Below are 57,671 nucleotides of genomic sequence, written 5' to 3'. Positions count from 1 at the left end.
CGCGTTTTCCACCTAGCAAAAGGCCGTATTTCATTGCTTGAATCAATGGCTGCTCTTGATATGGAAGCTGATCGAGCCACAAGTTCAATTGCTGATTGTTTCTTTGTTGAAAAGACGTCAATGTCTGTTGCATCACATTGCTCACTACTGATGGTTATTCTGAATCTGGTTTGAAGTCACTCAGTGGTGCTTCATCATCTTCGCTGAGAAGAATACTTACGCGCTGTTCGGCGTCGCTAAGTTTAGTTTGGCCAGCACGAGCTAAGGCAATGCCTCGTTCAAACTTACGTAGAGCATCATCTAGGGCAAGATCGCCATTTTCTAATTGATCAACCAAGCTATCAAGCTCTTCAATGGTTGCTTCGAAGGTCATGTTTTCTGGTTTCTTGACCGCCATCTTTTTTCTGCCTTTATCAAGCCTTGGAGAAGATGCACGAAAGTTACCTTAGCCTAGTAACTTGGTCAAATTTAACCTTATATAATTGTCACAAAATTAGCGTTAAACGAGCCTAAGCGCTGAAACCCCATATTTTGGTTAAGGTTGTTAAGTCTAATTTGTGATCCATTAGCTAAGATTTTTCTAAAAATTCTGCGCGAGTTGTCGATACAGGTAATAATCCGCCCAATGGCAGTATTTGAGTATAGCGTGAGGAGTGCTTTGTGGATTTAGCAACCCTATTAGGTTTGATTGGTGGTTTTGCATTCGTCATTATGGCGATGGTGCTTGGTGGCAGCATCGGCATGTTTGTCGATGTCACGTCGATCCTTATTGTCGTTGGTGGCTCAATATTTGTAGTACTGATGAAGTTCACAATGGGACAGTTCTTTGGTGCAACAAAGATCGCAGGCAAAGCCTTCATGTTTAAAGCGGATGAACCGGAAGACTTGATCGCAAAAATTGTGGAAATGGCCGATGCGGCACGTAAAGGTGGTTTTCTTGCTCTTGAAGAGATGGAAATTAATAACACTTTTATGCAAAAAGGCATTGATTTGCTTGTTGATGGCCATGATGCCGACGTGGTAAGAGCGGCCTTAAAAAAAGACATTGCGCTTACGGATGAACGACATACTCAAGGCACTGGCGTATTTCGCGCCTTTGGTGACGTTGCCCCTGCAATGGGGATGATTGGTACCTTGGTTGGCTTAGTCGCGATGCTTTCGAATATGGATGATCCAAAAGCGATTGGACCTGCAATGGCGGTTGCGCTCTTAACCACATTGTATGGCGCGATCCTGTCCAACATGGTGTTTTTCCCTATTGCGGATAAGCTTTCTCTGCGCCGTGATCAAGAAACGCTAAACCGCCGTTTGATCATGGATGGCGTATTAGCGATTCAAGATGGTCAAAACCCGCGAGTGATTGATAGCTACTTGAAGAACTACCTCAACGAAGGTAAACGTGCCCTTGAGATTGACGAGTAACTTGGAGAGTAGTGATGGATGATGAAGATAACAAATGCGATTGTCCGCCACCCGGTCTCCCGTTATGGATGGGGACATTCGCGGACTTAATGTCGCTACTGATGTGTTTCTTTGTTCTTCTGCTCTCGTTTTCTGAGATGGACGTGCTGAAGTTCAAACAGATTGCGGGCTCAATGAAATTTGCCTTCGGTGTACAAAATCAACTTGAAGTGAAAGACATTCCCAAAGGTACCAGCATCATTGCTCAAGAGTTTCGACCGGGCCGACCGGAACCAACGCCGATTGATGTCATCATGCAGCAAACCATGGACATCACTCAGCAGACGCTCGAATTTCATGAAGGGGAGTCTGACCGTGCTGGTGGCACAAAGCGTGATGAAGGCAAGTTAACGGGGGGCCAATCGCCAGAAACGTCAACGCAAAACAATCAATCTGCAGAAGCGGACATGCAACAGCAGCAATCTGAAGAGATGTCGCAAGAGATGGAAACCTTGATGGAAAGCATCAAGAAAGCCTTAGAGCGAGAGATTGAACAAGGTGCCATTGAAGTTGAAAATCTTGGCCAACAGATTGTCATACGCATGCGTGAAAAAGGTGCATTCCCTGAAGGTTCGGCCTTCTTGCAGCCTAAATTCCGCCCTTTAGTTCGACAAATTGCAGAGTTAGTAAAAGACGTGCCAGGCATTGTGCGAGTATCCGGTCATACGGACAACCGACCGTTGGACTCAGAGCTTTATCGTTCTAACTGGGATCTCTCTTCTCAGCGCGCCGTATCGGTCGCACAAGAGATGGAGAAGGTGAGAGGCTTCTCTCATCAACGTTTGAGAGTGCGAGGCATGGCAGATACTGAACCATTGTTGCCGAATGATTCTGATGAAAATCGCGCGCTTAACCGACGGGTTGAAATCAGCATCATGCAAGGCGAACCACTATACAGTGAAGAAGTGCCTGTAATTCAATAACTAGACTTTGGTTTTAAGTCAGTAGAGAGATAAGAAAGCGAGCAGATTGCTCGCTTTTTTTGTTTTTCCAATCCGCTTGGGTGTATAATCTTGCGCCTTAAAAGTGAGCTCAGACTACTTTTTGTGACTGAAACGCGGTTTTACTGCGTATGAAGCATTGAAGTTGAGTGTCACTCTTTGTTGATTGCGAAACTAACCTGCGAATTAGACTATGAAATTTATTGTAAAGCCCCATCCAGAAATTTTTGTAAAAAGTGAATCTGTGCGTAAGCGCTTCACAAAGATTTTAGAGTGCAACATTCGTAACATCATTAAGAGCCGCACGGAATCTGTCGCGGTATTCAACCGTCGTGATCACATTGAAGTGACCTCTGAGAGTAACGAATTCCACGCTGAAGTTCTTGAGGTTTTGACTCATACACCAGGCATTCACCACGTACTGGAAGTGAAGCAGACCGAATTTAAAGATTTGCACGATATCTTCGAACAAGTACTGGAGCTAAATCGCTCTGCACTCGAAAATAAAACCTTTGTTGTACGTGCGAAGCGTCGCGGTAAGCACGACTTTACCTCTATCGAACTAGAGCGTTATGTCGGCGGTGGTTTAAACCAAGCGATTGAGAGCGCAAGAGTTAAGCTGCAAAACCCAGACGTGACGATCAAGGTGGAAGTCTCGAACGATAAGCTAAACCAAGTGCTGGCTCGTCATAAAGGTCTAGGCGGCTTCCCACTGGGCACGCAAGAAGACGTGTTGAGCTTGATCTCTGGTGGTTTTGACTCTGGTGTTTCTAGCTATCTGCACATCAAACGTGGTTCAAAAGTACACTACTGTTTCTTTAACCTAGGTGGTCCAGCGCACGAAATCGGCGTTAAGCAGGTTTCTCACTACCTATGGAACAAATACGGCTCTTCAGCAAAAGTACGTTTCATCTCAGTTGATTTCGAACCTGTGGTTGCGGAAATCCTAGAGAAAGTCGATGACGGCCAAATGGGGGTTATCTTGAAGCGTATGTTCATGCGTGCAGCAGGCATGATCGCTCAGAAGATGAAGATCGAAGCATTGGTGACTGGCGAAGCGCTCGGTCAGGTATCGAGCCAAACGCTAACTAACCTCCGCCATATCGATAACGTAACGGACACGTTGATTCTGCGCCCACTTATCAACTGGGATAAAGAAGACATCATTAACCTAGCACGCGAAATCGGCACGGAAGACTTTGCGAAGACTATGCCAGAGTATTGTGGTGTTATTTCTAAGAAGCCGACAGTAAAAGCGATTAAAGCGAAGCTAGAAGCGGAAGAAGAGAAATTTGACTTTAGCATTCTTGAGCAAGTAGTTCGTGATGCACGCATGATGGACATTCGTGATATCGCTAAAGAATCTGAGCAAGCTGCACCAGAAGTCGAGCAGGTTGAAGCGGTAGAAGAGCACGCGGTTGTGCTAGATATTCGTAGTCCTGAAGAGGAAGACGATAACCCGCTCGAAATCGAAGGTGTGGATGTGAAACATATCCCATTCTACAAGTTGGGTACACAGTTTGGTGATTTAGACCAATCTAAGACATATCTATTGTACTGTGACCGTGGTGTGATGAGCCGTCTGCAAGCACTTTACTTGCAAGAGCAAGGCTTCAATAACGTAAAAGTTTACCGCCCATAGTTGACTGATAAAAAGACGTTAAAAGGCGCAAATTGAGACATCAATTTGCGCCTTTTTTGTTTTTGATCGCGTTACAGCTAATCATTACTTAGCATAATGTTGAGGCTTATCGCAAAGCCATACACTTTGTGTTGATATAACGATAATTAATCCGAAAGAAGAGTAATAAAGTGATGTTGCTGCCAGATATACGGATGAGATTTTCGATAGATAAAAAAACACCGCCTAATTTAGGCGGTGTAACAAATTTGACAGACAGGTCAAAAACAAATACAGGAAGTATATGTTTTGTCACAGGGAGTGTGGACAAAACATTATGGTAGAAATCTACCTAACTCGAAATACGAGTTTGCAAACACAACATCGCAACAACGAAGCCAATTGATTTCCAAAGAAATCAAGCCGTTCAGGCTCGTGTTGCGGGGTGAAATATAGAATTTATCTGGCTGTTCGACAACGGACATTTTATAATGTTTCAGATTAAAAAAACTAATCCTATTTGAGGTCCCATATGTCTCGCAGATTGCCTCCGTTAAATTCGCTTCGAGTCTTCGAAGCGGCTGCTCGTCATCTCAGTTTTACGCGAGCGGCAGAAGAGTTGTTTGTTACTCAAGCCGCGGTCAGTCACCAGATTAAAGCACTCGAAGAGTTCTTATCGTTGAAGCTCTTTCGTCGCCGTAATCGTTCGCTATTGTTGACAGAAGAAGGACAAAGTTACTTTCTCGACATCAAAGATATTTTCACCTCGATTGCCGAGGCGACAGATAAGGTATTGGAACGTAGTGAAAAAGGGGCATTGACGATCAGTCTACCGCCGAGTTTTGCTATCCAATGGTTGGTGCCTCGTTTGGCCGACTTTAATGCTCAAGAGCCAGATATCGATGTACGTATTAAAGCTGTGGATATGGATGAAGGTTCACTGACTGATGATGTAGATGTCGCTATCTACTATGGCCGTGGGAATTGGCCGGGTTTGCGAGCGGATAAATTGTACCAAGAGTTTCTGATCCCACTTTGTTCACCTTCGTTACTTTTAGGCAACAAACCATTAGAATCTCTAAGTGACCTCAAATTACACACTTTGTTACATGATACTTCGCGTAAAGACTGGAAGCAGTTTGCGCGTCATTACAACATCGAAGGTATCAATGTAAACCACGGTCCTATTTTCAGTCACTCGACGATGGTGCTACAGGCTGCTGCGCATGGTCAGGGGGTCGCGCTTGGTAACAACGTACTCGCCAAGCCAGAAATGGAAGCTGGACGACTCATCGCGCCATTCGACGAGGTGTTGATCTCTAAGAATGCATTCTACGTGGTGTGTCATGAACAGCAGGCAGATATGGGCCGAATCGCAACGTTTAGAGACTGGATGTTAGCGACCGCGAGAAAAGAGCAAGAGGAAGTACTAGATGAGCCAATGGATAGTTGAGGGACCTGAAAGCGGTCCTCTATTTATCTTTGCCCATGGCGCTGGAGCGGGGATGGAACATGATTTCATGACCGCCGTTGCCAAAGGATTAGTTGAGCAAGGAATTCGCGTGGTGCGATTTAACTTCCCGTATATGATTAAGCGAGCGGAAGATGGGAAAAAGCGCCCACCAGATCGTGCGCCAAAGCTGCTTGAAGCCTACGAAGAAGTGATTGCTCACTTTACCTCTCAACCTATTGTCATTGGTGGTAAGTCAATGGGTGGCCGCATGTCGAGTTTACTGGCTGAAAATGAGCTGGTGGCGGGCATTGCTTGTTTAGGGTTTCCATTTCACCCACCGGGAAAGCCAGAAAAGTTCAAAGGCGATCACTTAGCGAATATCGAGAAACCTACGCTGATTCTACAAGGGGAGCGAGACACCTTTGGTAAGCGTGAGGAGTTCGATGACTTTGTCCTTTCATCGCAAGTTAAGGTGAGTTTTTTACCCGATGGTGACCACAGCTTTAAACCGCGCAAGAGCTCAGGCCATACCGAGGCGGGTAACATCGATCTCGCGGTAGAGCAGTTAGCGGCGTTTATCAAAGAGGTGTACCGTGAAAAGTAAGTGGTTACTCTCATTTTCTGGTCTGTCTGGGCTGGTTTCTGTCGCTCTAGGTGCCTTTGCTGCACATGGGCTAAAAGCTCAGCTGGCTCGGTATTTACTTGGCGTATTTGAGACCGGAGTGTTGTACCAATTTATTCACACGCTGGCGATTGTGTTTTGTGCGGTTTTATTGCTATTGAATTTGGGACAAAAAGCACAAAAATATTTTTTCATTGCAGCGATTTGCTTTATCATCGGCATCTTTTGTTTTAGCGGCAGTCTTTACGCACTGGCGCTGACAGGCATTAAGTGGTTTGGCCCGATTACTCCAATGGGAGGATTGCTGTTCATGATTGGTTGGTGTCTGTTCTTTTTTGCTGCGTTCAATATCAAAGAGGTCTCCAAGTGAAACAACTAATGCTCTATTGCCGTTCTGGCTTTGAGAAAGAGTGTGCTGGTGAAATTCAGGACAAAGCGACACAGTTGGAAGTGTATGGCTTCCCTCGAGTGAAGAGAAACTCAGGTTATGTTGTCTTCGAGTGTTACCAAGATGGAGATGCGGACAAACTTGCGAGAGGTTTGGACTTTAAGTCGTTAATCTTCGCTCGCCAAATGTTTGCGGTAGCGGCTGAGTTTCAATCGCTGCCAAGTGATGACCGCATTAGCCCAATTTTGAATGAGCTAGCAGACATTGAAGCGTTTCCTCGCTGTGGGGATTTGAGAATTGAAACTCCGGATACGAATGAAGCGAAAGAGCTACTGAAGTTCTGCCGTAAATTTACTGTCCCAATGCGTCAAGCGTTGCGCGGTAAAGGTCTAATGTTGAACAAAGACAACGCAAAGAAGCCAGTACTGCACATTTGTTTTGTGGAGCCTGGCCACTGTTATGTCGGTTATTCTTACACAGACAATAACTCTCAGTTCTTCATGGGTATTCCTCGCCTTAAGTTCCCAGCAGACGCCCCAAGTCGTTCAACGCTTAAACTGGAAGAAGCATTTCACGTCTTTATTCCACGTGAAGAGTGGGATGAGCGTTTGGCTCCAGGAATGTGGGGGGTCGATTTAGGGGCATGTCCAGGCGGTTGGACGTACCAATTGGTGAAGCGCTCGATGTTCGTTCACTGTGTCGATAACGGCATGATGGCAGACAGCTTGATGGAAACCGGCCAGATCAAGCATCATATGGTGGATGGTTTTAAATTCGAACCAGACCGTAAGAACGTAACATGGATTGTTTGTGACATGGTAGAAAAGCCAGCTCGTGTTGCTCACCTTATGGGCCAGTGGCTGTTAAAAGGTTGGGCGAAAGAGGCAATCTTTAACCTTAAGCTGCCAATGAAAGGCCGCTATGACGAGGTGCTGCAAGACCTTGAAAACCTGAAGCAGTTCCTGATTGATAATAAGGTAAAGTTCAGACTACAAGCTAAGCATTTGTATCATGATCGTGAAGAGATCACGATTCATATCCAGTGTCTATCGAACATTTCGCCGTACTAATTCTATCTCCGAGTCATTTGGGGATAGTCCCGAGAATAGAAAAAAGCGCCTTCAAATGGCGCTTTTTTATTGTCTGATAGCTTTATGGTTTGAAACCATCATCAGACATTATTCCGCCTTATTTGGTCCTGTAAAGCGAATGTCCTGTAAGTTAAAGCCGAGTTCAATGTCGCACTTTAAAGCCGCGACGCGTTTACATAAGCGTGCAGACTCAATGTGCTCGTCTAATTTTTTACGGTATTTCGGTGCGAGGTCTTCACTGGCGTAGGCTGCTTCAATATTCTCAAACTGAGTAAGAATCTCTTTCGCCGCTTTCGGTCCAATGCCCGGAACCCCTGGCACTTGGCTAGAGCTGATCCCCGTTAACCCCCAATAATCGGCCAGTTGGCTCGGTTTTACGCCGAACTCTTTTTCGATAAACGGTTCATCTAACCAACGATGTTGGAAGTAATCACGGATCTGTAGGGTAGGAGAAAGCAGCTGACAGTAGCCTTTATCCGTAGAAACGATGGTGACTTTTTCACCATGACTGGCCACTTTCGTCGCGAGAGTAGCAACCAAGTCGTCCGCTTCATCGCCTTCAGAAAGCAATGAATCAATACCTTGTTCCCACCATGCTTGCTGAATCGCATCTAGACCTTGCATCAGTGGTTCCGGCATTGGTTTTCGATTTTGCTTATAGTCTGGGAGAATCTCAGCTCGCCATCCTCTGTCTTGTTCATGGTGATCGAAAACCGCGATGATGTGTGTCGGGTTGGCTTCTGACAGAATGCGAGTGAGGGTTCTTTGTGTCGTGGTGATGGTTCTTGCTATGTCGGTTGGATCCGGTTGTGCAGAGTGAACACGGCGGATCAGGTTTAGGGCATCAATAATAACAAGGTGAATAGACATAATGACTTAGCAATAAAAAAGGGGCGTAATGCCCCTAGTGTAACGAATGCTAGCCTGACTATCGACCACCAATTTCTGGGTGAGCGATGCGATAACACGGTTCATAGTCTGACCCGCCAGGCAGTTTCATTCGGTGTTGTTCGACAAAGTCTTGTAGTAACTTATCGAGCTTTTTCATTAGCACAGGATCACCGTGAATGGTGAAAGGGCCTCGACGTTCGATTTCTCGAATGCCTTCGGCTTTGACGTTACCAGCCACGATACCGGAGAAGGCTTGACGCAGGTTGGCCGCTAAGACTTGAGGTTCTTGATCTAAGCTTAAATCCAATTGCTCCATCGACTCATGAGTTGGATCGAATGGTAACTGGAAGTTAGGCTCGATTTTTAATGACCAGTTAAAGCTATAAGCATCGCCTTTTTCTTTTCGGTGAAGGCGTACAGAGTCCATGGAGCGCTTCATGATACGTGCCACTTCTGCCGGATCGTCAATGACGATCTCGTAATGCTTTTGACCTTCTTCGCCAAGTGTATCGCGAACAAACTCGTCGATAGAGCGGAAGTACTCTTCACTCTCTTTTGGTCCTGTTAACACGATAGGCATTGGCTGATCGGCGTTGTCTGGGTGCATCATAATGCCAAGAATATACAGCAACTCTTCTGCAGTACCCGGACCACCAGGGAAAATCACAATGCCATGCGCCATACGTACAAAGGCTTCCAAACGCTTTTCGATGTCTGGCATGATAACCAGCTCATTCACGATTGGGTTTGGTGGCTCGGCTGCAATAATCGAAGGTTCGGTTAAACCAAGATAACGTTGCTGAGTATAACGCTGCTTCGCATGTCCGATAGCGGCACCTTTCATTGGCCCTTCCATCGCACCAGGGCCACAACCCGTGCAGATATTAAGTTCACGCAAGCCAAGCTCGTTACCGACTTCACGTGTGTATTGATATTCCACGCCATTGATAGAGTGACCGCCCCAACACACGACTAGGTTTGGCTCGATACCTGGTGTGAGGGCTCTGGCATTACGCAGAATACCGAACACGAGGTTAGTGATGTGAATTGGGTTCGTCAGGTTGAGTCGTTGTGCGTCTGCTAAATGCATATTGACATAAACGATATCGCGTAACACGGAGAACAGATGCTCTTGGATACCTTTAATTATCTCACCATCGACAAAGGCGTGCTCAGGTGGGTTAGTCAGCTCAAGCTTAATACCACGCTCGCGGCGCACTACGTTGACATCAAACGACTGGTGTTTATCGAGTAGCTCTTTCGAGTTATCGGTATGACTGCCGGAGTTCAACACCGCTAACGTGCAGTTGCGGTACAGTTGATAAAGTTCACTCGAGGCCGTGTTCTTTAAGCGCTCTACTTCTAATTGAGATAGCAAGTCCATGCTACCAGCGGGGCTTATATGGGTAATCATAACGCCTCCTTGTGTTGCATTATTTTGAGGGAAAGTACCAACTCACCTTTTTGGGTTATACGTATGGTTTGATGAAAGGCAGTTGGCCGATTTGGTTTTATGGTTATTGACTCCCAAGCAACCTCAAGATGGTACATTCGCGTTCTGTAAATGCATCATCTTGAAGTGACTTGGGTTTTTACAGCTTAGCAGACTGAAAGGGAAGAAATGTGATAACTCGTTGAAAATGGGTGGTTATAAAGCGTAAATTGTGCCAATTCTGGTTTGTTTGTTCGCTTTTTGTACGAAATCTAGCTCCAGTTAAGCTGATTTGTTCCACGTTTTTTAGCGTCCGCAAGCATCTTGCCGAGTCGATCGAGTACATACTCTGGCGTATCGGACTCTTTAAAAGAGGTCGACACAGCCGCTAGAGTGATCATGATATTTTGCTCACGGAACTTAAATGGCAATTGGCTAATATCACGCTGGATATGTTTAATGAGATCCAGTGTGTATTCTTCAGATTGTTCTGGAACGAGTAAAATAAACTCTTCGCCACCAAAGCGAGCTACCGTTTCAGTTTCTGATACGCGTTTATTAATGGTGCGAGCGATGATCTTCAACGCTTTATCACCTGCCGTATAGCCATAGCTGTCATTCACCGCTTTGAAGTTATCAACGTCAAACAACACTACACGCAGGTTCTGTTGAGAGCGAATCCAACGGCGATACTCTAACTCTAGTCGATCATTAAATGCGGTGCGGTTATAGACTTTAGTCAGAGGGTCTAGCAACATGCGCTGAGCTTGGTCATCTAAGCGTCGACGATGATCTTGGGTGGTTTCAAACACGGCTTCGAGCTGGTTCTTACTGTAATTCAAACGCTCTTGCAGCGCTTGTTCTCGTTCTTCCGTCATTTTAAGTCGCTCTGTCAGCGACGCCATTTTCGCAAGTAACGGGGCGACTTCTTTTTTTACATCCGCTAGATCTTGAGCTTGGTCGAGGGATAGTTGACTCAATTCAACCAGACTGTTCATTTCTGTGTTGAGCTCTTGGCGGTGCTCAAAGTAGGTATGATGTTGGTCGACGTTCTGATGAATGGTTTTTAGGTTACTTGCGAGAGAAGTGTTCAGCTGATCAAGGAATTGGCTAGACGCTTCGCGCTCAAACTTGGTTGCTTCGACAACCAATTTCAGCGTTGAGAGCGTAAGCTCAATGAGAGACTCTGCACTCACGCCAAGAAGCAGCTTAGCCCGAATATCGAGCAATCGATCTCCCGTTTCTCCCTCAAAATCCAGCTCGGTGATGGTATGTTGTAGATCGCTGGCTAAGCACTCAAGTTGAGACTTATCAGGATTATTCTCAAACTCACTGAGATGCAAACGCGAGTTGGAAGTGATGATTTTCAGAGCGCGTTCGTAAATGCTCAGTAGCTTAGTGGCTTGATCGGCTTTATTACTGGCATGAGCTTCTGAGAAACTCATTAAGTTCCGTAGTTCACGTTTTAACTGCGCAGGTAAACCTGTGACACGTTGGAGTGTTTCACCACTGTGTTTGATTTGTTCGTCTAGGTAGCCGTTCTGTTTGTCCATCGTCTTCGACTGCTGTTTGAGCATTCTCTCTAATACCGCTAAACGTGGGATAAGAGTACTGATATCTTTTTGATGTTGCAGCTCTTGTTGGATTTCAAATAGGTAATTGGATACCTGGGTATTCGAACCCTGGCAAGCTGAAGACAATGATGCCACAACGCGTTTAAGAACTTGTTGTTCACGTTTGAATTTGAGTGAAGTATCACGATGTGTCAGTCTGAGTTGGTCAAGTTGACAACTCAGCTGATGAAGCTGCGACTGAATATCGGATTCCAAGATTCCCATGAAGTGACTACGGTTAAGTCCATGTACTACTGACAATTATCCGATAATAACAAAAAACGTTATAGCGTCATTAGTTATTATGTCTAACAGGCGTTTAATTATCCATTTTTTAATATTTTCTTGATGTCGTCCTCATTCTTGTAGGACGAATGGATCTTAATCAGGCCTTGGCTAATGGCATGCTGACAGGCGGTTCTTATGTTACCCGTTGCAAAGCTCGCGGCGGGTGCGTTATCGATGGCTTTCAAGAAAACCCAGTGGCTTTGCTTATCCTTCAAGCTGACTTCTCGCGCAATGTGAGTCGCAAGCAGCAACAGATCGAGTAATTCCTCATCGTTAATTGCAGTGTAGGCTCGTGGTAAGAACGGATAATCGCTGATACCCATGCGAATAATACGGTTGACGTTGTGCTGCTGAGCGAACTCATCCACCCAAGTCTGGAATTTCTCGAACATGACTTCGGCAGAAGCATCACGGTCAGCATTCGGTTCTATATAGAGTAGGTTTGCATCTGAGAAATGGTAAAGGCGCGACGGTTTTTCTATCTTTTCCGCTAGGAAGTCACCAAATGCGCGCTCCAGCTCCAAGCCCGCTTTATAACCGTTGTGGACGTACATGCTTCGTAGGAATGGCAAGTCGATCATGACAAAGCGCAGGCGATCGTTAAGTGGCTCGTGGATCAATTCGCCCATTTGCCATTGCTCGAAAGTTTCGCTCGACTTTTTCAATGAGCGAGACAGCTTAACGTTCAGCATACGCAAGTTACGCAAACGGGAACGAGAGTGAGTGAAGAGATCATTACGCAGTTTTTCGATTTCACTTGCTTGGCGCTGCATGATCACGCCGCGGCGCATAATGAACAAAAACATCACCAACACAGTAATAAACAATGCGAATGAGATTTTCTGGAATTTGCGGTGTTCCCTTTCCACTTGCTCAAGGCGTTCCGATTGACCAATATAGTGGATGGTTTGTTCAGCAAACTCTTTTTGTTGGCGGAATGCATCCTCACTGATTTGGTTGAGCTGTTTTTGCTCTAAACGCACAAGGTTGGTGTATTTCTTATAAGCCTGCAGAGAAAGTTGGTATTCGCCTGCCTGCTCGTAACCAAGCCCGAGTAAGCGGTAAGACTGCTGCTTAATGAAGTTGTTATTTTCAGGTGACTTTTCAGCAAGTGCTAACGCCAGCTTTGCATTGGTAATGACGTTTTTACTGTCGTTTTGATGATAAGCCAGGCCTGACTGAAGCAACGCTGCCTTTGCTTCAAGCTTAGGAATGTCAGTGTATTCTAAAAGCTCTTTAGAACGGTCTAGGTATTGTTCAGCTAGCGCGTAGTTATAGAGTTGTAGATAGGTAGCCGCCAAGCTTAAGCGAATCTTAATGATCCGATTAATGTTCTTACTGGTGCTTTCATGGTCCAGCACGTTGAAGTAGTGCACCAAGGCAAGGTTAAACTTGCCTTGGTAAAAATAAATGTCACCCATTTGCTCAAGGACATCCGCTAGGATGGGAGAGCTAGGGTATGAGTCATAGAAGTCTGCGGCTTGAGATAAGTATTCGATCGCTTTGTCGTAAACTCGGCGCTCTTGGAAGAGCCTCGCCAACAGGCGATTAACTTTTGCTAACCTTGCGCCACTGTCACTCTCAATAGATTGCCAATAACCGTAAAGCAGTTCCGACAAAGCCAAATTGTATTTCTTGCTATTCAGATAAAACTCGCCGACGGCTGTGTAATAGTCGATCAAGGCTAAGTCAGATCGGCTGTCTTCAAGCATAGTTTTGGCTTGAGAATACAAACTTTCCGCTTTAATCAGATCGCCACTATGTGAAGCGAGGAGCGCTCTTTGCATCACTAATCGATAGCGAACGCTGTCGGTACGTTGCAATACCGCATCAGCTTCATCGAGTTGCTGCTCAATTTGGTTAAGCGTGTCTTCCGCTTTTGAGTAGTTTTTGTCGTACATCCAAATCATTTGGTTGCGCATCAGCTGGAGATCTAAATCCATGTACGGCAATTGATATTCTTGCGCTAAGCGCTCGGCTTTGTTTAGGTGTTCGATAGCCGAACGAACGTTACCCATGGCGTAGTCTGCCTGAGCGATAATCTTGTGTGCTTCGATGGTGCTGCTCGGTGTGCGAACGCTACGATCGGTCTCGTCACGAGACATAGCAGAAGGGCTGTCACTCTCTTTGCGTTCCGTTAGCTCACGTTGTGACAAGTAGTTGGTTGCCGCTTGTTTTGCTTGTGATGGCTCTATTTCCGCCAATTGTTGTGCTTCGTTGAGTAACGCGGACGATAAAATGGTCGCATGAAGCGGCTGTACAAACAGCAAGCAAAGAAAGCCAATCAACTTGAATAGACGCGAACTGTCCCAAAACATCCTTTCGTTCCCTCGAACTGTTTTTAGATATGGCGGATAACGGTAAAAGACCTCAACAAGCCCCTTAAATGCAGGTTGAAGCCATTTGATATAGTAACATGCTTGGACAATAAAAACGTCCGGTAACCCTTTAGATTACCGAACTTATTTCTGTCACTAACGCGATTACTGACGAGCCATGCGGTGGTTGTGATCTGGCTTGTCTTGTTCCGTTGAGCGGTACGGGTTGATGTCCAAGCCACCACGGCGCGTGTAGCGGGCGAATACGGTCAGTTTGCTTGGTTGGCAGTATTTCATTAGATCAGTAAAAATACGCTCAACACACTGTTCGTGAAATTCGTTGTGCTCGCGGAAAGATACCAAGTAACGCAGTAATTTCTCGCGATCTATTTTTGCACCTTGGTAGCGAATTTCTACACTGCCCCAGTCAGGTTGGTTAGTGATCAAACAGTTTGATTTCAATAGGTGGCTATGTAGGATTTCTTCCACTTGCTCTTCACCTGCTGCGCCTTCAAGCAAATCGGCATCAAAATCGTAACTGGTGATGTCAATGTCTTGGTCATCAATGCATTCGCCTTCCATTGTCACAATAGGCTGATTGGTGTAGTGAGTAACCGGGTTCACCTCGACCAACACCTTTTCACCGGCACATTCAGATAGGTCTTGCGTTAAACGCTCTTCAACTTCTTCCCAGCTTGCAAAGCGGGTTTGGTTGTAGCTGTTTAAGTACAGTTTGAACGATTTCGACTCAATCAAGTTTGCACTGGTGGCTGGAATGTATACTTCGCCAACGGCCACTTGTGGTAAGCCTTTACTATTTAACCAAGAGAGCTCGTACAGCGTCCAAATGTCGTGGCCCATAAAAGGAAGGCTGTCGCCTAACTGAAGGTCATCTCGGTTTAGGCTACGAGGAACTGGTTGCAGCAAGCTTGGGTCGTATTGGTTCGCATACTCGGTCTTTTTACCTAGTGTTAGGCCAGCAAGCTCTTTAGCGTCAGAATATTTGCTCATACTTTGTGGTCGTTTTCGATTAGAATGGCGAGAATTTTACTGAATCCGCTGGTCAATTGCCATCCGGCAAACACGGCTATCTGATAAATAAGGAATGAGGAGACCTTCATGACCCAAAACGTTACTCAGGCGCTACAAGAGTTCAGCCTGCGCTACCAACAAGCTTGGCAAGCTAAATATAATGAGTTGCCAAGCAGTGAAGAGCTTGCAGATCTTGTTTCTCCTTGTGTCGAAGAGAAGCGTGATGGAAAGGTACTTTGGAAAGCGGTCGCACGTAATGAGATGGCCGATTTCACTAATGTGGAAAACGCCATTGAGTTGTCACTGCAAGATGATGTAAAAGCCTTTTATGGCTCTCAATACAGCGCCGATATGGAGGCAACTTGGCAAGGTAATTCGTTGACGCTGCTGCAAGTGTGGAGCGATGATGATTTTGTGCGCCTACAAGAAAATATTCTTGGTCATTTGGTGACGCAACGTCGCCTGAAACTTAAACCAACGGTATTTATCGCGGCGACAGATGAGGAAATGGATGTAATCTCTATTTGTAACCTCACTGGTAATGTGATTTTAGAGCGTTTAGGTACGTCTAAACGCGATGTGCTGGCGGATTCATTGGCTGAGTTCTTGAGCAAGTTAGAGGCCGCTGTCTAAATATGTACGTTGTTGAGTTGCAGTTTGAGTGTTTTGATAACACCACCGTCAGCGCGGTAGACAAAGCCATTAATGGCTTGATGGATGCGTTGCGTTACAACGGCCAAGTACTAGGCCGTGAATTCCCGATAGTGATGGGAGATGGCGAGTTTTATGTTCGTGTCGTTTGCCCAGAGCAAGACAGTTTGCATCCACGTTATCACTCAGATTTTGTCAAAGTGTGCATGAACCGTTTGTCAGACGCGTCTTTGCTTGCACCGAAAATGCGTATGCTTGGCCGTGATTTAAATTCAGAACAAGCGGCCGAAGAAGAGACACCTAGCTGGCAAGTGTTGTACACGACTTATGTTCATACGTGTTCGCCATTGCGCAGTGGGGAAACGTTGTTGCCGATTCCTTTGTACCGCAATGAGCCGACGCTAAATGGTGACCATAAAGCCGTCATCAAATGGCAGACAGAATGGCAAGCGTGCGATGAAATCCAAATGGCTGGCGGGTGCCGTGCAGAGTATGCGGCGCTGCACGAGATTTGCGATGTAGACAGCGTGTTGTTCCGCAGAGGTTGGGATTTGCGAGGTCGTATCGAATACATCACCAAGGTTCCAACATACTATTACCAGTATCGCGTGGGCGGTCAGTCGCTGGAGAGCGAGAAAGCGCGCAAGTGTCCAAAATGCGGTGGAGAGTGGCTACTCGATGAGCCACTACATGACATATTTCATTTTAAGTGTGATGACTGCCGAATCGTGTCGAATATCTCTTGGGACCACCTTAAGTAACTAAATGAGGTTACTTAAATGGTTAGATAGAGAAGTAAAAAGGGCTGATGTTTTCACATCAGCCCTTTTATGTTCAGACTATATTTTCAGTACGGTTTAGAAAAGTGGGATTACCAACCTTTCACTACGCCGCCTTTGAATAGCTCTTTTGCTGCTTCGTAAACTTCTTCCGTTTGATAAGCTTTTACGAAGTTTTGTACGTTTTGCGCATTAACATTTTCTTCGCGAGCAACAATTAGGTTTACGTATGGTGAGTCTTTATCTTCAACGAACACGCCGTCACGCTCTGGCGATAGGTCGATAGAGCTTGCGTAAGTGGTGTTGATGATAGATAGCGTTACGTCATCCAATGAACGTGGAAGTTGTGGCGCTTCTAACTCAATGATTTCGATATTTTTAGGGTTGCCTACGATGTCACGTACTGTAGCGAGTAGACCAACGCCATCACGTAACGTAATCAAACCTTGTTGCTCAAGAAGCAGTAGTGAGCGACCTAGGTTTGTTGGATCGTTTGGTACTGCGATGCGTGCGCCATCTTGGATTTCATCGATTGACTTCACTTGCTTAGAGTAACCAGCAATAGGGTAAACGAATGAGTTACCCGCGATAGCCAGTTTGTAGCCGCGGTCTTTCACTTGTTGGTCTAGGTATGGTTTATGTTGGAACGCATTCGCGTCTACTGAACCATCATCCAGAGCGGCATTTGGCGTTACGTAATCGGTAAATGTTACTAACTCAACGTCTAGGTTGTACTTTTCTTTTGCTACTTTAGCTGCCACTTCGGCAACTTGTGCTTCAGCACCAGCAATAACGCCAACTTTTACTTTATTTACGTCTACTTCTTTGTCGCCACAACCCGCTAGAACAAGAGCAGAAGCGGCTGTTGCTACAGTCAAAAGACCTTTAAGGCTAAATTTCATCTTTATCTCCTTATAATTTGTATTTTCAATGCTTATCTGTGGTCTACACGGCGCACCACTGCGTCACCGATAGACTGAATAATCTGTACTAGAACAATCAGCATCACGACAGTCACAGCCATGATAGTTACATCGTAGCGGTGGAAACCGTAACGGATGGCTACGTCGCCGAGGCCGCCGCCGCCTACCGTTCCCGCCATGGCCGAGTAGCTAACGAGAGTGACTAAGGTGATCGTTACTGAGTTAACAATAGTCGGCATTGCTTCAGGTAGTAGAACTTTTGTGATGATCTGTGTTGGTGTCGCCCCCATTGACTGCGCCGCTTCCACCAAGCCTGTTGGTACCTCTAACAAAGCACCTTCAATAAGACGGGCAACAAACGGAATGGCACCAATAGTCAGTGGGACGATTGCTGCGGTTGTACCGATAAAGGTTCCAACTAGCATTTTTGTCACTGGAATAATCGCAACCATCAGGACGAGGAATGGCACAGAACGACCAATGTTAACGACAGCGCCTAAGCTGCTATTTAGTTTGGTGTTTTCAAGTAGGCCGCCTTTCTTAGTAATATGGAGGATTACGCCTAATGGAATACCCACGGCAAAGCCGACTAATCCGGCAACCGCAACCATGTAAAGCGTTTCCCACGTTGCACCTAAAAGTAGCTTGCTGTTTAAACTCAGCCATTCAGAAATTGTATTAAAGGACATAACCAAGTACCTCTACTTTTACGTTGTGCTTACGCAGGTATTCCAGTGCTGCGTTGTCATCTTCTTCGTTACCAAATAGCTCTGCGACCATCATGCCGAATTTCACGCCGCCAGCGTAATCAAGATCGGAGCTCAAAATACTCACATCAATATTGTATTTACGAGAAATTTGCGACATTAGCGGTGCATCGACGGTTGCGCCGGTAAACTCTAAGCGAACTAATGGGTAGCTGCCTTCAACACGCTCTGCTTGCAGACGTGCTTGGTAATCTTCAGGAATGGATAGATCCAGCGTTGAGCGAATGAATTGGTGCGCCAGCTCCGTTTTAGGGTGCGCGAAAATATCGCCAACGGTGCCTTTCTCCACCAATTCACCACCACCGATGATCGCCACTTCGTGACAGATACTTTTTACCACTTCCATTTCGTGGGTGATCAGTAGAATCGTGATGTTGAGTTTGCGGTTGATCTCTTTCAATAGCTCAAGGATAGATTGAGTTGTTGCAGGATCCAGTGCGCTAGTGGCTTCGTCACACAGTAGTACGCTTGGATCGGATGCCAATGCGCGAGCAATAGCCACACGTTGTTTTTGACCGCCACTTAGGTTGGACGGATAGCTTTCGTGTTTGTCGGCTAAGCCAACAAGTTTTAATAACTCAGTGACTTTTGTTGTGATTTGCGATTTGTCTTTGCCTGCCAGTTCCAGTGGTAGCGCCACGTTATCAAACACAGTACGAGACGAGAGCAGATTAAAATGCTGGAAGATCATGCCGATGTTACGGCGCGTTTCGACCAACTGCTTTTTGCTGAGTTTTGTTAAATCAATGCCATCAACGATGATGGAGCCAGATGTTGGTGCTTCTAACATGTTTACGCAGCGGATCAGCGTACTTTTACCAGCACCAGATGAACCGATAACACCGAAGATGGTGCCCTTGGCGATGTGTAGGTTAATGTCTTTCAGGGCAAGGATTTCCTTACTGCCTTGGTAGAACACTTTATTAACGTTTTTTATTTCTATCATGTTTCAACCTGCCCAAAGATACGGGGAACTTCGCTGTCAAAAACGGCCTTTGACAGAACTTAATGTTGAGCTTTATCTCACTTCTCAGTTGATGCTATGGGTTAACCAGAATGAAGTCAATAGATATTTTTACGTCTAGACGTCTAAATGTATAGATGTTCTGTTTTGAAGAGAATGAGGAGTAAGTTACGAGGAGAAGATAAGTGGAGAGCCCACTCAGAATTACCGATTCTTGCCCAACAAATCAACTGTTTTGTCGAGGCCTAGAACGAATTAGATAGTGTTGAAGTTTATAAGGTATGTAATAATCTGATTAAACCGAGTTAATAGAGAAATATGTTTTGGCAAAACCTGCTGTTTTTATCGATCGTGATGGCGTGATAAACGTTGACCACGGCTACGTTCATGACGAACATGATTTTGAGTACATTGATGGTGTATTTGAAGCGACGAAAGCGCTGAAAGATCAAGGTTACCTCTTAGTGCTAGTGACGAATCAATCGGGCATCGCACGTGGTAAATTCAGTGAAGACCGTTTCTTGTCTCTGACTCAATGGATGGACTGGAACTTTGTTGATCATGGTGTTGAGTTTGATGGTATCTACTACTGTCCACATCACCCTGAACATGGCATTGGCGATTACAAGCAGGATTGTGATTGCCGCAAGCCTAAACCTGGTATGTTTATCTCTGCTCGCGACTTCTTGAAAATCGACATGGAAAAATCTGTGATGATTGGTGATAAAGCCGAAGACATGATGGCAGCAGAAGCCGCAGGCGTTGGCACCAAGATTTTGGTGCGCACAGGTAAGCCTGTTACTGAGCAAGGTGAAGCATTGGCAACGGTTGTGCTTGATAGTGTTGCTGACGTGCCTGCATATCTAAAGAAATAATCTGCACAATTCGCATATTTAAGGGAAGCGTTTGCTTCCCTTTTCTCTTATTACTGTTAAAGTTCAGTCACCTAAGCATTCATCCACTCTAGTTTGATCACTTATGAGCAAAAAACTCACTATTCTTGATATCGCGAAATTGGCAGGCGTTGGCAAATCAACAGTAAGCCGTGTGCTTACTAACGATCCAAAAGTGAAACCTCAAACGCGAGAGAAAGTAGAGCAAATCATTCGTGAATCTGGTTATGTACCGTCCAAATCTGCGCAATCAATGCGTGGCGGTAGCCAAAAAGTCATTGGTGTTATCATCTCCCGTCTGGACTCACCATCCGAAAATCGTGCTGTTGGTACAATGCTCAATGCATTGTATTCCGCTGGTTATGATGCGGTGATCATGGAGAGTCAGTTTGACCGAGACAAAACCAATGAGCACTTGAGTGTGCTTAAGCGTCGCAATGTGGATGGCGTGATTGTATTTGGGTTTACTGGATGCGATGAGCAAGCCTTAGCCGAGTGGGGCAATCGCATTGTGGTGATTGCGATGGATACCGATAACGTCTCTTCCATCAATTATGATAACCAAGGCGTGATAGACATGGCTTTGTCTCACCTTGAGCAGCAATCTTTATCTCGCATTGCTTATATTGGTGTTGATCCCGAAGATAAAACCACAGGCTTGGCTCGTTTAAATGCTTACAAAGCTTGGTGTCAGCGCAAGCAACTTACGCCTTGCTTCCAAACCGGTAAGCTTAGCCATGAAAGTGCTTATCAGCTGGTGGACCACGTTCTCAATGCAGACACGCAAGCCATTGTGTGTGCCAGCGATACCATTGCATTGGGCGTAATCAAGCGTCTTCAAGAGTTAGGTCGTGAAGACGTGGTCGTGACAGGCGTGGGTGGTAACGAGTTGCTTTCTTTCCTTTTCCCTAAAGTATTTAGTGTTGACCCGGGTTATACCCTTGCGGGTGAAAAGTCCGCTAAGATGCTGATTAATCAATTAAATGGCGATGAAGAAGTCGTTCATTTCACTCAACATCCTGTTTGCCGTTAACCCGTTCTAAAACGATCTGCTCTAAAATTATACTGTGATCATTCTCAATTAATGGGACTGTTCCCATTTTGTTTTTTGTCTTTGGGTGGCAATATTAAAATCAAGAAGTGGGAATGTTCCCATTTATAAAAATAAAATGATGAATCGAATGTATCCAATACAGGGTGGACAAAGTTATGAGTAAGATTGCGCGTAAAGACGTGGAGCGTCTTATTGAGCTGGTCGGGGGGCCGGACAATATTGCCAGTGTAAGCCACTGTTTAACTCGCTTGCGTTTTGTTCTAAATGATACCGACAAAGCGGACACGAAACAGTTAGAAGCCTTGCGTATGGTGAAAGGTTGTTTTACCAACGCAGGTCAATTCCAAGTCGTCATCGGCACTGAAGTTGATGAGGTTTACAAAGTACTGATCGAGCTAAGCGGTAAAAGTGAAGCGAGCAAAGACGAATCCAAGAACGCTGCTCGCCAAAACATGAATATCGTTGAGCGTGGTATTTCCCACCTTGCAGAAATCTTTGTACCACTGTTGCCTGCGATCATTACTGGTGGTTTGATTCTTGGTTTCCGTAATGTGATTGGCGACATCAAAATGTTTGATGGTCAAACCCTAACGGAAATCAGTCAGTTTTGGGCGACTGTTCACTCATTCCTATGGTTAATTGGTGAAGCGATTTTCTTCTTCCTACCCGTTGGTGTGTGTTGGTCGACCGTGAAAAAGCTCGGTGGTACACCGATTCTGGGTATCACGCTTGGTGTAACTTTGGTTTCGCCGCAGTTAATGAACGCCTACCTGATTGGTAAGCAAGTACCTGAAGTGTGGGACTTTGGGTTGTTTGCGATTGAGAAAGTCGGTTACCAAGCGCAGGTGATTCCCGCGATGTTAGCAGGTATCGCACTAGCGTTTATCGAAACACGCTTAAAACGCATCATTCCGTCTTACCTTTACCTAGTAGTAGTGCCGTTTGTTTCTATCATTGTGTCTGTGATTCTTGCGCACTCTATCATTGGCCCATTCGGTCGTATGTTGGGTGACGGCGTTGCTTTCGCAGCAAAAGCAGCTATGACGGGTGACTTCGCGATGATTGGTTCAACCATCTTCGGCTTCTTATACGCGCCACTTGTGATAACAGGTATCCACCACACAACCAACGCCGTTGACTTGCAGTTGATGCAAGAATTGGGTGGCACGCCGATTTGGCCTTTGATTGCACTATCGAACATTGCTCAAGCATCGGCAGTGGTTGGCATCATTATCATCAGTAAAAAGCAGGATGAGCGTGAAATCTCAGTGCCAGCAGCGATTTCTGCCTACCTTGGCGTAACAGAGCTGGCGATGTACGGCATCAACTTGAAATACAAGTTCCCAATGTTGAGTGCGATGATCGGTAGTGCATGTGCTGCTGCTATCTGTGGTAGTGCGGGCGTCATGGCGAACGGTATCGGTGTGGGCGGCTTGCCGGGCATCTTATCTATCCAGCCGCAGTTCTGGGGCATCTTTGCTCTGGCGATGTTGGTCGCGATGGTGGTACCCGCTGCATTAACGTTACTTCTTTATAAGCGTGCACAAGCGAAAGGTGAGCTTGAGGCGGCAAACGCGTAATTCAATTTGAGGCAGTGACTTGGCTGCCTCCTCCTATTTTTCTTTTCAAATTTTAAGTTTCCGATTACTGGTAAGTGAGTGTTAGAAATGGCTATGACCAAGCATGATGAGAGCTGGTGGAAAACCGCAACCATCTATCAAATTTACCCAAAAAGCTTTTGTGACAGCGGCAGTAAAGGCACGGGCGACATTAAAGGGATCATTTCTAAACTGGATTATCTAAAACATCTCGGTGTGGATGCGATTTGGCTGACGCCAGTGTATCAGTCTCCAATGGTTGATAACGGTTACGATATTTCCGATTACTACGCGATCAACCCCGAGTTCGGCACTATGGAAGATTTCGATACCCTGTTGGCAGAGGCTCATCAGTTGGGCATTCGAATCATCATGGACATCGTGGTCAACCATACTTCGACAGAACACAAGTGGTTCCAATCGGCGTTAGGTGATAAAAACAGCCCTTACCGTGATTACTACATCTGGAAAGATCCGGTTGATGGCGTAGAGCCCAACAACTGGCAATCGAAGTTTGGAGGCAATGCTTGGGAATTGGATGAAGCGACAGGGCAGTACTACTTGCACCTTTTTGCTAAAGAGCAGGCGGATTTGAACTGGGAAAACCCAGTGGTGCGCGAAGAAGTCAAAGAAGTCATCAGCTTCTGGGCAGACAAAGGCGTGGATGGTTTCCGTCTTGATGTCATCAACCTGATTTCTAAACAACAAGATTTCCCAAGCGATGATATTGGCGATGGCCGTCGTTTCTATACTGATGGTCCTCGCGTGCACGAATATCTGCAAGAAATCAGCGAAGCCGTGTTTCAAAAATACGGCAGCGTGACGGTGGGTGAAATGTCTTCCACCACGCTAGAGCACTGCCAGCAATACTCTTCGCTAGACGGCAAAGAGCTATCCATGGTGTTCAACTTCCACCACCTGAAAGTCGATTATCCGAATGGTGAAAAATGGACCAAAGCGCCATTTGATTTCATTCAGTTAAAGCAGATCTTCAACCATTGGCAAACGGGCTTAAATGGCAAAGGGTGGGGCGCGCTGTTCTGGTGTAACCACGATCAACCTCGTGTGGTAAGCCGCTTAGGCGATGATAAACAATACCGCGTTGAATCTGCCAAGATGCTTGCGGCGTCTGTACACATGATGCAAGGCACACCTTATGTTTACCAAGGGGAAGAGATTGGCATGACCAACCCTGGTTACACGGAGATCAGCCAGTACCGCGACGTAGAAAGCACAAACATGTACGACATCATGGTCAACCGTGATGGCGTATCACACAAGGAGATGATGGCGATTTTGGCGCAGAAGTCGCGTGATAACTCACGTACGCCAATGCAATGGAACAGCCAAAAGCACGCCGGTTTTACCGAAGGCACACCGTGGCTTGAAGTGGCGCAGAACTACTCTGAAATCAACGCAGAAGCTGCGGTTGCTGATTTAAACTCGGTGTTCTATTTCTACAAACGTTTGATTGAGCTACGTAAACAGGTTTCGGTGATCACTGATGGCTGTTATGAAGATTTATTGCCAGAGCATCAACGCATTTTTGCTTACGCTCGCCAGAACGACAAACAAACGCTGCTGTGTATCAATAACTACTACGCTGAAGAGGTGGAATGCGTTCTGCCAGAACGTTTTGATATGAGTAAAGCGAAAAACTTGCTATCTAACTATCAAAACTCAGCGAGTGCAGTCGCGTCAAACCATCAAGTATTACGACCTTACGAAACTCGTATTTTATTGATAGAAGAATAAACTCGGGTGTCACCCCCTAAGATTGATGTTCGAGATAAAGGCTTTGGTGTGCTCCCCAAAGCCTTTTTTATTGAGATGCGAGATACTTGTGGAGTACAGGCTTATTTTGCTTCAATTGCTGTTAGCAGCACTTTCTCTTCATTGATTTGTACTTGTTGTACTTTTAGCAGTTCGATTTGCTCAATCAGACCTAAGCTCGGATTAAACCAACGTTCTGCTGAAGTGGCGAACTCCATTGAGTCCATATCATCGCAGTTTAGGTTGTAAGTATTCTCTTCTGTCAGGTACGCCGCTTCAATTGTCTTGCCTGAAATTGAGAACGTTTTACGTACGCCAGTCTCTCGGATTTGCTGTTGCCAAACCACTTGGCAAGATGCTGTCATTGGCAGGTTTTGTACCCACTCATGTTCTTCAAAACTGTCTAACAGGTGGTGTACTGCGTTGCCTGTAAGAGTTGTTTGCAGAGACATGGTTTCTTCACCGATATCAATATTCGGGCTTTTCTCTTTTACGTCGTTACCGTTCAGGCGGAAAATCGGGCTACTGTGCATTAGCATGGCAATAAACTGATTGCCAATAGAATAAACGTCGGTGACTTCATGAAGTGCACCATCAGAGCCTGCAAAATAAAGTGTATTGCTCTCTTCTTCGTTATTGAACTGTTCGTCAGAGTAGTAGAACTGTTGAGCGCCGTAGTTCACCAAGTCATTAACCAGCTGGATGATTGCCTCGCTGTTTGGGATTTGTGCCAATGCTGCCAATATTTGCTCGCTATCCATCGCTTGAAAGCTCAGCTTCATGTCACCTTCAGATTGGCCATCCAAGCTAAACGAGTAGCTAAGTTGTGTGTTTGTCTCGGGAGCGAAAATGGAGTTTTGAATCGCGATGTCGAAACTTTCTTGAGGCACTTTGTTTGGATTAGCGCTGCCAGAAGACGAACCTCCGCCACAGCCGTAAAGAGCCAGAGTTGCGGCTGCGATAAGCGTCATTTTGTTTAGCATGGTTTACATTCCTGATTGATAAGGCCGCTTCATGTTGGGCCGTTGCTTGAATGCGAGCATGCTAAGTTCAGTGAGATAAAAAGGGCAAAAAACAAAAGCTAATAGCGCTTAACGAAAGCTTAATTTTATATTTAGGTCTTTGTTTTATTTGGGCTTATTTCGTTAGCTACGTTGGTGCAATACTCATTGATGAGCGCTTTCCATCGGCTGATAATTTCTTGATCGGTCAAACTGACATGCAAAGTTTTCCATGGTTGAAGGCAAGTTTCTTTCGATTCTGATTGAGAAAGACGTTCAAATAATGTCTCGGAGGGTAAAACGCGCAGCAGTGCCACCAGTGATTCCATGTAGTTGAGACGGAACTGTTCGAGTTTGTTTTGTTTATAAGCGATGTGAGACACAAACGTATAAATCAGCGCGTTTTGAATGCGTGAGTCGCCATCTGGAGTAGTCAACAGAACTTTTGCTCGGTCTAGGTTACCTAGTTTGAAATGCAATACGCCCAACCAGAGGCTTAGCTCATCTGGCAAAACATCGAACGACGACTGCACTTGCGTCAAATACGCTTCCAGCTTTTGAGGCTCTTGCTCGTATAACGCGAGATGCCTTGCGGTTGTGATAGCTGCAAACTCATCAGCTTGTTGGAGAGGTTGGTTAGAAAAGACATTCTCAAACAGCATTTTTTGGTGAACGTCTGACAGCTGCCATGTGCTTGCCGAAGGTGCAGGCAAGTTGAAGTATTGCGCGACATCTGAGTGAATTTGGAAGATATCCGATTGTAGGTCGGATAAGCGCAGTGTGTATTCGTTGCGAAACGCCAGTTTCCCTGTCGCAGGATAAATAAGGTTCATCTGAGCTTTCAAGGTGCCTTGCTCTGCGCCGTCTTTTAACTCTATGTTGAGTTCGTAATCACTGGTCTGCATGTTTCGCGCGCCAGGGAAATACGGCGTATGACCGATAGGATCAAGAAAGTAACTGGGAGCGTCTTGGTTGGCGATGTCGGTGTATGGATATTCGACCTGTTGTTGCAGCAAGATGGCTTTGACCAGTATGCGATATTTTCTTGCTTGGGAGCCAATCGCATCGACACGGTTGAGCAGCAACTCGACTTTGGGGATAAGTAACTGATGACGTGTTTGCTGCGTTGAAATCTCTTGGCGTTGCCATAACAAGCTTGCGAGCGTCACGCTACAAACCACAAGTACGGCACATAAGCTATAAGCCAAAATCAGCTTGATGTTCTTACGGTTCGCAACTTGAGCTGTAATAGCACGTCGATGGTTTTTCGCTGGTGGCACTAAACGGATATTCGCTGGGTTTAGAAAGTAACCTTTGCGAGGATAAGTGACCAAGAGCTTAGTCGCATCGTACTCGGGGAGATGCTGTTGTAGCAGCGCACGTAAGGTGCTAATGCGGTTAGTGAGTACATTCTTAGAGATGAATTTGCTCTGCCAAATGGTTTCGATAATGGTATCGGCAGAGAGCGGATGTCCCACGCTTGTTAGCAGCAGCTCTAATAACTCAATGGTACGAGGTTCGAGATCAATCGCGACAGTGTCTTGATGAAGAGTTTGTGTCTTCGGATTATAGACCAACTCGCCAATCGCAATACAACTGTGAGTTTGTTTGGCTTGTTGCAAAAAATCGCGCATACCGCACCGCGTTATTTGGAAATGGCGAAATATTATATAGCGATTGGAGCGCGAAATCTTATAAATTGCGCTCCAATTATCATCAAAAGTTTATGAACCGTAGGTCACGGAATAGCGATGAGGCTTGTGGTTCATCGCTAACACGACATTCAGTGCAAACGCGCCCAAAATCGAAAGACCAATTACTTCTGGAGTGACAAAGAAGAATGACGCAAACAGGATGCACGCATCGATTGCCATTTGGCTTTTGCCAACTGAAATGCCAAATTTGTCCTGAATAAATAAACACAGCACGTTAAAGCCACCTAAGCTGGAGCGATGTCGGAACAAGATCAGCATACCGAGTCCCATTAAAAGCCCACCTGCGACGGCACAATAAACTTCATTTACCGATTCGAGCGAGATTAGCAAATAAAGATGATCGGCAAAGATAGAAACCAAAGCGCCAGAAATGGCACTATTAATGGCGAAATGACGGCCGAAGCGTTTCCATGCTAGCAAGTAAAAGGGACTGTTTGCTAAAAAGTACAGCACACCAAACGTAAAAGGTGTAAATTGGCTAATAAGCAGAGCCAATCCTGTCGTCCCCCCTGTTAGGAGGTTTGCGGATTGGAGAAAGAAAACGCCTTGAGCTACCAAAAAAGTACCCGTGAGAATCGCTATCCAGTCTTCTTTTAATGAGTGTTTTTCCATCAATGTTGCAGTCATTAGTGATAAATAAGGCGTGCATAGTAGTAAAAAGATGATCTTTTCGGTAGCTAGAGGGTAAAATTTACGGTAAACCTATGTAATTGCTGTTTTACAGGGTGTAAAGCACAAAATTGACAGGCAATAGATCGTCGTTATGCAATTGCAATGCGGGCGTGATACAGATTGCTTGCCATCATGAAAAAACTGCATGAGAAAAATTGTAAATTTCTCTTTATGACCCAGATCAAATTATGTAGAATGCGCGCCATTAGGGTGACGAAAACGTTTGCGTAGGGTCATTCAACAGTTTTTTTGCAACTTTCAGTACTAATCTGAGTCAGGAGATACAGATGCTTAAGCGTGATATGAACATCGCAGATTACGATGCGGAACTGTTCGCAGCTATCCAGGAAGAAACTCTTCGCCAGGAAGAACACATTGAACTTATCGCTTCTGAAAACTACACAAGCCCACGTGTAATGGAAGCGCAAGGTTCTCAGCTAACGAACAAATACGCTGAAGGCTACCCAGGCAAGCGTTACTACGGCGGTTGTGAGTACGTAGATAAAGCGGAACAACTTGCTATCGACCGTGCATGCAAACTGTTCGGTTGTGAATACGCGAACGTACAGCCTCACTCAGGTTCTCAAGCAAACAGCGCAGTTTACATGGCGCTTCTTAACCCAGGCGATACAGTTCTAGGCATGAGCCTAGCGCACGGTGGTCACCTGACTCACGGTTCTCCAGTTAACTTCTCTGGTAAGCACTACAACGTTATCCCTTACGGTATCGATGAAGCGGGTCAAATTAACTACGACGAGATGGAACAGCTAGCGCTTGAGCACAAGCCTAAGATGATCATCGGTGGTTTCTCTGCTTACTCGCAAATCGTTGATTGGAAGCGCATGCGTGAAATCGCGGACAAAGTAGATGCTTACCTTTTCGTTGATATGGCGCACGTAGCGGGTCTTATCGCAGCAGGCGAATACCCAACACCTGTTCCACACGCTCACGTGGTAACAACAACGACGCACAAAACACTAGCAGGTCCTCGCGGTGGTCTTATCTTGTCAAATGCTGGCGAAGATATGTACAAGAAATTGAACTCAGCAGTGTTCCCTGGTGGTCAAGGTGGCCCTCTAATGCACGTTATCGCCGGTAAAGCAGTCGCGTTCAAAGAAGCGATGGAGCCAGAGTTCAAAGCTTACCAAGCTCGCGTAGTGAAAAACGCAAAAGCAATGGTTGGTCAATTCCAAGAGCGTGGCTACAAAATCGTATCTAACGGCACAGAAAACCACTTGTTCCTTGTGGACCTGATCGACAAAGACATCACTGGTAAAGATGCAGACGCGGCACTAGGTGCAGCAAACATCACAGTGAACAAAAACTCAGTACCAAATGACCCACGCAGCCCATTCGTAACGTCTGGTATCCGTGTTGGTACGCCAGCGATCACTCGCCGTGGCTTCACTGAAGAAGACGCAAAAGAGCTAGCAAACTGGATGTGTGACGTTCTAGATAACATCGGCAACGAAGAAGTTATCGAAGCGACTAAACAGAAAGTGCTCGAAATTTGTAAGCGTCTACCGGTTTACGCCTAACTGTTCTTCATAGAATGAGTCAATTTCGGTGTCGAACATACTCACTTGCTCGCGCAAACTCCGTGTGTTCTCCTAGAACTCGACTCGTCTATTTTGAACATTGATACACTAAAGGTCCTCAATGGAGGGCCTTTTTGTTTGTCTGGCGTTTGGAATGAGATATAGCGAAGAGTGTGTGATAAGGGGATGGCTACCAACACTGTCTCTTTTCAATATATTCAAACCACGTCATTCCGACGAGCCTAGGCGAGATCAGGAATCTTGTTGAGGCACACTCTTTTACTCAGAGTTTCCCTAAAAATCATCAGTACTCTGAAAACTGATTCTGAATCACGCTCGTTCCTCGCTGTTCAGAATGACGGTGGTAGAATGGCTTTTTATCATCATTTGCCAGATACAAAAAAGGTTGGCACTGAGCCAACCTTTCTTTTCAAAACAAGCTTTTCAAAACAAGCGAGAGCTTATTTAATCTCGATACCTTGAGCCTGCATATCGGCATGGTAAGAAGAGCGAACAAATGGACCACACGCTGCGTGCGTGAAGCCAAGCTCTAGTGCAACTTCTTTTAGCTCGTCAAACTCTGATGGCGGAACGTAACGCTCTACTGGCAAGTGGTGACGGCTTGGCGCTAAGTACTGACCTAGAGTCAGCATCGTTACGCCGTGTGCGCGTAGATCTTTCAGTACTTCGATGATTTCTTCTTTGGTTTCACCAAGACCCATCATCAAACCAGATTTGGTCGGTACATCTGGATGCTGCTCTTTGAACTTCTTAAGAAGCTCCAGCGACCACTTGTAGTTTGCACCTGGGCGAGCTTTACGGTAAAGACGTGGCGCTGTTTCTAGGTTGTGGTTGAAGACATCTGGCGGGTTATCTTTCATTAGATCAAGCGCTACGTCCATACGACCACGGAAGTCAGGAACCAGAGTTTCAATCTTAATATGCGGGTTCAACGCACGGATCTCGCGGTTACAGTCGACAAAGTGCTGTGCACCACCATCACGCAGATCGTCACGGTCTACAGAAGTGATTACTACGTATTTCAGCTTCATATCTGCGATGGTTTTCGCCAGTTTTTGAGGCTCTTCTGCTTCCGGTGGTAATGGGCGGCCATGAGCAACGTCACAGAAAGGACAACGACGAGTACAAATGGCACCTAGGATCATGAAGGTAGCAGTACCGTGGTTAAAACATTCCGCTAGGTTAGGGCAAGATGCTTCTTCACATACGGAGTGAAGTTTATTCTTGCGCATCGCCGCCTTGATGTCTTGAATTCGTTGGCTGTCGGCTGGTAGCTTGATCTTCATCCAATCAGGCTTACGTAGCACTTCTTTCTGCTCTGTAGGCATGTTCTTTACGGGAATCAATGCCATTTTATCGGCGTCACGATATTTAACGCCTTTTTCCATCTGGATTGGTTTGCTCATGCTTTATTACCTTGAGAAGGTGCTTCTGTGCTGAATTCTACTTGCTCATAGTCGAGCAAAGTAACGAGTTCTTCTATTAATTGTTTTTCTACGGCTTCTACATTGTCTGGGCCGCCAAATTGGCTGACCTGAACCATTTCCATACCTTCATAACCACAAGGGTTAATACGCAGAAACGGTGTTAAATCCATATTTACGTTCAAGGCTAAGCCATGAAACGAGCATCCTTTACGAATGCGTAAACCGAGAGAGCATATTTTTTTACCGTCAACGTAAACGCCTGGTGCGTCAGGTCGCGCGGCCGAATCGATATTGTATGCTTTTAGCGTGTTGATCACGAGGTTCTCGATAGTGGTAACGAGATCTCGTACACCTAATTTTTTGCGGCGTAAGTTGATCAAGAAATAGGCGACCAACTGACCAGGGCCATGATACGTAACCTGGCCTCCGCGATCACTTTGTACAACAGGAATGTCACCAGTGTTAATAAGGTGCTCAGCTTTACCTGCCTGACCTTGCGTAAATACTGGGTTATGTTCTACCAACCAGACTTCATCAGGGGTTTCTTCTGTGCGTTGGTCGGTGAACTCATGCATCGCCTTCCATACAGGCTCATAGTCTTGGCGGCCAAGTCGTTTTACAACAAGTTGGTGTTGCATGGGAATTCCTGTTGCTAATATATAAAGTTTTTGGATTATAAACCGGATAACCCTGATGCTCTACCGCTGAGTAACAGATTTTTAACTGAAAGCGATGTAAAGTTTTGTTATCTGGTTGATAAATAAAAAGAAAGCAGCCGAAGCTGCTTTCAAAAAAAATTTAATCTATCAAAAAATTATAGAACCATGCGCACGATGTCAATTTCACCTAACTCTTTGTATAGCGTCTCAACTTGCTCGATAGACGTTGCAGTGATGTTGATTGATACCGAGTGGTAGTTGCCCTTAGCACTTGGTTTAACGGTCGGGCTGTAGTCACCTGGAGCATGGCGCTGAATAACTTCAAGAACAAGCTCTGGAAGTTCAGGCTTTGCATGACCCATTACCTTGTAAGTAAATGAACAAGGGAACTCAAGCAGGTCTTTTAATTTTGCATCAGAGTTGATGGTTAGCATATCGATAACTCCAGTAGATATTCGTTGCGGTGCGAAATAGTACAGTCAAATTAGGGGGAACTCAAGACGAGGATCTCAAACTTAAAAAGCCGCCCTTTCAGGCGGCTTTGCGAATAAGTTTGCTACTCTAACGTTCTTCTTAGAAGAAGCTCTTGAATAACAATACGATGTAATCCCACATGCGGCTAAATAGACTACCTTGCTCTACGGTTTCTAGTGCCATTAGTGGGTATTCGGCAATATCTTCACCATCGATCTGATAGTATAGCTTACCAACTACATCACCTTTATTAATTGGGGCTTCTAGCTCTTTTTCAAGGACGAAGCTGGCTTTTAGGTTTTTCGCTTCACCACGTGGTAGTGTTACGTAAGTATCTTGGTCAAGGCCCAACGCTACAGTGTCTTTGTTACCCATCCACACTTTTTCTTCAACGAACGTTTCACCTGCTTTGTGCGGCGCTACTGTTTCGAAGAAACGGAAGCCGTAGCTTAGTAGCTTTTTGCTTTCTGACTTACGAGCATTGGCATCTTTAGTGCCCATTACGACCGCAACCAAACGCATTTGGCCTTCAGTTGCTGAACTTACTAGGCTGTAACCTGCATTGCTTGTGTGACCCGTTTTGATGCCATCAACGTTCATACTCTTGTCCCAAAGTAGACCGTTACGGTTGTATTGGGTGATGCCGTTGTAAGTAAATTTCTTCTCTGAGTACACGCGGTACTCATTTGGTACGTCACGGATCAGGGCCTTACCTAGCAATGCCATGTCGTATGGTGTCGAGTACAGCTCGGCGTTATCTAGACCATGAACGTTGGCAAAGTGCGAGTTCGTCATACCTAGTGTGTTGGCCCAAGCGTTCATTAGGTCAACAAACGCATCTTCTGAGCCTGCAATGTGTTCAGCCATCGCTACACAGGCATCGTTACCAGACTGGACAATGATACCGCGGTTTAGGTCACGTACTTTTACAGTTGTGCCTACTTCAATGAACATTTTTGATGATTCAGGGAAGTTTTTCGCCCATGCATTTTTACTGATGGTGACATCGTCATCTTCTGAGATATTACCACGCGCTAGTTCTTGGCCGATTACGTAGCTGGTCATCATCTTAGTCAGACTAGCTGGAGACAATTTTGTGTTCATCTCTTTCTCTGCCAGTACTTTACCTGAATGGTAATCCATCAGTACGTAGCCCTTCGCAGCGATTTGAGGGGCATCTGGAACAACGATAGGTGATGCAAGAGCAGATTGAGCGAAAGTTGCAGAAAGGGCAACCGAAGAAACGAGAATAGATTTCACAAACTTATTTTTATTCATGGTAATTCAAATTTTTGGGTTAACTGCGGACATCTTATCAGAATCCCCAGCTATGTAAGAGGGGATCGAGGAGAAATTCATGACACTAGGTCATTTGGCAGTGTTGTGTTTTTTAATAAATGCAGACGAATAGCCGAGCAACTTTACTTTATCTAGAGTGGCTTGCGTCAGGGAATAGTCAGTAAATGGCCCTAACAACAAGCGATAAGACTCTTTCGCATTTTCTAGGAAAGTTTCTGTATCCAGTTTTTGACCAAGCTCTGTCCCTAAAGTTCGTGCGCGTTCTTCATTTTTTGATGATGCCACCTGAATAACGTACTTAGGGTGCGCTTCTAAAGATTTTTTATCCGTGGGCTGATTGATACTGATTACTTCAATTTCCACGTTCGCTGTACCTGTTTTTATCACATCTAACTTATGTGCTGCGGCATAGCTTAAATCGATAATACGGCCATCGTGAAACGGGCCTCGGTCATTAACTCGTACTACGGTAGTTTTGCCGTTGTCAGTGTTGGTGACTTTTACGTAACTCGGTAACGGTAGCGTTTTATGAGCCGCTGTCATTGAGTACATGTCATAGATTTCGCCATTAGAAGTCAAATGACCTTGGAACTTCTTCCCATACCAAGATGCGCGGCCTTTTTCTTTAAAGCCTTTGGCATCGCGAACTATTTTGTAGTCTTTGCCACGCAAGTGGTAATCTTTGTTCCCACCTAGGCTGTACGGTTCATATTTAGGGTGCGCATCCTCGATGTGTTCGACTGAAAGCGGTGTATCCGGTGCAACATCGGATTCGAGTTCGTAACGGCCTTCTTGTTCTTTTTGGCTAGTTGATGAACAGCCTGCCAAAATAAGAGCAGAGAAAACCAAGGAATATAAAGCGCGTTTTTGCATGTCTAGGTCGCCTTAGAGAATGCTTTTCGGTGCGTATGAATTGACATCAGAATACCAAAGCCAGCCATCAAGGTTACCATTGATGTGCCGCCATAACTAATGAGTGGCAACGGTACACCTACTACAGGTAGGATGCCACTTACCATGCCAATATTTACAAAAATATACACGAAGAAGCTGAGTACAATACTGCCTGCCATCATTCGTCCAAATGCAGTTTGCGCTTGGCTGGCGAGGTATAAACCTCGTCCAATAATAAATAGATAGATGGCTAAAAGGCAAAGGAAGCCAATCATACCCCATTCTTCAGCAATTACTGCAAAGATAAAGTCAGTGTGTCGTTCAGGAAGAAATTCCAGTTGTGATTGAGTGCCTTGCAACCAACCTTTGCCTGAAATACCACCAGAGCCAATCGCGATTTTACTCTGAATAATGTGGTAGCCCGCACCAAGCGGATCTGACTCTGGGTTAAACAGAGTACGTACGCGAACTTTTTGGTATTCGCGCATCAAGAAGAACCACAAAATCGGAATGAAACCACCGAGTGCGATGGCGGCACCAGCGATGATTTTCCAACTAATGCCCGCGAGGAAGATAACAAAAATACCGGAAGCGGCGATTAGGATAGAGGTCCCTAAGTCAGGCTGTTTTGCAATGAGGATGGTTGGTAAGCAGACCATAATCAGTGCAACGATGAGTGTTTTTAGCGTTGGCGGAAGGGGCTGTCGACCAACATAGCGTGCCACCATTAATGGCACCGCGAGCTTCAATAACTCGGAAGGTTGAAAGCGCACAAAACCGAGGTTAAGCCAACGCTGTGCGCCTTTCGAGGCTTCACCGAAAAACAGCACGCCAAAGAGCAGTATGACGCCGCCGACGAACATCAAAGGTGCCAAGCTCTCGTAGGTTCGTGGAGAAAGCTGCGCAAGAACGATCATCACAACGAGTGAAAGCACCATCCGCATAGCTTGGCGATCCATCATTAGTAAACTTTGGCCACTAGCGCTGTACATGATCACCAGGCCAAACCCCATCAGGGCCAGTATGCCAAGTAGGAGTGGTAAGTCGATATGGAAGCGTTCAAACAGGGCGCGATTTTTACCTGTAGAGGGATCCATCTTCATTACTGTTTTACCTCTTTCTTCGCATTGTTTTCAGGCTCAATTTCTTCTGGGCCTAGAACGACTCGGTCAAAAATTTTCCTTACTACTGGGGCACCGTTGCTAGAACCACCGCCGGCGTTTTCTAGTACTACAGTGACGACCACTTTAGGATCATCAAATGGTGCAAAGCCAGTAAATAACGCATGGTCACGTAAGTGCTCGGCGATCTCATCGGCGTTGTACTCTTCGTTTTCACCCAGACCGAAGACCTGTGCAGTACCTGATTTACCCGCTGTTTGATAACTCATTTTGTAGAATGAGCGGCGAGCTGTTCCGCGCGTGCCATGGTTTACCCGACGCATGCCTTCTTTCGCCATATCCCAGTACTTTTTCGGTACATTCTTGATTGGCGGGTAAGTCACGTATTCTGTTGTTTGTTGTTCTTCGAAGTCGTTGCCGTTCTCTATCGTCGCTTTGAGCAAGTGAGGTGCGATAACTTCTCCCTCATTTACTAATACGGAGGTCGCTTTGGCGATTTGCATTGGTGTTGCTGTCCAATAACCTTGGCCGATACCCACAGGGATCGTATCGCCTTTGTACCACGGGGTTTTATGGCGAGACATTTTCCAGTCACGAGTCGGCATATTCGCCTTACTTTCTTCGTAGATATCGATGCCAGTGTAATCACCAAAACCGAACATCATCATCCAATTTGAAATACGGTCAATACCCATGTCATAAGCGATTTGATAGTAGAAGGTATCAACAGACTCTTCGATCGACTTAATGATATCGACGCGTCCGTGTCCCCAACGCAACCAGTCACGGAATGGGCGTGTGTTGGAATTTGGTATGCGCCAATAACCTGGATCATTTCGCGTAGTGTTCGGTGTGACGACACCTTCTTGTAGCGCGGCTACCGCCATAAATGGTTTGATGGTAGACGCGGGTGGATAAATGCCAAGTGTAGTACGGTTGACCAAAGGACGGTTTTTATCGTTCAAAAGGGCGCGGTAGTCTTTACCCGAGATTCCGTGCACGAACGAGTTAGGGTCGTAGCTAGGGCTTGAAACCATAGCCAGTACGCCGTTGTCTCTAGGATCGATCACTACAGCACTGCCTCGGCGGCCATCCAATAATTGGTGTACGTACAGCTGCAAGTTGATATCAAGGTTTAAAACGATGTCTTTTCCGGGTACAGGTGGAACGTACTTTAACGTACGAATTACTCGGCCGCGGCTGTTTACCTCGACTTCTTGATATCCGGCCGTACCGTGTAAGAGGTCTTCGTAGTATTTTTCGATACCCAGCTTACCAATGTCGCGAGTGGCTTGATAGTTTGCGTCTTTTTCTTCACGGATCAGGCGCTGCATGTCGCGATCATTGATTCGAGAAACGTAACCAATCACGTGGGTTAAGACTTCGCTGAAAGGGTAATAGCGCTTTAAGGTCGCACTTATTTCTACACCAGGAAAGCGGTACTGATTGACGGAGAATACCGCTACTTGTTTTTCGTTCAGTTGGGTAAGCAGTGGGACCGACTTAAATCGACGAGTCCGTTTACGCTCTTGGTGGAAACGTTCAATCTGATCTGGGGTAATTTCCAGAATGGTTTGTAGTTCTTGGATGGTTGCATCAATGTCTTTAATTTTTTCTGGAGTCAGTTCTAAGTTAAAGACGGGACGGTTCTCTGCCAGTAAAACACCATTTCGATCATAAATCAGACCTCGGTTAGGCGCGATAGGCACCACTTTGATGCGGTTATCGTTCGAGCGGGTTTGATAATCTTGAAACTGGTTCACCTGAATGTTGTACATGTTGGCGACCAGAGCTCCCATCAAGAGAACAATACCGATAAAAGCGACAATAGCGCGGCTGGCAAACAGACGCGCTTCGGCTTGATAATCTCGGATTTGACTGCGGCGCTTACGAATCATTAACGCTTGGCTCTAAAGTTAAACAACGATTATTCGCGGTGGTAAGGATGGTTCGCGGTGATGCTCCACGCTCGATACAAGCTTTCTGCCATTACGATACGCACTAAAGGGTGGGGTAGCGTTAAGGCAGACAATGACCAGCTTTGGTCTGCTGCAGCTTTGCATGCGGGAGCGAGTCCTTCAGGACCGCCGATTAAGATTGATACATCACGGCCATCTAATTTCCAAGCTTCTAACTGCTCAGCGAGTTGAGGAGTATCCCATTTTTTACCTGGGATATCTAACGTGACGATACGGTTGCCTTTTGGTACCGCAGCGAGCATCGCTTCCCCTTCTTTTTGCAGGATGCGAGCGATATCGGCATTTTTTCCACGTTTGCCAGCAGAGATTTCAATCAACTCCAATGGCATATCATGTGGGAAACGGCGACGATATTCTTGAAAGCCTTCCTCAACCCATTTTGGCATTTTTGTGCCAACAGCAATTAGTTGAATTTTCAAAAGATTAACCCCAGAGTTTTTCTAGCTGGTAGAGTTCGCGGTGCTCTTCTTGCATCACGTGAAGCATGGCGTCGCCCATATCTAGGACTACCCATTCACCTTCGTTTTCACCTTCCATTCCTAGTGGCTCAAGACCGGCTTTTTTCACTTCTGTTGCAACGTGGTCAGCGATGGATGAAACGTGGCGTTTGGATGTGCCAGTACAGATGATCATGTAATCTGTCACGCTTGATTTATCTTCCACATTTAGGACGATAATGTCTTCCGCTTTCATGTCGTCGGCTTTATCAGCTAAAAAGTCTTTCAGTTCTTCGCGAAGCACTCGGTTTTCCTCGGTTTGTCTCTTATCTCTACAGTGTTTTACATTCTTGCTTGCAAAACAGGTCGCGCACTATATCACGCTTTGATTTTTAAATTGCCAGCTTAATATCAGGAGAGCAGGTTTCTAAGCTCAACTGATGAATAGTTGGCCATACAGACTCGTCATATTGAGTTTTGGCTTTTATCTCTGCTTGAGCCAACAAGGAGAGCAATGCACAAATACGACTCGCCGATAAGCGGGTCAGTGCTGCGTTATAGAGTGGACGCTTGTTTTGCCAAACTCGATATTTCTCAAATACCTGGTTCATTCCCATTTGAGTTAAGTCTTGATGCATATTTAAAAGTTGGCTCAACTCTTTTTGTACACTTCGAATCAAGATCACGGTCTCGACCCCTTCCGCCTCAAGTTGGCGAAGAATGCGTTGTGCACGGTTTGCTTTACCTGCCAGTAAGGCGTCGATCCAGTTAAACGTAGTGAAGTGATTATGGCGACTTAGGGCTTCCTCTAAACGTATGATAGTCAGCTCACCATCCGGGTAGAGTAGGGCCAATTTCTCTAAGCTTTGTGACAATGCAAATAGGTTACCTTCATGCCATTGAGCCAACATTTGCAGTGATTGTTGATCGGGCTTTAGTCCCAACGTGCGGCAACGTGCCTGAATGAACATAGGTAAGCGTTGTAGATCTGGCGACAAACAGCTTACCCAGTCGCCTTTTGAGCTTAATGCTTTGAACCATTTCGCATTTTCTTGGGCTTTGGTCAGTTTACTACCAACAATGACGAGCATGATGTCATCATGCAGCATATCACACAGTGTTTGCAGCTCTTTGCTGACGGCGGTTGTCACGCCACTTTCTGGAATTTCAAGCTCGATCAATTGACGGTTTGAGAACAGGCTCATCGCTTGGAAGCAATCGTAAACTTGATTCCAGTCGATGCTTGCGTCTACCGCAAAACGGTGTTTTTCCTCAAAACCTTGTTGAAACGCTGCCTTTTGGATTGCTTGGCGGCTCTCTTGAATCAGTAACGGCTCATTCCCAAAGATTAGGTAAACTTGTTTAATGTGTTTAGTTAAATGATCCGTTAATTTATCGGCATAAATTCGCATAGTGATTAAGAGTTTGTGTTCGCTGGCTCAGAGATTTGTCCTGCTTCATATTCGGCACGAATACGGCCCAACTGGCGCATCATCTGTTTTGCAGCTTGCAAGCGCATCTCGTCTTCAATTACGTCACGTTCAACAGATTTTGCAAGTGCCGTCAACGGGTTGTCTAGGTAGTTGCGGTTTACTGTTGTCGTAAAGTTTTTAGAGCCATAGCCAGGAATCGTCACACGGTATTTTACTACGTATGTCAGCTCTTTTTCTGCTGCACGGCTATTTTGATACAGAGACAGTGTACGCTCATCGATAGTCGCTTCCGTCAAATGAAGGTTGGGTACCGTCGATGATGGTTGAACAAGTTCAACTTTGTTCAGTTCGAGTTGAGAGCGAACATAGCGAGTTAATTCACTGTATTCATCGTAGCTGGAGAAAGACATAGTGTGCAGCTCTTCCGGTACGGAATACTCGCCGCGAAGGTGAAAACCACAGGCAGAAAGAAGCCCCGCTAATACCAATACCACTGGTAGTTTAATCAAAGAGAAAAAGCGCATTGATTGTATTCATCCTAAATTGAAGGGGTTATTTACCTTAAACCACTCATGTGAATGGTTTGAGGTAAATAAACAGGGTAGCGAACTACCCTGTTTAATGACTCTTGGTTAACAAATAAGTTCGCTAAACAGAGACAAATTGCAAGCTGTGATTAGTTTGCAACGATGTTCAGCAGTTTACCTGGAACGTAAATGACTTTACGAATAGTCAGGCCATCAGTGAACTTAACCACGTTTTCGTCGTTTAGACCAAGCTGTTCGATATCGTCTTTAGAGATATCCGCTGGGACTGTTAGCTTCGCACGTAGCTTACCGTTAACTTGAACAACGATAGTTTTTTCGTCTTCAACTAGCGCTTTTTCGTCAAACGTCGGCCATGCCGCGTTATCAATGTCTGTTTCACCTAGTGCTGCCCATAGCTCGTATGAGATATGCGGAGTGATAGGGTAAAGCATGACAACAATAGCTTTCAGTGCTTCGTCAAGGATTGCACGATCTTGCGCAGATTCTTGAGGCGCTTTCGCTAGTTTGTTCATCAGCTCCATGATCGCTGCGATCGCGGTGTTGAATGTTTGACGACGAGCGATATCGTCCGTCACTTTCGCGATAGTTTTGTGAACGTCACGGCGAAGTGCTTTTTGATCACCAGAAAGCGCTGCGGTATCTACTGCTTCTGCTGCGCCTTTCGCTGTGTGCTCTTTCACTAGTTTCCAAACACGTTTCAGGAAGCGATTCGCACCTTCTACGCCAGACTCTTGCCATTCAAGTGTCATGTCCGCTGGAGACGCGAACATCATGAATAGACGTACTGTGTCAGCGCCGTACTTGTCTACCATTTCTTGAGGGTCGATACCGTTGTTCTTAGACTTAGACATCTTGATCATGCCTGAGTGCGTTACATCGCGACCTTCAGTGTCTTTAGCAGAAGTAATGCGGCCTTTACCATCACGTTCAACGGCTACGTCTGTTGGAGCTACCCACTCTTTACCGCCTTTCTCGTTCTCGAAGTAGAACGCGTCTGCCAGTACCATGCCTTGACACAGTAGCTGCTTGAACGGTTCGTCAGACGTTACGTAGCCCGCGTCACGTAGCAACTTGTGGAAGAAGCGAGAGTACAGTAGGTGCATACAAGCGTGCTCGATACCGCCGATGTACTGGTCTACTGGTAGCCAGTAGTTTGCTTTTTCTGGATCTAGGATGTCGTCTGCTTGCGGTGAACAGTAACGCGCGTAGTACCAAGAAGATTCCATGAACGTATCGAACGTATCTGTCTCACGTAGAGCAGGTTCGCCGTTGAATGTGGTCTTCGCCCATTCTTTATCTGCTTTGATTGGGCTGGTTACGCCGTCCATTACCACGTCTTCTGGAAGAATCACTGGTAGTTGGTCAGCAGGTACTGGGTGAACTTCACCGTCTTCAGTCGTTACCATTGGGATTGGTGCGCCCCAGTAACGTTGACGAGATACACCCCAGTCGCGTAGACGGAAGTTTACAGTCTTAGTGCCTTTGCCTTCTGCTTCTAGCTTCGCTGCAATTGCATCGAACGCCGCTTGGAATTCTAGGCCGTCGAATTCACCTGAATCGAACAGTACGCCTTTCTCAGTGTATGCTGCTTCAGAGATGTCTAGCTCGCTGCCATCAGCAGGCTTGATAACTGGCACGATGTCTAGACCGTACTTCGTTGCGAACTCGTAGTCACGTTGGTCGTGTGCAGGTACTGCCATTACCGCGCCTGTACCGTAGTCCATCAGTACGAAGTTTGCTACGTAAACAGGAACTTCACGGCCGTTCAATGGATGAATGGCAGTAAGGCCAGTAGCCATACCTTTCTTCTCCATTGTCGCTAGCTCAGCTTCTGCAACCTTGTTGTTCTTACATTCGTCGATAAACGCTGCAAGCTCTGGATTGTTCTCTGCAGCAAGAGCTGCAAGAGGGTGGCCGGCTGCGATGCCCACGTAAGTCACACCCATTAGCGTATCTGGACGTGTTGTGTAAACTTCTAGGTCTTGTTGACCCTTAACTTCAAACTTCAGCTCAACGCCTTCAGAGCGGCCAATCCAGTTGCGCTGCATGGTTTTCACCATTTCAGGCCAACCTTCAAGCTTGTCTAGGTCGTCTAGTAGCTCTTGAGCGTACTCAGTGATTTTGATGAACCATTGAGGGATTTCTTTTTGCTCTACAGGCGTATCACAACGCCAGCAACAACCGTCTTCAACCTGCTCGTTTGCAAGAACAGTTTGGTCGTTAGGACACCAGTTAACAGAAGAAGTCTTCTTGTAAACTAAACCTTTCTCGTAAAGCTTAGTGAAGAACTCTTGCTCCCAGCGGTAGTACTCCGGTGTACAAGTTGCGAATTCACGGTTCCAATCGTAACCAAAGCCTAGAAGCTTAAGTTGGTTCTTCATGTATTCGATGTTTTCGTAAGTCCAAGGTGCTGGCGCAGTTTTGTTTTTTACTGCTGCGTTTTCTGCTGGTAGACCGAATGCGTCCCAACCGATTGGTTGCATCACGTTTTTGCCTTGTAGGCGTTGGAAACGAGATACTACATCACCGATAGTGTAGTTGCGCACGTGACCCATGTGCAGTCGACCACTTGGGTATGGGAACATGGATAGACAGTAGAATTTTTCTTTATTTGGGTCTTCACTTACAACAAAGGTTTTGTTGTCATCCCAGTGCTTTTGAACTTTTTGTTCAATATCTTGTGGGTTGTATTGTTCTTGCATCGATGGTATCCGTTATCTTGGAATTTGTGAGTTCGGTTAGAACAGACTTAAATAGATCGTCATAGAATACCTAAAGCTAGGGATCACAACAATAGCCAATCTGTACCCATGCGCCCTTAAGTGACGCAGGTAGGAGAAAGATGGAGGTCAGTTATGCCTAAACGTAAAACAGGTTATGAGGAAATGCTCGAGGATGTGATTGAAACCTTGAAGCACAGTCCGGAAGAAGTTAACAAAGCGATTGAGACGTCGGGCAAAGTGGTGGATGCTGCTAATGACTTGACCAAAGATGAATTGGCTTTAATCAAAGCGTACCTTAAAGCAGACTTAAAAGAGTTTTCAGAGAGTTACGAGGACAGTAAAAGCGGCCCGTTTTACTTAACGATTGCGGATTCGATATGGCAAGGGCTGTTAGAGATTACAGACCGAACTAAAGTTGAGTGGGTTGAGTTGTTCGATGACTTAGAGCATCAAGGGCTATATGAAGCAGGAGAGGTGATAGGCTTAGGCACTTTGGTCTGTGATGAGTGTGGTCACAAGACAACGTATAACCACCCAACTGTAATCATTCCGTGTATTAAATGTGGTCACAAAGGCTTTACTCGCCAGTCATTAAAGCCATAAATGGCGCGTAACGACTGTATAATGCAATGAATAAAAAAGAGGCTTGGTCGCCTCTTTTTTGTCTTTTCTACTTTCAAGCTGTTATCAGCTCTGTTTTCTTCTTAAACCGAAAGCCAGCGCTAAACTTAATCCCACCCAAATATACAATGGCCAAGTACCTACGATTCGATATGGCGTTTTCCCATTGGTTGGGGTGAGCTCTGCGCGTAGCACTGCAGTTTCAAACTGCGGTACTTGCTCAACGATTTTTCCCTTGTGATCGGTTACCGCTGTTAATCCGTTGTTAGTCGAGCGGATGAGCGGTTTACCTAATTCTAAGGCACGCATACGGGCGATCTCCATATGCTGAAGAGGGCCGATAGAGTGACCAAACCATGCGTCGTTTGATAACGTTAGAATGAAGTCCGTTTCGTCAGTCACATTTTGACGCACTTGTTCATTAAAGATGATCTCATAGCAAAGCGCTGGTGCCATGTGCATGCCATTCGCAACGATGTTGGGCTGCACAAAAGCTCCCCGGCTAAACGACGACATCGGCAAGTTAAAGAATGGCGCTAATGGGCGCAAAATATCTTCAAATGGAACAAACTCACCAAACGGTAACAAGTGATGCTTATGGTAGCGTTCGCTCAAGTCGAAACTGTAGTCACCGTATGGTGTGATGCCAAGGGATAGGATACTGTTGTAGAACTGTCGATCTTCAGCTTGGTTGACGACACCAGTGATGATTGCGCTGTTATTCATTTTTGCTGCGCTGTCGATATTGCTCAAAAATGAAGGCACTTCAATTTCAAAAGCAGGAATTGCAGCTTCTGGCCAGACGATAATATCAGCGTCCCAGTTTTCACGAGTGAGATCGGCGTATTTCATGATGGTTGGCCAACGTTGGCTTGGCAGCCACTTAAGGTTTTGGTCAACGTTACCTTGAATCAGCGCGAGCTTAGTCGTGTCTTCTGGTCGAGGTGTTACCCAATCGTAGTTTCGAATCCCAAAGCCTGTGCTGAGTAATACCGCAGGAATAATCACCATCAGCCACTGTTTATGAACCCAAGCATAGGCTAATGCCCCCGCACTAATAAGGATAAACAGAGTGAGCAGTTCCACGCCACCGATAGGCGCAAAGCTTGCTAGTGGAGCATCAATCTGGCTGTAGCCTAGCCATAGCCACGGGAAGCCGGTCATCACCCAACCACGCAACCAATCGCTGATTAGCCATAAAGCGGGCGCAGCGAGAAGCGCTTTTGTGAGCGTAAATTGAGGAAAGAGTTTGTTGTTGAGCCAAGCAAATAAGCCGGAATAAACAGCCAAGTAGGCGACAAGCAAGCCCATTAAAAATAAATTAGCAATCAGTGGCATGCCACCAAAGCCGGAGATACTGACGTACACCCAGCTAACGCCAGTTGCAAATTGACCTAACCCCCAAGCATAGCCAATCCACAGTGCGCGTTTCGGTGTTTGGTTAGCAAGAAGAATCAGTAGAATAGCTGGGCTAAGAATGGCAACAGGCCACAACTGGTAAGGTGCAAAAGCGAGCGTAGTAGAGGCGCCAACAAAAGCGGCCACTAAGGGCCGCTTGAGGCGATGAAAGAGTTCATTCATCATTATAATTTTCTGAGATTCCCAATGGGTATCGCGTTACTCTTGAGTGGCTTCAACCAGGGTTTCTTCGTCTGGGATCGTCACTTGGAGTTGAATGACACGACGGTTATCGGCAGCGGTGACTTTGAAGTTGTAACCTTCAATTTCAACCAGTTCACCACGAGAAGGTAAGTGACCAAAGGCAGTCATGACCATGCCACCAACGGTATCTACTTCCTCATCGCTGAAGTTAGTTCCAAATGTCTCATTAAACTCTTCGATGGTTGTCAGCGCTCTGACAGCAAACGTATGCTTGCTAAGCTTACGAATGTCTGTCTCTTCGCTTTCATCGAATTCATCTTCGATATCCCCGACGATTTCTTCAAGGATATCTTCAATGGTCACAAGACCAGAAACACCACCGAATTCATCGACAACAATGGCCATATGATAACGTTCTTCACGGAACTCTTTCAGCAGTCGATCAACGCGTTTACTTTCCGGTACCACAACGGCTGGTCGAATAACTTCTTCGATATCAAATGGATTACTGCCTGAGCCTAAGTATTTAAGTAAGTCCTTCGCAAGAAGAATGCCTTCCACATGGTCTTTATCTTCGCTGATCACAGGGTAGCGAGAGTGTTGAGCATCGGTAATCAAGGCAACCAAGGTATCAAGGTCGTGAGTACGCTCAACCGTAACCATTTGCGAACGCGGGATCATAATGTCACGCACGCGCATTTCGGAGATTTCCATAACACCTTCAAGCATATCGCGGGTGTCATGGTCAATCAGGTCATTGACTTCAGAGTCACGGATAACATCCACAAGCTCTTGGCGATCTTTTGGTTCGCCCTGAAATAATTGACCTAGACGTTCAAAGAAGGACTTTCTACTCGGACCTTCTGCCTTTTCTTTCTTATCTTCGTTAGAAGAGGGAGAATTATCTTCGTTCATTGTTTCTCAATTAAGTAACGCTATCAGAAGTGTGATAGCACACATAGAGAGGCGAACACGAGAATCATTTTGGTGGTTCGCCTTTCCCTGCTGAATAGCCAATGGCTACTCTTTTTCAGCAATGTAAGGGTCTTCATAGCCCATACCTTGCATGATTTCGGTTTCGAGGGACTCCATCTCTTCGGCTTCGTCATCCTCAATATGATCATAACCTAGCAGATGCAAGCTGCCATGTACAACCATATGCGCCCAATGTGCTAACAGAGGCTTGTTCTGTTCAATTGCCTCTTTTTCAACGACTTGGCGGCAAATAATTAAGTCGCCAAGTAAATCTATTTCCATACCTGGAGGGGCTTCAAATGGAAAAGACAACACATTGGTCGGTTTATCTTTACCACGATACTCATGGTTAAGCGTGTGACTTTCTTGTTCATCCACAATGCGAATGGTGACTTCGGCTTGTGGCTGGAAGAGAGGAATCGTCTTATCTAGCCACAATTGGAAATCTTGCTGCGAAGGCAGCCCTTCTTCATTTTCGACTGCCAGTTGCAGATCAAGTTCAATCGCCATGATTATTCCTTAGTGGAAGCAACTTGTGCATTCAGTTCGGCTTTCGCTGCTTCTAATAACTTCGCATCGCGTTCTTCACGACGACGCTTCTCGAACTCTTTACGCTCTTTCTGGTCTTGTGCTTCCCACTTCTCATACGCGTTAACGATACGAGCAACCACTGGGTGACGTACAACGTCGTCTGCTAAAAAGAAGTTAAAGCTGATGTCGTCGACTTCGCTTAGTACTTCAATAGCATGACGAAGACCCGATTTTGCACCACGAGGTAAGTCGATTTGCGTGACGTCACCAGTGATAACTGCGCGAGAGTTAAAACCAATACGCGTTAGGAACATCTTCATCTGCTCAACCGTGGTGTTCTGACTCTCATCAAGAATGATGAAAGCGTCGTTTAGAGTACGACCACGCATGTAAGCAAGAGGGGCTACCTCAATCACGTTACGTTCAATCAGCTTCTCTACGCGCTCAAAGCCCAACATTTCAAATAGGGCATCGTATAGCGGACGTAGGTATGGGTCGACTTTCTGGCTTAAGTCACCAGGTAGGAAGCCCAGTTTCTCACCGGCTTCAACCGCAGGGCGCGTCAATAGAATACGACGGATCTCTTGGCGCTCTAGTGCGTCAACTGCTGCTGCAACAGCAAGATAAGTTTTACCTGTACCAGCTGGGCCAATACCAAAAGAAATATCATGCGTGACCATATTAACCAAGTACTGAGCTTGGTTTGGCGTACGTGGTTTGATCACGCCTTTCTTGGTTTTGACGAAGACTTCTTTACCATGCTCGATATTAGACTCAGTATTCTGCTCAAGAACACCAGACTCTTTAATCGCTAAATGGATCTGTTCAGGCTCAATGTCTGGGATCTCACCTCGTACAGGTGCGGTATCAACATACAGAGTTTTCAGGATATCCAGCGCAGCTGATGCGGTATGAGGTTTACCGACAATTGTAAAATGGTCACTACGGTGGTTAATTTCAACGCCTAGACGACGTTCTAAATGCTTGATGTTGTCATCGAATGGACCGCACAGGCTAGCAAGTCGGCGGTTGTCGGAAGGTTCTAGGTTAATTTCTAGAGTTACGATTTTATTACTCAATGTTGCCTCTCATTTTTTGCCACTTAATGAGAGCCTGATAACGACCAGGCTCTCCATGGCTATTTATACGAGCTTATGGCGTAAAAGTAGCTACACCCAGCTCATCTTCGCGACGTGTTTTCGCCATCATCTGCGTTGGGGAAATCACACTACGAAGATCCATGTCTTTTTCAGTACGTACTAGCTCACCACGCAGTGAGTTCGCAAATACGTCTACGATCTTCACATCAACGAACTGACCAATTAGGTCTGCACTACCTTCAAAGTTTACTACACGGTTGTTTTCTGTACGAGCGCGCAGTTCCATTAGGTTTTTCTTCGAAGGACCTTCAACTAGAACACGTTGTTCTGTGCCAAGCATTAAGCGAGAGTAACGCATCGCTTGAGCATTGATAGTTTGCTGTAGTTCGTAAAGGCGCTCTTTCTTCACTTGTTCTGATACATCACAAGGGTAATCCGCTGCTGGCGTACCTGGACGTGGAGAGAAGATGAAGCTGAAGCTCATGTCAAAGTCTACATCTTTGATTAGCTTCATTGTGTCTTGGAAGTCTTTGTCTGTCTCACCAGGGAAACCAACAATAAAGTCTGAACTGATTTGAATATCAGGACGAGCTTTACGCAGTTTACGGATGATCGACTTGTACTCGATAGCGGTGTGAGGGCGTTTCATCATAGTTAGGATACGGTCACTACCACTTTGCACAGGTAAGTGCAGGAAGCTCACAAGCTCAGGCGTATCTTCGTAAACCGCGATGATGTCGTCAGTGAATTCTAGCGGGTGGCTCGTTGTGAAACGAATACGGTCGATACCATCGATAGACGCAACCAAACGAAGCAGTTCTGCAAATGAACAGATTTCACCGTCGTGTGTTGGACCGCGGTACGCGTTTACGTTTTGACCCAGTAGGTTTACTTCACGTACGCCTTGTTCAGCAAGCTGTGCGATTTCGAACAGCACGTCATCCATTGGACGGCTTACTTCTTCACCACGAGTGTACGGTACGACACAGTAAGTACAGTACTTCGAGCAGCCTTCCATAATAGAAACGAATGCTGTCGCGCCTTCCGCACGAGGCTCTGGTAGGCGGTCGAACTTTTCGATCTCTGGGAACGAAATGTCCATAACTGGTGCGTCATCCGACTGAGATTGTTTGATCATCTCAGGTAGGCGGTGCAGAGTTTGTGGGCCAAAAATAACGTCGACGTATGGTGCACGTTCACGAATATGGTCACCTTCTTGCGTTGCTACACAACCACCTACACCGATAACTACGCCAGGTTTTTTATCTTTTAGTGTTTTCCAGCGGCCAAGCTGGTGGAAAACTTTCTCTTGCGCTTTTTCACGGATCGAACAGGTGTTAAGTAGAAGTACGTCTGCTTCCTCTGGCTCTTCCGTCAGCTCGTAGCCGTTTGCAGCATTAAGCAGGTCGGCCATTTTTGATGAATCGTATTCGTTCATCTGGCAGCCCCAGGTTTTAATTAGCAGTTTCTTACTCATCTCACTTTCGCTCGTTCAGTTGTACTTAAATTGGAGAGCTATTGCTCAAATTATAGCCGCCATCACGGCGGTAAGCGGCGTATTGTACTGCTTTAAAAAGCACCTGACTAGTGATCTGGCTAATTCTCTGCAAAGCCTGATGAAATCTAGTTTTTCGCCCTATGCAGAACAAGGTTTTTTGTTAAACAATTTTGTAAAAATAGCCATGGAAAGTACAATAAAAAACGCCAATTAATCAGCACGATGAAGAGTAAAAAATGAACAAGTATGACATCGCCGTGATCGGTGGCGGTATGGTTGGGGCAGCCGTCGCTGTTGGATTTGCCAAGCAGGGCAGAAGCGTTGTCTTGGTTGAAGGTGCAAAACCCAAAGCTTTTGATGCCGCTCAGGCGATGGATATTCGCGTATCTGCGATTTCGCACCAGTCGGTGGAGTTACTTGATTCACTCGGCGCATGGTCAGAAATTAAAAGTATGCGAGTTTGCCCTTATCGGCGTTTAGAAACTTGGGAGCACCCGGAGTGCCGTACTCGTTTTCACTCTGATGAACTGTCATTGGAGCAGCTCGGTTATATCGTTGAAAACCGCCTAATCCAATTAGGTCTTTGGCAAGTCTTCTCTCAGTATGACAATCTAACCGTGATGTGTCCCGAGCGATTAAAAGACATTGAGTTTGCAGATGTAAACCTTGTGACACTAGAAAGTGGGGCGCAGTTTGAAGCTAACTGGGTAATTGGTGCTGATGGTGCAAACTCTAAAGTTCGTCAATTGGCTGGAATTGGTGTGACTGCGTGGGATTACCGACAACACTGCATGTTGATTAACGTGAAAACAGAATTGCCACAGCAAGATATCACTTGGCAACAATTTACTCCTTCAGGCCCGCGTTCATTTTTACCTTTGTGCTCTTTGACTAATGAAGACGGTCAAGAAATAGGCCAAGGTTCGTTGGTTTGGTATGACTCGCCAAAACGCATTAAACAACTGTGTGCGATGGGTAAACCTCAACTGAGGGAAGAAATCTTACGTCATTTCCCTGCTGAATTGGGCGATATTGAAGTTTTACAGTTTGGCTCATTTCCACTCACTCGTCGTCATGCGCAAAGCTACTCAAGCAAAAATTGCGTATTAGTGGGTGACTCTGCTCATACGATCAATCCGCTTGCAGGGCAAGGGGTAAACTTAGGCTTCAAAGATGTAGACGTTCTCCTTTCGGTAACAGAACACAAAGAACAGCTGGAAGATGCCTTACTCGCGAAATACGAACGTGCACGTCGACCTGACAACTTACTCATGCAGACTGGCATGGACTTTTTCTATAAAGGTTTTAGCAACGACCTTGGGCCATTGAAGTTTGTACGTAATGCTGCATTGAAGCTTGCTGAAAACTCAGGGCCAATTAAGGCTCAAGTACTGAAATACGCGTTAGGTATGTAGTAAGCTACTCAAATCACAGATAGAAAAAAAGCGAGCCATGAGCTCGCTTTTTTAATTCGGCAAATCTAATGATTTCCCGAGTCCAGAACCAAAAAAGAAAAAACCCAGCAAAGTCATGCTGGGTTTTCCGATAATGGTGCGGAAGGAGAGACTTGAACTCTCACACCTTGCGGCGCCAGAACCTAAATCTGGTGCGTCTACCAATTCCGCCACTTCCGCAACTTAATCTGTAGATATCAAGATAATTGGTAAAATCTCAATATCGTTGTGTATGGCAGGGCTACCTGGATTCGAACCAGGGAATGGCGGCATCAAAAGCCGCTGCCTTACCGCTTGGCGATAGCCCTACAGCTTAAATAGTCAAAGACTACTTAACCTCTCTTATCGAGAGAAAGAATGGTGCGGAAGGAGAGACTTGAACTCTCACACCTTACGGCGCCAGAACCTAAATCTGGTGCGTCTACCAATTCCGCCACTTCCGCGTATTCTGATAGTGTAGATTAATTTAAGATGGTGCGGAAGGAGAGACTTGAACTCTCACACCTTGCGGCGCCAGAACCTAAATCTGGTGCGTCTACCAATTCCGCCACTTCCGCATCTTAAATCTACGTGACTGATAGCTTATGCTAGCAATCCAATCAATGGTGGCTACGACGGGATTCGAACCTGTGACCCCATCATTATGAGTGATGTGCTCTAACCAGCTGAGCTACGTAGCCATTTTAAACTTTTGATCAATAATGGTGCGGAAGGAGAGACTTGAACTCTCACACCTTGCGGCGCCAGAACCTAAATCTGGTGCGTCTACCAATTCCGCCACTTCCGCAACTTGATCTGTAGATATCAAGATAATTGGTAAAATCTCAATATCATTGTATGTGGCAGGGCTACCTGGATTCGAACCAGGGAATGGCGGCATCAAAAGCCGCTGCCTTACCGCTTGGCGATAGCCCTACATTGCTCTAATACAAGAGACTTTAATAATGGTGCGGAAGGAGAGACTTGAACTCTCACACCTTGCGGCGCCAGAACCTAAATCTGGTGCGTCTACCAATTCCGCCACTTCCGCAACTTATTCTGTAGTTATCAAGGTAATTGGTAAAAACCTAAATAACGTTGTTCATGGTGGCTACGACGGGATTCGAACCTGTGACCCCATCATTATGAGTGATGTGCTCTAACCAGCTGAGCTACGTAGCCATCTTTTGGAGCGAGACAATATAAACCTTCACGCTCTCAGTGACAACCCCTTTTATAAAGGAATCTCACTTGAATAATGGCAGGTCTACCTGGATTCGAACCAGGGAATGGCGGCATCAAAAGCCGCTGCCTTACCGCTTGGCGATAGACCTGCAGGCAATAGTCACAATGACTATTCAAAATATGGTGCGGAAGGAGAGACTTGAACTCTCACACCTTGCGGCGCCAGAACCTAAATCTGGTGCGTCTACCAATTCCGCCACTTCCGCATCTATTCCTAATTGCTCTGATAAAAAGAACACTTAGGAATGGTGGCTACGACGGGATTCGAACCTGTGACCCCATCATTATGAGTGATGTGCTCTAACCAGCTGAGCTACGTAGCCAAAACCATATTTTTTGCTCTCAACGCTTCGTTGCCTTGTCGTTGGGAACGGCGCGCATTATGCGAAGTTGAGTGAGATCCGTCAACAGTTTTTTTTAATAAATTTCGGAAAAAACCTCGTTCGCTTCCTTTTTAAACAAAGAGGCGTGTTTATGATCTAAAACTGGAAATAAATTAGCTCGCAGTTAGGTAATTTATTTTTGCTCATTTACTTAAGGTATTAAAAAAGCCAGCTTAGCAGCTGGCTTTTAGTGTAAATGAAGTGTTTAAAATTCATTCATTTAATTAAACATTGAAGCGGAAGTGTACAACATCACCATCTTTTACGATGTAGTCTTTGCCTTCTAGACGCCATTTACCTGCGTCTTTTGCGCCATTTTCACCATTGAATTGGATGAAATCGTCGTAACCGACTACTTCTGCACGAATAAAGCCTTTCTCGAAGTCAGTGTGGATCTTACCTGCAGCCTGAGGCGCAGTTGCACCAACAGGGATTGTCCACGCACGTACTTCTTTAACACCTGCCGTGAAGTAGGTGTGTAGAGTCAGTAGCTCGTAACCAGAGCGAATTACACGGTTCAGCCCCGGTTCTTCGATCCCCATATCCGCTAGGAATTCTTCGCGATCTTCATCTTCTAGTTCAGATAGTTCAGATTCGATAGCTGCACATACAGGTACAACGACGTTGTTTTCTTTTTCTGCGAACTCGCGAACCGCATCTAGATATGGGTTATTTTCGAAACCATCTTCGTTTACGTTTGCAATGTACATAGTTGGCTTCAGTGTAAGGAAGTTTAGGTAGCCGATTGCTGCTAACTCTTCTTTAGATAGCTCAACTGTGCGTGCCATGCCGCCTTCAGTTAGTACTGGTAACAGTTTTTCTAGTACTGTTAGTTCAAATTTTGCGTCTTTATCGCCGCCTTTTGCCTTCTTCGCGTTACGTTGAATCGCGCGCTCACAAGAATCAAGGTCAGCCATTGCAAGTTCAAGGTTGATCACTTCGATATCTTCGATAGGTGAAACTTTACCTGAAACATGAACAATGTTTTCGTTTTCAAAACAACGTACAACGTGGCCAATCGCGTCTGTTTCACGGATGTTAGCTAGGAATTTGTTACCTAAACCTTCACCACGTGATGCACCAGCAACAAGACCAGCGATGTCCACGAACTCCATCGTCGTTGGAAGAACTCTCTGTGGGTTAACGATCTTAGCTAGTGCGTCTAGACGTAGATCTGGCACAGGAACCACACCAGTGTTTGGTTCAATGGTACAGAACGGGAAGTTTGCTGCTTCGATACCCGCTTTAGTTAGTGCGTTGAACAGAGTTGATTTACCTACGTTAGGTAGACCAACGATGCCACATTTAAAACCCATGATAGTAACCTTATTCAGCTTTGAACGTGTGGAGGCGATTTTGTGCTTTAGATAGGCCATCCTTAATCAGGATATCTAGACAACGAACAGCCTCATCAGCTGCTGCATCTAAAAGCTCTTGCTCTTTAGCTGGCGCTTTACCTAATACAAAACCCGCCACTTTATCTTTGTGTCCCGGATGACCAATGCCAATGCGAAGACGATAAAAATCTTTGTTATTGCCCAGTTTGCTAATGGTGTCACGCAGACCGTTGTGTCCACCGTGACCCCCACCTTTTTTAAACTTAGCGACACCTGGCGGTAAGTCTAGCTCGTCATGAGCAACCATGATCTCTTCAGGTTTAATTTGATAAAATTTCGCAAGCGCTGCGATCGATTTACCTGATAGATTCATGAAGGTGGTTGGGATAAGCAAACGGAGATCCTGGCCATTGACCATAATGCGTCCTGTTAGACCAAAAAACTTTGGTTCGTTCTTCAGTGTAACGTTGTGAACGCGTGCTAATTCTTCTACAACCCAAGCGCCCGCATTGTGACGAGTTCTGGCGTATTCTGGTCCTGGATTAGCAAGACCAACAAGAAGTTTGATTTGTTGACTCAAGGTTAGGATCTCTCTGGAATCTCAAAAAGCGCAGTATGATAGCACAGAATTCTCACAGTGGGCGACCAAGGGATTTTCTGGTTATCAGTACAAATAAAAAAACACCCCAAAGAGGGGTGCTTTTGAAATCAGTGTAACTGAAATGTTCGGATTAGTTGAACATTGCAGAGATTGACTCTTCGTTGCTGATACGACGAATCGCTTCAGCCAACATGCGAGATAGGCTTAGTGTTGTCACTTTGCCTGTTGCAGCCATCTCTTTAGATAGAGAGATAGAGTCAGTTACGATAACTTGGTCAAGAACTGAGTTCTTGATGTTGTCCGCAGCGTTGCCTGAGAATACAGCGTGAGTAGCGTAAGCGAATACACGCTTAGCACCGCGCTCTTTTAGTGCTTCAGCTGCTTTACATAGTGTGCCACCTGTGTCGATCATGTCATCAACGATCACACAGTCACGACCTTCAACATCACCGATTAGGTTCATTACTTCAGAAACGTTTGCACGTGGACGACGCTTATCTACGATTGCGATGTCGATGTCGCCTAGTGCTTTTGCTGTTGCGCGAGCACGAACAACGCCACCTAGGTCAGGAGATACTACAACAGGGTTATCTAGACCGCGAGCCTGCATATCTTCAAGTAGCACTGGCGTGCCGAAGATGTTGTCTACAGGTACATCGAAGAAGCCTTGAATTTGCTCTGCGTGTAGGTCGATAGTTAGAACGCGGTCAACACCAACGTTAGATAGGAAATCAGCAACAACTTTTGCAGTAATTGGCACACGCGCAGAACGTACACGACGGTCTTGGCGAGCGTAGCCGAAGTAAGGGATAACTGCAGTGATACGGCCTGCTGAAGCACGGCGCATTGCATCAATCATAACAACCAATTCCATTAGGTTGTCGTTAGTCGGTGCACAAGTGGATTGAATGATGAAAACATCGCTACCACGAACATTCTCATTGATTTGAACTGCAACTTCGCCATCAGAAAAGCGAGAAACAGATGCATCACCAAGAGAGATGTAAAGACGATCAGCAATACGTTGGGCTAGTTCAGGTGTTGCGTTACCAGCAAATAGCTTCATATCAGGCACGGTGGAAACCTCGGGTTTGCGTCCAGTTTAAATAGGTCGGTGTGAGGCTGATTGGTATTCAGCCAAAGTCTCTTTTAATGGCGAAATATTGCGCCCTTGAGCGACAAATGCCGAGACTTTATCAGAGAGTTGTGCAAGGATAGTTTCTGCTTCAGATTTGCTCGAAAATTCAGCAAAAACGCAAGATCCTGTCCCCGTCAATCTTGACGGCGCGTATTGTAGCAGCCAAGAAAGTTGCTTATCAACCTCTGGGTAGAGCATTCGTACAATTTTTTCGCAATCGTTTACGCTTGGCGTATTTAAAAGTGTTTCTAGATCTCGTTTTGGGGTGTTTCGCGTTAGATCTGGATGACAAAAAACGTCGACGGTTGCGATAGAAACATTCGGTCTGACGACTAAATACCACTTTTCTTCTGGATAAGCGGGGGAGAGTTTCTCGCCAACACCTTCAGCGAAAGCTGCAAATCCGCGCACAAATACGGGCACGTCTGCGCCCAACTTTAAACCAATTTCAGCCAGTTCATCGTCAGTTAGATTCAGTTGCCACAAGTAGTTCAGTGCCACTAGTGTTGTAGCTGCATTCGATGAGCCCCCACCAATGCCCCCACCCATAGGCAGCACTTTCTGTAGCTCAATATGCGCGCCAAAAGGGCAGTTTGAGTAAGCTTGAAGCGCGGTTGCTGCTTTCCATATTAGGTTGTCTTTTAGCGGAACGCCTTCGATTTCAGGGGAAATGGTGATCTCGCCAGACTCGTTGGCTTTTATGGTCAGTTCATCGCCGTGATCGACGAATTGGAATAAGGTTTGTAACTCGTGGTAGCCATTTTCTGTGCGACCGTTGATGTATAGAAAGAGATTCAATTTCGCTGGTGATGGCCAGCGGGTTGAAAGTTCGATCATTGGGTGATGTTCCATTTTGTGATCACTAGATTTATTTTGACGTCAGCAGTGGTGAGTTTCAGCTTATTTGGCAGTGGTAGAGACTGCTCATGCCATTGAACATCGCCATACCGTTGATAAGCAATACGCCAATCATTTAAACCAATTTGTTTGTTTAACGCTTGCAGTGTATTGGTTGGGGACAATTGGAATTTGTCGGCATCGGTCGGTAGGCCTAATAGCCAGTCAGGCATGTGTTCAACGGGCATCATTAACCCCGTAAGACGGTAAATTAGCTGGTTTGCACTGCGAGAGGAAAGGACCTGATCGTCGTAAGTTTCTACTGTGGCACCTTGTGGGGTGATGGTGAGCTTTAATGCCGTTTGTCCGAGAATCGTAGTTAAACGCAACTGGCTTAGTGCTGAAGAATGTTTCCAGTAGAAATTTAAATTTTGTCTTTGGTCTGGGCCAATATAACCAAGTTTTCCCGTTGCTTGAAAATCTTGGATGGTCTCGAGTCGTTGCTCATGAGCTTGCCATTCAACGCTGGTAACACTTTCAGGAACGGAGGAACAACCAGCGAGCAGTAAGCTCGACAAGAAAAAAAGAATAAAGGAGCGTAACGTCATGTTTGATGGCTTATTAATCAGTTTCGTCGGGAATCGCTCACAACTATAGCATTGAAAAGTCGCAGTTAGGAAAACAAATCCGGCTTACCCTTTCAATAAATGCGTGCTTACAGTAAAATTCTGGACCTATTTTATAACCTATCCCAGAGATACCACGTTAGATGTCCTTGCTTGCTATTGGAATCAATCACAATACAGCGTCTGTCGACTTGCGAGAGAAGGTGGCGTTTGGTCCGGATAAACTCGGCCCTGCACTCGAGCAACTTAGAGAGCACGAAGCGGTTAACGGCAGTGTGATTGTTTCAACCTGTAACCGAACTGAGTTGTACTGCGATGTTAAGCAAGGGGCGCGAAATAAGTTAATCGATTGGCTTGCTCAGTTTCATCAAGTGAGCCGCGAAGATTTAATGCCGAGTTTGTATGTGCATGAAGAACAAGCCGCAATTAAGCATTTGATGCGCGTATCATGCGGGCTAGATTCTCTGGTGTTGGGTGAGCCTCAAATTTTGGGGCAGGTAAAACAAGCATTTTCTGACTCGCGAGATCATCAAGCTGTCGATGCTTCAATTGATAAACTGTTTCAAAAGACGTTCTCAGTCGCCAAGCGTGTGAGAACAGAAACAGATATCGGCGGTAATGCTGTGTCCGTGGCTTATGCCGCATGTACATTGGCAAAACATATTTTTGAGTCGTTATCTGATTCAACCGTGCTTTTGGTTGGTGCGGGAGAGACGATTGAACTGGTCGCGAAGCATTTAGCATCCAACGGCTGCACAAAAATGATTGTCGCGAACCGCACTAAAGAGCGTGCGCAAGGCTTAGCGGATCAATTTGGCGCAGAAGTGATCAGTTTGAACGAAATTCCTGAACATTTGGCGAAAGCGGATATCGTGATTAGCTCAACGGCGAGCCCATTGCCTATTATTGGCAAAGGTATGGTCGAAACGGCTCTGAAGCAGCGCCGACATCAACCTATCTTGTTAGTCGATATTGCGGTGCCGCGAGATGTAGAGTCGGAAGTCGGTGAACTGAACGACGCATATTTGTATTCGGTTGATGACTTGCAATCTATCATCGACAGCAACATTGAGCAGCGTAAAGTCGAAGCGATTCAAGCCGAAGCGATTGTTAGTGAAGAAAGCGCTGCGTTTATGACATGGTTGCGTTCACTGCAAGCCGTCGATAGTATTCGCGACTATCGCAAATCAGCCAACGAAATTCGTGAAGAGTTACTGAGCAAAAGTTTGCAATCTTTAGCGGCGGGCGCA

The 57,671-nt window shown here is 45.7% G+C and carries 52 protein-coding genes and 12 tRNA genes (2 of these 64 cut by a window edge); 17 read left to right on the top strand and 47 right to left on the bottom strand.

Going from position 1 to position 57,671, the window contains the following annotated elements; all coding sequences use genetic code 11:
• Both ispA and xseB read right to left on the bottom strand, forming a co-directional pair.
• Nucleotides 1–133, bottom strand: the 5' end (the start) of a protein-coding gene (gene ispA / locus EX191_RS12465; protein WP_005391389.1) for a (2E,6E)-farnesyl diphosphate synthase. The gene continues 752 nt to the left of window position 1, outside the view; only the first 133 of its 885 coding nucleotides appear in the window; it begins with the start codon at nucleotides 131–133; its stop codon lies beyond the left edge, outside the window.
• Nucleotides 134–154: 21 nt separating this feature from the next.
• Entirely contained in the window at nucleotides 155–397 is a 243-nt protein-coding gene (gene xseB / locus EX191_RS12460; RefSeq protein ID WP_005381566.1) for an exodeoxyribonuclease VII small subunit, read from the bottom strand.
• Nucleotides 398–660: 263 nt separating this feature from the next.
• On the opposite strand from xseB, the gene pomA reads away from it, so the two are divergent.
• The 7 genes from pomA (at nucleotide 661) to rlmM (ending at nucleotide 7,556) form a co-directional block, all read left to right on the top strand.
• On the top strand, nucleotides 661–1,422 hold the full coding sequence (gene pomA / locus EX191_RS12455; protein ID WP_005381564.1) for a flagellar motor protein PomA: 762 nt from the start codon (nucleotides 661–663) through the stop codon (nucleotides 1,420–1,422).
• Nucleotides 1,423–1,436: 14 nt separating this feature from the next.
• Nucleotides 1,437–2,384, top strand: coding sequence for a flagellar motor protein MotB (locus EX191_RS12450; RefSeq protein ID WP_006741833.1), 948 nt, complete (start codon nucleotides 1,437–1,439; stop codon nucleotides 2,382–2,384).
• A 211-nt stretch (nucleotides 2,385–2,595) separates the two neighbouring features.
• On the top strand, nucleotides 2,596–4,044 hold the full coding sequence (gene thiI, locus EX191_RS12445) for a tRNA uracil 4-sulfurtransferase ThiI (RefSeq protein ID WP_031780206.1): 1,449 nt from the start codon (nucleotides 2,596–2,598) through the stop codon (nucleotides 4,042–4,044).
• Nucleotides 4,045–4,555: 511 nt separating this feature from the next.
• The gene (locus EX191_RS12440) at nucleotides 4,556–5,476 is read left to right on the top strand and encodes a transcriptional regulator GcvA (protein WP_005391378.1); all 921 of its coding nucleotides are present in this window, start codon (nucleotides 4,556–4,558) and stop codon (nucleotides 5,474–5,476) included.
• Complete coding sequence (locus EX191_RS12435) at nucleotides 5,457–6,080, top strand: alpha/beta fold hydrolase (protein WP_145532391.1); 624 nt, start codon at nucleotides 5,457–5,459, stop codon at nucleotides 6,078–6,080. Before EX191_RS12440 ends, EX191_RS12435 begins: the two co-directional genes overlap by 20 nt.
• Nucleotides 6,070–6,468, top strand: a complete 399-nt coding sequence (locus tag EX191_RS12430) for a DUF423 domain-containing protein (RefSeq protein WP_193447839.1) — start codon at nucleotides 6,070–6,072, stop codon at nucleotides 6,466–6,468. Before EX191_RS12435 ends, EX191_RS12430 begins: the two co-directional genes overlap by 11 nt.
• Nucleotides 6,465–7,556, top strand: coding sequence for a 23S rRNA (cytidine(2498)-2'-O)-methyltransferase RlmM (gene rlmM / locus EX191_RS12425; RefSeq protein WP_005391375.1), 1,092 nt, complete (start codon nucleotides 6,465–6,467; stop codon nucleotides 7,554–7,556). The genes EX191_RS12430 and rlmM overlap by 4 nt, the downstream gene beginning before the upstream one ends.
• 108 nt (nucleotides 7,557–7,664) lie before the next feature.
• On the opposite strand, the gene xni is transcribed toward rlmM, so the two are convergent.
• The 5 genes from xni to queF all read right to left on the bottom strand — a co-directional run bounded on the left by xni (nucleotide 7,665) and on the right by queF (nucleotide 15,130).
• Nucleotides 7,665–8,447, bottom strand: coding sequence for a flap endonuclease Xni (gene xni / locus EX191_RS12420; protein WP_005391374.1), 783 nt, complete (start codon nucleotides 8,445–8,447; stop codon nucleotides 7,665–7,667).
• Between the two features lie 58 nt (nucleotides 8,448–8,505).
• Nucleotides 8,506–9,882 (bottom strand): nucleotide 5'-monophosphate nucleosidase PpnN, encoded by a 1,377-nt coding sequence (ppnN, locus tag EX191_RS12415; RefSeq protein ID WP_005391372.1) that lies wholly within the window; start codon nucleotides 9,880–9,882, stop codon nucleotides 8,506–8,508.
• A gap of 290 nt (nucleotides 9,883–10,172) precedes the next feature.
• Complete coding sequence (locus tag EX191_RS12410) at nucleotides 10,173–11,738, bottom strand: GGDEF domain-containing protein (protein ID WP_193447838.1); 1,566 nt, start codon at nucleotides 11,736–11,738, stop codon at nucleotides 10,173–10,175.
• 98 nt (nucleotides 11,739–11,836) lie between these two features.
• Nucleotides 11,837–14,119 (bottom strand): tetratricopeptide repeat protein, encoded by a 2,283-nt coding sequence (locus EX191_RS12405; RefSeq protein WP_005391368.1) that lies wholly within the window; start codon nucleotides 14,117–14,119, stop codon nucleotides 11,837–11,839.
• Between the two features lie 165 nt (nucleotides 14,120–14,284).
• The gene (gene queF, locus EX191_RS12400; protein WP_005391365.1) at nucleotides 14,285–15,130 is read right to left on the bottom strand and encodes an NADPH-dependent 7-cyano-7-deazaguanine reductase QueF; all 846 of its coding nucleotides are present in this window, start codon (nucleotides 15,128–15,130) and stop codon (nucleotides 14,285–14,287) included.
• A gap of 108 nt (nucleotides 15,131–15,238) precedes the next feature.
• On the opposite strand from queF, the gene syd reads away from it, so the two are divergent.
• Nucleotides 15,239–15,784, top strand: a complete 546-nt coding sequence (syd, locus tag EX191_RS12395) for a SecY-interacting protein (RefSeq protein WP_005391362.1) — start codon at nucleotides 15,239–15,241, stop codon at nucleotides 15,782–15,784.
• Between the two features lie 2 nt (nucleotides 15,785–15,786).
• A complete protein-coding gene (locus EX191_RS12390) occupies nucleotides 15,787–16,563 on the top strand; it encodes a Zn-ribbon-containing protein (RefSeq protein WP_193447837.1) in 777 nt (258 codons plus the stop codon).
• A gap of 110 nt (nucleotides 16,564–16,673) precedes the next feature.
• On the opposite strand, the gene EX191_RS12385 is transcribed toward EX191_RS12390, so the two are convergent.
• The 3 genes from EX191_RS12385 to metN are packed head-to-tail and all read right to left on the bottom strand — an operon-like array spanning nucleotide 16,674 to nucleotide 19,217.
• Nucleotides 16,674–17,483, bottom strand: coding sequence for a MetQ/NlpA family lipoprotein (locus tag EX191_RS12385; protein WP_005391357.1), 810 nt, complete (start codon nucleotides 17,481–17,483; stop codon nucleotides 16,674–16,676).
• Nucleotides 17,484–17,515: 32 nt separating this feature from the next.
• Nucleotides 17,516–18,193 (bottom strand): methionine ABC transporter permease, encoded by a 678-nt coding sequence (locus EX191_RS12380; protein ID WP_005391355.1) that lies wholly within the window; start codon nucleotides 18,191–18,193, stop codon nucleotides 17,516–17,518.
• Nucleotides 18,183–19,217 (bottom strand): methionine ABC transporter ATP-binding protein MetN, encoded by a 1,035-nt coding sequence (gene metN / locus EX191_RS12375; RefSeq protein WP_047010146.1) that lies wholly within the window; start codon nucleotides 19,215–19,217, stop codon nucleotides 18,183–18,185. The genes EX191_RS12380 and metN overlap by 11 nt, the downstream gene beginning before the upstream one ends.
• A gap of 341 nt (nucleotides 19,218–19,558) precedes the next feature.
• Here metN and gmhB point away from each other — a divergent pair, with 341 nt between their 5' ends.
• From gmhB to treC, 4 genes are all read left to right on the top strand, one after another.
• On the top strand, nucleotides 19,559–20,110 hold the full coding sequence (gene gmhB, locus EX191_RS12370; protein ID WP_048626100.1) for a D-glycero-beta-D-manno-heptose 1,7-bisphosphate 7-phosphatase: 552 nt from the start codon (nucleotides 19,559–19,561) through the stop codon (nucleotides 20,108–20,110).
• Between the two features lie 103 nt (nucleotides 20,111–20,213).
• Nucleotides 20,214–21,161, top strand: coding sequence for a trehalose operon repressor TreR (treR, locus tag EX191_RS12365; RefSeq protein WP_193447836.1), 948 nt, complete (start codon nucleotides 20,214–20,216; stop codon nucleotides 21,159–21,161).
• A 176-nt stretch (nucleotides 21,162–21,337) separates the two neighbouring features.
• Nucleotides 21,338–22,762: a PTS trehalose transporter subunit IIBC gene (gene treB / locus EX191_RS12360; protein WP_193447835.1), complete on the top strand. Its 1,425-nt coding sequence runs from the start codon at nucleotides 21,338–21,340 to the stop codon at nucleotides 22,760–22,762.
• An 87-nt stretch (nucleotides 22,763–22,849) separates the two neighbouring features.
• Entirely contained in the window at nucleotides 22,850–24,535 is a 1,686-nt protein-coding gene (treC, locus tag EX191_RS12355) for an alpha,alpha-phosphotrehalase (protein WP_193447834.1), read from the top strand.
• Between the two features lie 101 nt (nucleotides 24,536–24,636).
• Here treC and EX191_RS12350 read toward each other — a convergent pair whose 3' ends face one another.
• The 3 genes from EX191_RS12350 to EX191_RS12340 form a co-directional block, all read right to left on the bottom strand.
• A complete protein-coding gene (locus tag EX191_RS12350; RefSeq protein WP_193447833.1) occupies nucleotides 24,637–25,536 on the bottom strand; it encodes a hypothetical protein in 900 nt (299 codons plus the stop codon).
• A gap of 131 nt (nucleotides 25,537–25,667) precedes the next feature.
• Complete coding sequence (locus EX191_RS12345; protein ID WP_150916406.1) at nucleotides 25,668–27,188, bottom strand: winged helix-turn-helix domain-containing protein; 1,521 nt, start codon at nucleotides 27,186–27,188, stop codon at nucleotides 25,668–25,670.
• A 90-nt stretch (nucleotides 27,189–27,278) separates the two neighbouring features.
• Complete coding sequence (locus tag EX191_RS12340; protein WP_031780204.1) at nucleotides 27,279–27,881, bottom strand: YitT family protein; 603 nt, start codon at nucleotides 27,879–27,881, stop codon at nucleotides 27,279–27,281.
• Nucleotides 27,882–28,228: 347 nt separating this feature from the next.
• Here EX191_RS12340 and glyA point away from each other — a divergent pair, with 347 nt between their 5' ends.
• Nucleotides 28,229–29,479, top strand: coding sequence for a serine hydroxymethyltransferase (gene glyA, locus EX191_RS12335; protein WP_005391333.1), 1,251 nt, complete (start codon nucleotides 28,229–28,231; stop codon nucleotides 29,477–29,479).
• 461 nt (nucleotides 29,480–29,940) lie between these two features.
• Here the strand turns inward: glyA and lipA are convergent, their stop codons facing one another.
• The 12 genes from lipA to leuS all read right to left on the bottom strand — a co-directional run bounded on the left by lipA (nucleotide 29,941) and on the right by leuS (nucleotide 42,473).
• On the bottom strand, nucleotides 29,941–30,906 hold the full coding sequence (gene lipA / locus EX191_RS12330) for a lipoyl synthase (protein WP_193447832.1): 966 nt from the start codon (nucleotides 30,904–30,906) through the stop codon (nucleotides 29,941–29,943).
• Nucleotides 30,903–31,565: a lipoyl(octanoyl) transferase LipB gene (gene lipB / locus EX191_RS12325; protein ID WP_005391320.1), complete on the bottom strand. Its 663-nt coding sequence runs from the start codon at nucleotides 31,563–31,565 to the stop codon at nucleotides 30,903–30,905. The genes lipA and lipB overlap by 4 nt, the downstream gene beginning before the upstream one ends.
• 176 nt (nucleotides 31,566–31,741) lie before the next feature.
• Nucleotides 31,742–32,020 (bottom strand): DUF493 family protein YbeD, encoded by a 279-nt coding sequence (gene ybeD / locus EX191_RS12320; protein ID WP_005384135.1) that lies wholly within the window; start codon nucleotides 32,018–32,020, stop codon nucleotides 31,742–31,744.
• Nucleotides 32,021–32,159: 139 nt separating this feature from the next.
• A complete protein-coding gene (locus tag EX191_RS12315) occupies nucleotides 32,160–33,338 on the bottom strand; it encodes a serine hydrolase (protein ID WP_012842069.1) in 1,179 nt (392 codons plus the stop codon).
• Nucleotides 33,339–33,428: 90 nt separating this feature from the next.
• Complete coding sequence (locus tag EX191_RS12310; protein WP_046874297.1) at nucleotides 33,429–34,232, bottom strand: septal ring lytic transglycosylase RlpA family protein; 804 nt, start codon at nucleotides 34,230–34,232, stop codon at nucleotides 33,429–33,431.
• Between the two features lie 2 nt (nucleotides 34,233–34,234).
• On the bottom strand, nucleotides 34,235–35,356 hold the full coding sequence (gene rodA, locus EX191_RS12305) for a rod shape-determining protein RodA (RefSeq protein WP_005391317.1): 1,122 nt from the start codon (nucleotides 35,354–35,356) through the stop codon (nucleotides 34,235–34,237).
• Nucleotides 35,356–37,272, bottom strand: a complete 1,917-nt coding sequence (mrdA, locus tag EX191_RS12300) for a penicillin-binding protein 2 (RefSeq protein ID WP_005391316.1) — start codon at nucleotides 37,270–37,272, stop codon at nucleotides 35,356–35,358. The genes rodA and mrdA overlap by 1 nt, the downstream gene beginning before the upstream one ends.
• 29 nt (nucleotides 37,273–37,301) lie before the next feature.
• Entirely contained in the window at nucleotides 37,302–37,772 is a 471-nt protein-coding gene (gene rlmH, locus EX191_RS12295) for a 23S rRNA (pseudouridine(1915)-N(3))-methyltransferase RlmH (RefSeq protein ID WP_017821762.1), read from the bottom strand.
• A gap of 4 nt (nucleotides 37,773–37,776) precedes the next feature.
• Nucleotides 37,777–38,094 (bottom strand): ribosome silencing factor, encoded by a 318-nt coding sequence (rsfS, locus tag EX191_RS12290; protein WP_005373015.1) that lies wholly within the window; start codon nucleotides 38,092–38,094, stop codon nucleotides 37,777–37,779.
• Between the two features lie 88 nt (nucleotides 38,095–38,182).
• Complete coding sequence (holA, locus tag EX191_RS12285; RefSeq protein ID WP_193447831.1) at nucleotides 38,183–39,202, bottom strand: DNA polymerase III subunit delta; 1,020 nt, start codon at nucleotides 39,200–39,202, stop codon at nucleotides 38,183–38,185.
• Between the two features lie 5 nt (nucleotides 39,203–39,207).
• Nucleotides 39,208–39,747, bottom strand: a complete 540-nt coding sequence (locus EX191_RS12280) for an LPS-assembly lipoprotein LptE (protein WP_005373019.1) — start codon at nucleotides 39,745–39,747, stop codon at nucleotides 39,208–39,210.
• 152 nt (nucleotides 39,748–39,899) lie between these two features.
• Complete coding sequence (leuS, locus tag EX191_RS12275; RefSeq protein WP_005391313.1) at nucleotides 39,900–42,473, bottom strand: leucine--tRNA ligase; 2,574 nt, start codon at nucleotides 42,471–42,473, stop codon at nucleotides 39,900–39,902.
• Between the two features lie 153 nt (nucleotides 42,474–42,626).
• Here leuS and EX191_RS12270 point away from each other — a divergent pair, with 153 nt between their 5' ends.
• Nucleotides 42,627–43,097, top strand: a complete 471-nt coding sequence (locus tag EX191_RS12270) for a zinc ribbon-containing protein (RefSeq protein ID WP_005373024.1) — start codon at nucleotides 42,627–42,629, stop codon at nucleotides 43,095–43,097.
• Nucleotides 43,098–43,181: 84 nt separating this feature from the next.
• Here the strand turns inward: EX191_RS12270 and lnt are convergent, their stop codons facing one another.
• The 5 genes from lnt to miaB all read right to left on the bottom strand — a co-directional run bounded on the left by lnt (nucleotide 43,182) and on the right by miaB (nucleotide 48,800).
• Nucleotides 43,182–44,699: an apolipoprotein N-acyltransferase gene (lnt, locus tag EX191_RS12265; RefSeq protein ID WP_193447830.1), complete on the bottom strand. Its 1,518-nt coding sequence runs from the start codon at nucleotides 44,697–44,699 to the stop codon at nucleotides 43,182–43,184.
• A 33-nt stretch (nucleotides 44,700–44,732) separates the two neighbouring features.
• Nucleotides 44,733–45,632: a CNNM family magnesium/cobalt transport protein CorC gene (corC, locus tag EX191_RS12260; RefSeq protein WP_005384118.1), complete on the bottom strand. Its 900-nt coding sequence runs from the start codon at nucleotides 45,630–45,632 to the stop codon at nucleotides 44,733–44,735.
• A gap of 105 nt (nucleotides 45,633–45,737) precedes the next feature.
• Nucleotides 45,738–46,202, bottom strand: coding sequence for an rRNA maturation RNase YbeY (ybeY, locus tag EX191_RS12255; RefSeq protein WP_005391311.1), 465 nt, complete (start codon nucleotides 46,200–46,202; stop codon nucleotides 45,738–45,740).
• A gap of 2 nt (nucleotides 46,203–46,204) precedes the next feature.
• The gene (locus EX191_RS12250) at nucleotides 46,205–47,302 is read right to left on the bottom strand and encodes a PhoH family protein (protein ID WP_005373033.1); all 1,098 of its coding nucleotides are present in this window, start codon (nucleotides 47,300–47,302) and stop codon (nucleotides 46,205–46,207) included.
• A gap of 73 nt (nucleotides 47,303–47,375) precedes the next feature.
• Nucleotides 47,376–48,800, bottom strand: coding sequence for a tRNA (N6-isopentenyl adenosine(37)-C2)-methylthiotransferase MiaB (miaB, locus tag EX191_RS12245; RefSeq protein WP_005391310.1), 1,425 nt, complete (start codon nucleotides 48,798–48,800; stop codon nucleotides 47,376–47,378).
• Between the two features lie 257 nt (nucleotides 48,801–49,057).
• Between miaB and EX191_RS12240 the strand changes: the two genes are divergently transcribed.
• The gene (locus tag EX191_RS12240) at nucleotides 49,058–50,236 is read left to right on the top strand and encodes a 2-octaprenyl-3-methyl-6-methoxy-1,4-benzoquinol hydroxylase (protein WP_193447829.1); all 1,179 of its coding nucleotides are present in this window, start codon (nucleotides 49,058–49,060) and stop codon (nucleotides 50,234–50,236) included.
• 134 nt (nucleotides 50,237–50,370) lie between these two features.
• Here the strand turns inward: EX191_RS12240 and EX191_RS12235 are convergent.
• The 17 genes from EX191_RS12235 to lolB form a co-directional block, all read right to left on the bottom strand.
• Nucleotides 50,371–50,455 (bottom strand) — tRNA-Leu (locus tag EX191_RS12235).
• Between the two features lie 53 nt (nucleotides 50,456–50,508).
• Nucleotides 50,509–50,583: transfer RNA gene (locus EX191_RS12230), tRNA-Gln, on the bottom strand.
• A gap of 50 nt (nucleotides 50,584–50,633) precedes the next feature.
• Nucleotides 50,634–50,718, bottom strand: a tRNA-Leu gene (locus EX191_RS12225).
• A 29-nt stretch (nucleotides 50,719–50,747) separates the two neighbouring features.
• Nucleotides 50,748–50,832, bottom strand: a tRNA-Leu gene (locus tag EX191_RS12220).
• A 46-nt stretch (nucleotides 50,833–50,878) separates the two neighbouring features.
• Nucleotides 50,879–50,955 (bottom strand) — tRNA-Met (locus EX191_RS12215).
• 22 nt (nucleotides 50,956–50,977) lie between these two features.
• Nucleotides 50,978–51,062, bottom strand: a tRNA-Leu gene (locus EX191_RS12210).
• A gap of 53 nt (nucleotides 51,063–51,115) precedes the next feature.
• A tRNA-Gln gene (locus tag EX191_RS12205) sits at nucleotides 51,116–51,190 on the bottom strand.
• Between the two features lie 30 nt (nucleotides 51,191–51,220).
• Nucleotides 51,221–51,305, bottom strand: a tRNA-Leu gene (locus EX191_RS12200).
• Nucleotides 51,306–51,359: 54 nt separating this feature from the next.
• Nucleotides 51,360–51,436 (bottom strand) — tRNA-Met (locus EX191_RS12195).
• Between the two features lie 77 nt (nucleotides 51,437–51,513).
• Nucleotides 51,514–51,588: transfer RNA gene (locus EX191_RS12190), tRNA-Gln, on the bottom strand.
• A gap of 32 nt (nucleotides 51,589–51,620) precedes the next feature.
• Nucleotides 51,621–51,705: transfer RNA gene (locus EX191_RS12185), tRNA-Leu, on the bottom strand.
• Nucleotides 51,706–51,745: 40 nt separating this feature from the next.
• A tRNA-Met gene (locus EX191_RS12180) sits at nucleotides 51,746–51,822 on the bottom strand.
• A gap of 284 nt (nucleotides 51,823–52,106) precedes the next feature.
• Nucleotides 52,107–53,198 carry a redox-regulated ATPase YchF gene (gene ychF / locus EX191_RS12175; protein WP_005393178.1) on the bottom strand — a complete coding sequence of 364 codons (1,092 nt, stop codon included), beginning with the start codon at nucleotides 53,196–53,198 and terminating at the stop codon, nucleotides 52,107–52,109.
• A gap of 10 nt (nucleotides 53,199–53,208) precedes the next feature.
• Nucleotides 53,209–53,799 (bottom strand): aminoacyl-tRNA hydrolase, encoded by a 591-nt coding sequence (pth, locus tag EX191_RS12170; protein ID WP_005384112.1) that lies wholly within the window; start codon nucleotides 53,797–53,799, stop codon nucleotides 53,209–53,211.
• 151 nt (nucleotides 53,800–53,950) lie between these two features.
• Nucleotides 53,951–54,895, bottom strand: a complete 945-nt coding sequence (locus EX191_RS12165) for a ribose-phosphate pyrophosphokinase (protein ID WP_005393176.1) — start codon at nucleotides 54,893–54,895, stop codon at nucleotides 53,951–53,953.
• A 27-nt stretch (nucleotides 54,896–54,922) separates the two neighbouring features.
• Nucleotides 54,923–55,795, bottom strand: a complete 873-nt coding sequence (ispE, locus tag EX191_RS12160) for a 4-(cytidine 5'-diphospho)-2-C-methyl-D-erythritol kinase (RefSeq protein WP_193447828.1) — start codon at nucleotides 55,793–55,795, stop codon at nucleotides 54,923–54,925.
• Nucleotides 55,792–56,403 (bottom strand): lipoprotein insertase outer membrane protein LolB, encoded by a 612-nt coding sequence (gene lolB, locus EX191_RS12155; protein ID WP_005393172.1) that lies wholly within the window; start codon nucleotides 56,401–56,403, stop codon nucleotides 55,792–55,794. Before lolB ends, ispE begins: the two co-directional genes overlap by 4 nt.
• A gap of 161 nt (nucleotides 56,404–56,564) precedes the next feature.
• Here lolB and hemA point away from each other — a divergent pair, with 161 nt between their 5' ends.
• Nucleotides 56,565–57,671, top strand: the 5' portion of a protein-coding gene (gene hemA, locus EX191_RS12150) for a glutamyl-tRNA reductase (RefSeq protein ID WP_005384104.1). Its footprint extends 150 nt past the window's final position; 1,107 of the gene's 1,257 nt are visible here — the first part of the coding sequence; the start codon lies at nucleotides 56,565–56,567; the stop codon falls past the right edge of the window.

It is taken from the genome of Vibrio chemaguriensis (assembly GCF_012275705.1).
In the GTDB taxonomy this organism is placed as follows: Bacteria; Pseudomonadota; Gammaproteobacteria; order Enterobacterales; family Vibrionaceae; genus Vibrio; species Vibrio diabolicus.
This window is presented reverse-complemented; position numbering and strand designations above follow the sequence as displayed.

Bases quoted from the DNA above. Each gene is read 5' to 3' on its own strand.
- xseB (WP_005381566.1), bottom strand. From the start codon at position 397: ATGGCGGTCAAGAAACCAGAAAACATGACCTTCGAAGCAACCATTGAA.
- EX191_RS12450 (WP_006741833.1), top strand. From the start codon at position 1,437: ATGGATGATGAAGATAACAAATGCGATTGTCCGCCACCCGGTCTCCCG.
- thiI (WP_031780206.1), top strand. From the start codon at position 2,596: ATGAAATTTATTGTAAAGCCCCATCCAGAAATTTTTGTAAAAAGTGAA.
- EX191_RS12440 (WP_005391378.1), top strand. From the start codon at position 4,556: ATGTCTCGCAGATTGCCTCCGTTAAATTCGCTTCGAGTCTTCGAAGCG.
- EX191_RS12435 (WP_145532391.1), top strand. From the start codon at position 5,457: ATGAGCCAATGGATAGTTGAGGGACCTGAAAGCGGTCCTCTATTTATC.
- xni (WP_005391374.1), bottom strand. From the start codon at position 8,447: ATGTCTATTCACCTTGTTATTATTGATGCCCTAAACCTGATCCGCCGT.
- ppnN (WP_005391372.1), bottom strand. From the start codon at position 9,882: ATGATTACCCATATAAGCCCCGCTGGTAGCATGGACTTGCTATCTCAA.
- EX191_RS12410 (WP_193447838.1), bottom strand. From the start codon at position 11,738: ATGGGAATCTTGGAATCCGATATTCAGTCGCAGCTTCATCAGCTGAGT.
- EX191_RS12405 (WP_005391368.1), bottom strand. From the start codon at position 14,119: ATGTTTTGGGACAGTTCGCGTCTATTCAAGTTGATTGGCTTTCTTTGC.
- queF (WP_005391365.1), bottom strand. From the start codon at position 15,130: ATGAGCAAATATTCTGACGCTAAAGAGCTTGCTGGCCTAACACTAGGT.
- syd (WP_005391362.1), top strand. From the start codon at position 15,239: ATGACCCAAAACGTTACTCAGGCGCTACAAGAGTTCAGCCTGCGCTAC.
- EX191_RS12390 (WP_193447837.1), top strand. From the start codon at position 15,787: ATGTACGTTGTTGAGTTGCAGTTTGAGTGTTTTGATAACACCACCGTC.
- EX191_RS12385 (WP_005391357.1), bottom strand. From the start codon at position 17,483: ATGAAATTTAGCCTTAAAGGTCTTTTGACTGTAGCAACAGCCGCTTCT.
- EX191_RS12380 (WP_005391355.1), bottom strand. From the start codon at position 18,193: ATGTCCTTTAATACAATTTCTGAATGGCTGAGTTTAAACAGCAAGCTA.
- metN (WP_047010146.1), bottom strand. From the start codon at position 19,217: ATGATAGAAATAAAAAACGTTAATAAAGTGTTCTACCAAGGCAGTAAG.
- treR (WP_193447836.1), top strand. From the start codon at position 20,214: ATGAGCAAAAAACTCACTATTCTTGATATCGCGAAATTGGCAGGCGTT.
- treB (WP_193447835.1), top strand. From the start codon at position 21,338: ATGAGTAAGATTGCGCGTAAAGACGTGGAGCGTCTTATTGAGCTGGTC.
- treC (WP_193447834.1), top strand. From the start codon at position 22,850: ATGGCTATGACCAAGCATGATGAGAGCTGGTGGAAAACCGCAACCATC.
- EX191_RS12350 (WP_193447833.1), bottom strand. From the start codon at position 25,536: ATGCTAAACAAAATGACGCTTATCGCAGCCGCAACTCTGGCTCTTTAC.
- EX191_RS12345 (WP_150916406.1), bottom strand. From the start codon at position 27,188: ATGCGCGATTTTTTGCAACAAGCCAAACAAACTCACAGTTGTATTGCG.
- EX191_RS12340 (WP_031780204.1), bottom strand. From the start codon at position 27,881: ATGGAAAAACACTCATTAAAAGAAGACTGGATAGCGATTCTCACGGGT.
- glyA (WP_005391333.1), top strand. From the start codon at position 28,229: ATGCTTAAGCGTGATATGAACATCGCAGATTACGATGCGGAACTGTTC.
- lipA (WP_193447832.1), bottom strand. From the start codon at position 30,906: ATGAGCAAACCAATCCAGATGGAAAAAGGCGTTAAATATCGTGACGCC.
- lipB (WP_005391320.1), bottom strand. From the start codon at position 31,565: ATGCAACACCAACTTGTTGTAAAACGACTTGGCCGCCAAGACTATGAG.
- ybeD (WP_005384135.1), bottom strand. From the start codon at position 32,020: ATGCTAACCATCAACTCTGATGCAAAATTAAAAGACCTGCTTGAGTTC.
- EX191_RS12315 (WP_012842069.1), bottom strand. From the start codon at position 33,338: ATGAATAAAAATAAGTTTGTGAAATCTATTCTCGTTTCTTCGGTTGCC.
- EX191_RS12310 (WP_046874297.1), bottom strand. From the start codon at position 34,232: ATGCAAAAACGCGCTTTATATTCCTTGGTTTTCTCTGCTCTTATTTTG.
- rodA (WP_005391317.1), bottom strand. From the start codon at position 35,356: ATGAAGATGGATCCCTCTACAGGTAAAAATCGCGCCCTGTTTGAACGC.
- mrdA (WP_005391316.1), bottom strand. From the start codon at position 37,272: ATGATTCGTAAGCGCCGCAGTCAAATCCGAGATTATCAAGCCGAAGCG.
- holA (WP_193447831.1), bottom strand. From the start codon at position 39,202: ATGCGAATTTATGCCGATAAATTAACGGATCATTTAACTAAACACATT.
- EX191_RS12280 (WP_005373019.1), bottom strand. From the start codon at position 39,747: ATGCGCTTTTTCTCTTTGATTAAACTACCAGTGGTATTGGTATTAGCG.
- leuS (WP_005391313.1), bottom strand. From the start codon at position 42,473: ATGCAAGAACAATACAACCCACAAGATATTGAACAAAAAGTTCAAAAG.
- EX191_RS12270 (WP_005373024.1), top strand. From the start codon at position 42,627: ATGCCTAAACGTAAAACAGGTTATGAGGAAATGCTCGAGGATGTGATT.
- lnt (WP_193447830.1), bottom strand. From the start codon at position 44,699: ATGATGAATGAACTCTTTCATCGCCTCAAGCGGCCCTTAGTGGCCGCT.
- corC (WP_005384118.1), bottom strand. From the start codon at position 45,632: ATGAACGAAGATAATTCTCCCTCTTCTAACGAAGATAAGAAAGAAAAG.
- ybeY (WP_005391311.1), bottom strand. From the start codon at position 46,202: ATGGCGATTGAACTTGATCTGCAACTGGCAGTCGAAAATGAAGAAGGG.
- miaB (WP_005391310.1), bottom strand. From the start codon at position 48,800: ATGAGTAAGAAACTGCTAATTAAAACCTGGGGCTGCCAGATGAACGAA.
- EX191_RS12240 (WP_193447829.1), top strand. From the start codon at position 49,058: ATGAACAAGTATGACATCGCCGTGATCGGTGGCGGTATGGTTGGGGCA.
- ychF (WP_005393178.1), bottom strand. From the start codon at position 53,198: ATGGGTTTTAAATGTGGCATCGTTGGTCTACCTAACGTAGGTAAATCA.
- ispE (WP_193447828.1), bottom strand. From the start codon at position 55,795: ATGATCGAACTTTCAACCCGCTGGCCATCACCAGCGAAATTGAATCTC.
- lolB (WP_005393172.1), bottom strand. From the start codon at position 56,403: ATGACGTTACGCTCCTTTATTCTTTTTTTCTTGTCGAGCTTACTGCTC.